This window comes from Serratia sp. PAMC26656, from assembly GCF_016469055.2.
Lineage (GTDB): Bacteria > Pseudomonadota > Gammaproteobacteria > Enterobacterales > Enterobacteriaceae > Serratia > Serratia plymuthica.
The window spans coordinates 4,102,983-4,160,653 of record NZ_CP150486.1; the positions used below are offsets into that span (position 1 = coordinate 4,102,983).

Annotated in this window: 47 protein-coding genes and 1 pseudogene (2 of these 48 cut by a window edge); 29 read left to right on the plus strand and 19 right to left on the minus strand. The window is 57.0% G+C overall.

The genetic code is table 11. The features are described 5' to 3' along the window. Both JEM67_RS20340 and JEM67_RS20345 read left to right on the plus strand, forming a co-directional pair. Window positions 1-170, plus strand: the 3' portion of a protein-coding gene (locus JEM67_RS20340) for a hypothetical protein (protein ID WP_370576124.1). 163 nt of this gene lie to the left of the window's left edge; the window shows 170 of its 333 coding nt (coding positions 164-333); its start codon lies beyond the left edge, outside the window; its stop codon occupies window positions 168-170. Between the two features lie 89 nt (window positions 171-259). After that, the gene (locus JEM67_RS20345; protein ID WP_199634682.1) at window positions 260-2,548 is read left to right on the plus strand and encodes an FdhF/YdeP family oxidoreductase; all 2,289 of its coding nucleotides are present in this window, start codon (window positions 260-262) and stop codon (window positions 2,546-2,548) included. Window positions 2,549-2,611: 63 nt separating this feature from the next. Here the strand turns inward: JEM67_RS20345 and JEM67_RS20350 are convergent, their stop codons facing one another. Next, window positions 2,612-3,229: a LysE family translocator gene (locus tag JEM67_RS20350; protein ID WP_199634700.1), complete on the minus strand. Its 618-nt coding sequence runs from the start codon at window positions 3,227-3,229 to the stop codon at window positions 2,612-2,614. 208 nt (window positions 3,230-3,437) lie between these two features. Between JEM67_RS20350 and JEM67_RS20355 the strand changes: the two genes are divergently transcribed. Next, window positions 3,438-3,893, plus strand: a complete 456-nt coding sequence (locus JEM67_RS20355; protein WP_199634683.1) for an Lrp/AsnC family transcriptional regulator — start codon at window positions 3,438-3,440, stop codon at window positions 3,891-3,893. Between the two features lie 29 nt (window positions 3,894-3,922). Further along, entirely contained in the window at window positions 3,923-4,129 is a 207-nt protein-coding gene (locus tag JEM67_RS20360; protein ID WP_199634684.1) for a DUF2767 family protein, read from the plus strand. Between the two features lie 95 nt (window positions 4,130-4,224). On the opposite strand, the gene JEM67_RS20365 is transcribed toward JEM67_RS20360, so the two are convergent. Next, complete coding sequence (locus JEM67_RS20365; protein ID WP_199634685.1) at window positions 4,225-5,433, minus strand: NAD(P)/FAD-dependent oxidoreductase; 1,209 nt, start codon at window positions 5,431-5,433, stop codon at window positions 4,225-4,227. Between the two features lie 164 nt (window positions 5,434-5,597). Then, window positions 5,598-6,137, minus strand: coding sequence for an RrF2 family transcriptional regulator (locus JEM67_RS20370; RefSeq protein ID WP_004951873.1), 540 nt, complete (start codon window positions 6,135-6,137; stop codon window positions 5,598-5,600). 165 nt (window positions 6,138-6,302) lie between these two features. Between JEM67_RS20370 and JEM67_RS20375 the strand changes: the two genes are divergently transcribed. Genes JEM67_RS20375 through arsC form a run of 3 tightly spaced genes read left to right on the plus strand, consistent with a single transcriptional unit; the run spans window position 6,303 to window position 8,364 of the window. After that, the gene (locus JEM67_RS20375) at window positions 6,303-6,491 is read left to right on the plus strand and encodes a hypothetical protein (protein WP_199634686.1); all 189 of its coding nucleotides are present in this window, start codon (window positions 6,303-6,305) and stop codon (window positions 6,489-6,491) included. A gap of 29 nt (window positions 6,492-6,520) precedes the next feature. Further along, the gene (locus JEM67_RS20380; protein ID WP_199634687.1) at window positions 6,521-7,990 is read left to right on the plus strand and encodes a beta-barrel assembly-enhancing protease; all 1,470 of its coding nucleotides are present in this window, start codon (window positions 6,521-6,523) and stop codon (window positions 7,988-7,990) included. A gap of 20 nt (window positions 7,991-8,010) precedes the next feature. Beyond that, on the plus strand, window positions 8,011-8,364 hold the full coding sequence (arsC, locus tag JEM67_RS20385; protein ID WP_199634688.1) for an arsenate reductase (glutaredoxin): 354 nt from the start codon (window positions 8,011-8,013) through the stop codon (window positions 8,362-8,364). A 47-nt stretch (window positions 8,365-8,411) separates the two neighbouring features. On the opposite strand, the gene hda is transcribed toward arsC, so the two are convergent. After that, window positions 8,412-9,113 (minus strand): DnaA inactivator Hda, encoded by a 702-nt coding sequence (hda, locus tag JEM67_RS20390; protein ID WP_126484490.1) that lies wholly within the window; start codon window positions 9,111-9,113, stop codon window positions 8,412-8,414. Here hda and JEM67_RS20395 point away from each other — a divergent pair. Genes JEM67_RS20395 through JEM67_RS20405 form a run of 3 tightly spaced genes read left to right on the plus strand, consistent with a single transcriptional unit; the run spans window position 9,029 to window position 10,146 of the window. Further along, window positions 9,029-9,340, plus strand: a complete 312-nt coding sequence (locus JEM67_RS20395) for a hypothetical protein (protein ID WP_199634689.1) — start codon at window positions 9,029-9,031, stop codon at window positions 9,338-9,340. The genes hda and JEM67_RS20395 overlap by 85 nt on opposite strands. A gap of 3 nt (window positions 9,341-9,343) precedes the next feature. After that, window positions 9,344-9,859: an E3 ubiquitin--protein ligase gene (locus tag JEM67_RS20400; protein WP_199634690.1), complete on the plus strand. Its 516-nt coding sequence runs from the start codon at window positions 9,344-9,346 to the stop codon at window positions 9,857-9,859. A 38-nt stretch (window positions 9,860-9,897) separates the two neighbouring features. Continuing rightward, entirely contained in the window at window positions 9,898-10,146 is a 249-nt protein-coding gene (locus tag JEM67_RS20405; protein ID WP_006316897.1) for a GlsB/YeaQ/YmgE family stress response membrane protein, read from the plus strand. A gap of 49 nt (window positions 10,147-10,195) precedes the next feature. On the opposite strand, the gene uraA is transcribed toward JEM67_RS20405, so the two are convergent. After that, complete coding sequence (uraA, locus tag JEM67_RS20410) at window positions 10,196-11,485, minus strand: uracil permease (RefSeq protein WP_199634691.1); 1,290 nt, start codon at window positions 11,483-11,485, stop codon at window positions 10,196-10,198. Between the two features lie 192 nt (window positions 11,486-11,677). Further along, entirely contained in the window at window positions 11,678-12,304 is a 627-nt protein-coding gene (upp, locus tag JEM67_RS20415) for a uracil phosphoribosyltransferase (RefSeq protein WP_006316899.1), read from the minus strand. Window positions 12,305-12,559: 255 nt separating this feature from the next. On the opposite strand from upp, the gene purM reads away from it, so the two are divergent. Further along, window positions 12,560-13,597 carry a phosphoribosylformylglycinamidine cyclo-ligase gene (gene purM, locus JEM67_RS20420; protein WP_006316901.1) on the plus strand — a complete coding sequence of 346 codons (1,038 nt, stop codon included), beginning with the start codon at window positions 12,560-12,562 and terminating at the stop codon, window positions 13,595-13,597. Then, a complete protein-coding gene (gene purN, locus JEM67_RS20425; protein WP_013814081.1) occupies window positions 13,597-14,235 on the plus strand; it encodes a phosphoribosylglycinamide formyltransferase in 639 nt (212 codons plus the stop codon). The genes purM and purN overlap by 1 nt, the downstream gene beginning before the upstream one ends. A 53-nt stretch (window positions 14,236-14,288) precedes the next feature. Here the strand turns inward: purN and JEM67_RS20430 are convergent, their stop codons facing one another. Continuing rightward, window positions 14,289-14,561, minus strand: coding sequence for a type II toxin-antitoxin system RelE/ParE family toxin (locus tag JEM67_RS20430; RefSeq protein WP_233527529.1), 273 nt, complete (start codon window positions 14,559-14,561; stop codon window positions 14,289-14,291). After that, window positions 14,562-14,831 (minus strand): type II toxin-antitoxin system RelB family antitoxin, encoded by a 270-nt coding sequence (locus JEM67_RS20435; protein ID WP_233527530.1) that lies wholly within the window; start codon window positions 14,829-14,831, stop codon window positions 14,562-14,564. A gap of 71 nt (window positions 14,832-14,902) precedes the next feature. On the opposite strand from JEM67_RS20435, the gene speG reads away from it, so the two are divergent. The 3 genes from speG (at window position 14,903) to JEM67_RS20450 (ending at window position 17,715) form a co-directional block, all read left to right on the plus strand. Continuing rightward, complete coding sequence (speG, locus tag JEM67_RS20440) at window positions 14,903-15,454, plus strand: spermidine N1-acetyltransferase (RefSeq protein ID WP_199634692.1); 552 nt, start codon at window positions 14,903-14,905, stop codon at window positions 15,452-15,454. Window positions 15,455-15,772: 318 nt separating this feature from the next. Next, window positions 15,773-17,227 carry an SIR2 family protein gene (locus tag JEM67_RS20445; protein WP_199634693.1) on the plus strand — a complete coding sequence of 485 codons (1,455 nt, stop codon included), beginning with the start codon at window positions 15,773-15,775 and terminating at the stop codon, window positions 17,225-17,227. Beyond that, entirely contained in the window at window positions 17,224-17,715 is a 492-nt protein-coding gene (locus tag JEM67_RS20450; protein WP_199634694.1) for a TIR domain-containing protein, read from the plus strand. The genes JEM67_RS20445 and JEM67_RS20450 overlap by 4 nt, the downstream gene beginning before the upstream one ends. Before the next feature lie 74 nt (window positions 17,716-17,789). Here JEM67_RS20450 and JEM67_RS20455 read toward each other — a convergent pair whose 3' ends face one another. The 8 genes and pseudogenes from JEM67_RS20455 to JEM67_RS20490 all read right to left on the minus strand — a co-directional run bounded on the left by JEM67_RS20455 (window position 17,790) and on the right by JEM67_RS20490 (window position 32,331). After that, entirely contained in the window at window positions 17,790-18,602 is an 813-nt protein-coding gene (locus JEM67_RS20455; protein ID WP_199634695.1) for a hypothetical protein, read from the minus strand. Window positions 18,603-19,210: 608 nt separating this feature from the next. Continuing rightward, window positions 19,211-19,559: pseudogene (locus JEM67_RS20460) on the minus strand (DUF637 domain-containing protein); the annotation flags it as partial. 46 nt (window positions 19,560-19,605) lie between these two features. Next, window positions 19,606-19,923 (minus strand): hypothetical protein, encoded by a 318-nt coding sequence (locus JEM67_RS20465; protein WP_199634696.1) that lies wholly within the window; start codon window positions 19,921-19,923, stop codon window positions 19,606-19,608. A 38-nt stretch (window positions 19,924-19,961) separates the two neighbouring features. Next, window positions 19,962-25,697, minus strand: coding sequence for a DUF637 domain-containing protein (locus tag JEM67_RS20470; RefSeq protein WP_426406334.1), 5,736 nt, complete (start codon window positions 25,695-25,697; stop codon window positions 19,962-19,964). Window positions 25,698-25,760: 63 nt separating this feature from the next. Next, entirely contained in the window at window positions 25,761-27,440 is a 1,680-nt protein-coding gene (locus tag JEM67_RS20475; RefSeq protein ID WP_199637113.1) for a ShlB/FhaC/HecB family hemolysin secretion/activation protein, read from the minus strand. Window positions 27,441-27,666: 226 nt separating this feature from the next. Then, complete coding sequence (gene pstB, locus JEM67_RS20480) at window positions 27,667-28,479, minus strand: phosphate ABC transporter ATP-binding protein PstB (protein ID WP_199637111.1); 813 nt, start codon at window positions 28,477-28,479, stop codon at window positions 27,667-27,669. A 28-nt stretch (window positions 28,480-28,507) separates the two neighbouring features. Beyond that, on the minus strand, window positions 28,508-30,160 hold the full coding sequence (gene pstA, locus JEM67_RS20485) for a phosphate ABC transporter permease PstA (RefSeq protein ID WP_199637109.1): 1,653 nt from the start codon (window positions 30,158-30,160) through the stop codon (window positions 28,508-28,510). Beyond that, entirely contained in the window at window positions 30,157-32,331 is a 2,175-nt protein-coding gene (locus tag JEM67_RS20490) for an ABC transporter permease subunit (protein WP_199637107.1), read from the minus strand. Before JEM67_RS20490 ends, pstA begins: the two co-directional genes overlap by 4 nt. 489 nt (window positions 32,332-32,820) lie before the next feature. Between JEM67_RS20490 and ppk1 the strand changes: the two genes are divergently transcribed. The 6 genes from ppk1 to JEM67_RS20520 all read left to right on the plus strand — a co-directional run bounded on the left by ppk1 (window position 32,821) and on the right by JEM67_RS20520 (window position 42,516). Continuing rightward, window positions 32,821-34,884 (plus strand): polyphosphate kinase 1, encoded by a 2,064-nt coding sequence (gene ppk1 / locus JEM67_RS20495; RefSeq protein ID WP_013814091.1) that lies wholly within the window; start codon window positions 32,821-32,823, stop codon window positions 34,882-34,884. A 10-nt stretch (window positions 34,885-34,894) separates the two neighbouring features. Then, the gene (ppx, locus tag JEM67_RS20500) at window positions 34,895-36,445 is read left to right on the plus strand and encodes an exopolyphosphatase (protein ID WP_013814092.1); all 1,551 of its coding nucleotides are present in this window, start codon (window positions 34,895-34,897) and stop codon (window positions 36,443-36,445) included. 190 nt (window positions 36,446-36,635) lie between these two features. Then, window positions 36,636-36,815 (plus strand): YfgG family protein, encoded by a 180-nt coding sequence (locus tag JEM67_RS20505; RefSeq protein WP_199637105.1) that lies wholly within the window; start codon window positions 36,636-36,638, stop codon window positions 36,813-36,815. 200 nt (window positions 36,816-37,015) lie between these two features. After that, the gene (gene mgtE / locus JEM67_RS20510; protein ID WP_199637103.1) at window positions 37,016-38,449 is read left to right on the plus strand and encodes a magnesium transporter; all 1,434 of its coding nucleotides are present in this window, start codon (window positions 37,016-37,018) and stop codon (window positions 38,447-38,449) included. Window positions 38,450-38,611: 162 nt separating this feature from the next. Continuing rightward, on the plus strand, window positions 38,612-41,950 hold the full coding sequence (locus JEM67_RS20515) for a diguanylate cyclase (protein ID WP_199637101.1): 3,339 nt from the start codon (window positions 38,612-38,614) through the stop codon (window positions 41,948-41,950). A gap of 215 nt (window positions 41,951-42,165) precedes the next feature. Beyond that, complete coding sequence (locus JEM67_RS20520; protein WP_199637099.1) at window positions 42,166-42,516, plus strand: DNA-binding protein; 351 nt, start codon at window positions 42,166-42,168, stop codon at window positions 42,514-42,516. Between the two features lie 4 nt (window positions 42,517-42,520). On the opposite strand, the gene alkA is transcribed toward JEM67_RS20520, so the two are convergent. Further along, window positions 42,521-44,017 (minus strand): DNA-3-methyladenine glycosylase 2, encoded by a 1,497-nt coding sequence (gene alkA / locus JEM67_RS20525; protein ID WP_199637097.1) that lies wholly within the window; start codon window positions 44,015-44,017, stop codon window positions 42,521-42,523. A gap of 181 nt (window positions 44,018-44,198) precedes the next feature. Between alkA and yegD the strand changes: the two genes are divergently transcribed. The 3 genes from yegD to JEM67_RS20540 are packed head-to-tail and all read left to right on the plus strand — an operon-like array spanning window position 44,199 to window position 46,665. Further along, window positions 44,199-45,551 (plus strand): molecular chaperone, encoded by a 1,353-nt coding sequence (yegD, locus tag JEM67_RS20530; RefSeq protein WP_013814097.1) that lies wholly within the window; start codon window positions 44,199-44,201, stop codon window positions 45,549-45,551. 47 nt (window positions 45,552-45,598) lie between these two features. Then, window positions 45,599-46,162 carry a GNAT family N-acetyltransferase gene (locus tag JEM67_RS20535; RefSeq protein WP_199637095.1) on the plus strand — a complete coding sequence of 188 codons (564 nt, stop codon included), beginning with the start codon at window positions 45,599-45,601 and terminating at the stop codon, window positions 46,160-46,162. After that, entirely contained in the window at window positions 46,156-46,665 is a 510-nt protein-coding gene (locus JEM67_RS20540) for an AAA family ATPase (protein WP_233527764.1), read from the plus strand. Before JEM67_RS20535 ends, JEM67_RS20540 begins: the two co-directional genes overlap by 7 nt. Here the strand turns inward: JEM67_RS20540 and JEM67_RS20545 are convergent. Together JEM67_RS20545 and JEM67_RS20550 are read right to left on the minus strand one after the other, a co-directional pair. Then, window positions 46,662-47,279 (minus strand): pyridoxamine 5'-phosphate oxidase family protein, encoded by a 618-nt coding sequence (locus JEM67_RS20545; RefSeq protein ID WP_199637091.1) that lies wholly within the window; start codon window positions 47,277-47,279, stop codon window positions 46,662-46,664. The two genes, JEM67_RS20540 and JEM67_RS20545, sit on opposite strands and share 4 nt — an antisense overlap. A 68-nt stretch (window positions 47,280-47,347) precedes the next feature. Then, on the minus strand, window positions 47,348-48,301 hold the full coding sequence (locus JEM67_RS20550) for an aldo/keto reductase (protein WP_199637089.1): 954 nt from the start codon (window positions 48,299-48,301) through the stop codon (window positions 47,348-47,350). 270 nt (window positions 48,302-48,571) lie between these two features. Between JEM67_RS20550 and JEM67_RS20555 the strand changes: the two genes are divergently transcribed. The 5 genes in view from JEM67_RS20555 to baeS are tightly spaced (at most 19 nt apart) and all read left to right on the plus strand, a layout consistent with a single transcriptional unit that may run on beyond the window. Then, window positions 48,572-49,816, plus strand: a complete 1,245-nt coding sequence (locus JEM67_RS20555; protein ID WP_199637087.1) for an MdtA/MuxA family multidrug efflux RND transporter periplasmic adaptor subunit — start codon at window positions 48,572-48,574, stop codon at window positions 49,814-49,816. Further along, a complete protein-coding gene (locus tag JEM67_RS20560; protein WP_199637085.1) occupies window positions 49,816-52,935 on the plus strand; it encodes an MdtB/MuxB family multidrug efflux RND transporter permease subunit in 3,120 nt (1,039 codons plus the stop codon). The genes JEM67_RS20555 and JEM67_RS20560 overlap by 1 nt, the downstream gene beginning before the upstream one ends. After that, complete coding sequence (mdtC, locus tag JEM67_RS20565) at window positions 52,932-56,012, plus strand: multidrug efflux RND transporter permease subunit MdtC (protein WP_199637083.1); 3,081 nt, start codon at window positions 52,932-52,934, stop codon at window positions 56,010-56,012. The genes JEM67_RS20560 and mdtC overlap by 4 nt, the downstream gene beginning before the upstream one ends. A gap of 19 nt (window positions 56,013-56,031) precedes the next feature. Next, window positions 56,032-57,420: an MFS transporter gene (locus JEM67_RS20570; RefSeq protein WP_199637081.1), complete on the plus strand. Its 1,389-nt coding sequence runs from the start codon at window positions 56,032-56,034 to the stop codon at window positions 57,418-57,420. Further along, window positions 57,417-57,671 carry the 5' end (the start) of a two-component system sensor histidine kinase BaeS gene (gene baeS / locus JEM67_RS20575; RefSeq protein ID WP_199637079.1) on the plus strand. 1,128 nt of this gene lie beyond the right edge of the window, so the window shows 255 of its 1,383 coding nt (coding positions 1-255); the start codon lies at window positions 57,417-57,419; the stop codon falls past the right edge of the window. Before JEM67_RS20570 ends, baeS begins: the two co-directional genes overlap by 4 nt.

The following is a 57,671-nucleotide window of genomic DNA, read 5'->3' on the forward strand; positions in this document are numbered from 1 at the left end:
TGGCAAAGGAAATTCTTGCCGACAACCTGAAGTCAGGCGACAGCGTCGAGATTGGCTATGATCAAACAACTGACAAGGTCGTGTTTCACAAACTGATCCCCATGAGTAAGGAGAATGCAGACCCGCGAGCAACACCAGAACCGCCTGTTACTCAGGCTGGGCCGCAATAATAGTTGTCGGTTATCCCGCCTCCCGAGGGGAACGCCGAATAGACCTGTCTCAATAAGATATCGCCCACTCAGGGGCGGTAGGAGTTCATATGATGAAGAAGAAACGCGCCGTTCCCGGAATACGGCCCTATGATGGGCCGGCAGGTGGCTGGGGCGCATTGAAAGCGACGGCTATCGCCGTGAAAACACAAATGGAAACCTTCGAAGCGCCGGTCACGCTGATGCGCACCAACCAACCGGACGGCTTCGACTGCCCCGGATGCGCCTGGCCTGACAAAGAACACCACTCGACCTTCCAGTTCTGCGAAAACGGCGCCAAGGCGGTCACCTGGGAAGCCACCAGCAAGCGGGTAACACCGGAGTTTCTGGCGGCCAACACAGTGACCTCCCTGCTGGAAAAAACGGATTTTGAGCTGGAAGGCTACGGTCGTCTGACGCATCCGCTGGTTTACGACAGCGCCAGCGATACGCTGCGCCCGGTCGAATGGGAAGATGCCTTCAAGCGCATCGGCGAACTATTGCGCGGCATGCAGTCGCCGGACCAGGTTGAGTTCTACACCTCCGGCCGCGCCTCCAATGAAGCCGCCTACCTGTTCCAACTGTTTGCCCGTGAATTCGGTACCAATAACTTCCCGGATTGCTCCAACATGTGTCATGAACCGACCAGCGTTGGCCTGCCGCAATCCATCGGTATCGGCAAGGGCACGGTGTCATTGGATGACTTCGACAATACCGAATTGGTGATTTCCATTGGCCACAACCCGGGCACCAACCACCCGCGCATGATGGGTACCCTGCACGAACTGGCGCGGCGCCAGATACCGATTATCGTCTTCAACCCGCTGCGTGAACGCGCGCTCGAGCGCTTTGCCGATCCGCAAAACGTTATCGAGATGGCGACCTACAGCTCCACCAATATCGCTTCAACCTACTATCAGGTTAAAGCCGGCGGCGACGCCGCCGCATTGAAAGGGATCGCCAAGGCGCTGTTGGAATATGACGCCGCTCAGGGTGCGGGCAGCAACGTTATCGATCGTGACTTCATTGCCGAACACACCCAGGGTTTCGAGCAATTCACCACGGATTTGGCCGCCACCCCGTGGAAAGACATTGAAGCGGAGAGCGGCCTGACTCAGGAAAATCTGGAGCAGGTTGCGCTGGCCTATGCGAAATCCAAAGCCACGATCATTACTTACGGCATGGGCATTACCCAGCACAACAAAGGAACGGCAAACGTACGTTTGATTGCCGATCTGCTGTTAATGCGCGGCAATATCGGCAAACCCGGCGCCGGGATCTGCCCGCTGCGCGGCCATTCCAACGTACAGGGCAACCGCACCGTCGGCATCACTGAAAAACCGTCGCCAGAGTTCCTGGCCAATCTGGAAAACGTGTTCGGCTTTGTCGCTCCGAAAGAGCACGGGCATGATGCGGTAAAAGGTATGCAATCCATGGTGGAAGGCACCTCCAGGGCGCTGATTTGCCTTGGCGGTAACTTCGCCGTGGCCTTGCCGGACCCGAATCTGTGCTTCCCGGCGATGAAATCGTTGGATTTAAGTGTCCATCTCGGCACCAAGCTGAACCGCTCACACCTGCTGGTAGCCAAGGAAACCTACATCCTGCCTTGCCTGGGGCGTACAGAACTGGATATGCAAGACAGCGGTCGCCAGTCGATCACGGTGGAGGATTCCATGTCGATGGTGCACGCCTCTTCCGGCAAACTGAAACCGGCATCCCCGTTCCTGCTTTCAGAGCCGGCGATCGTCGCCGGTATGGCCAAGGCAACCCTGCAGGACAGTAAGGTGCCCTGGATGGAACTGGTGGCCGATTACAGCATCATTCGCGATCTGATTGAAAAAACCATTCCCGGTTTCGATAAATACAATGAGCGTATCGCACAGCCCGGTGGGTTCCGTATGCCGCTGCCGCCAACCGAGCGCATATGGCCGACGCCAACCGGCAAAGCCATGTTCTCGGTGTTCAGCGGCGTAGAAGAAGATGCCGACGTCCAGGGCGACGACGTGCTGCGTCTAATCACCCTGCGCAGCCATGACCAGTACAACACCACTATTTACGCAATGGATGACCGTTACAGAGGCGTATTTGGCCGTCGCGATGTTCTGTTCATGCACGACATCGATCTCGAGAAGCGGGGCCTGGAACATGGTGATCTGGTGGATATCGAAACCGTGGTGGCAGGGCGCAAACTGCGGCTGGAAAATATCACAGTGATCTCCTACAACATCGCCCCAGGCTCCGTCGGCGCCTATTACCCTGAGGCGAACGTTCTGGTTCCGCTGGATTATATCGACAAGGAAAGCGGTACCCCGTCTTATAAATCGGTGCCGGTTCGCGTAACTCACGCCACGGCCAGCTAACGGCGTAATAGACCCGTCGTTAACGAGTCTGTATTGAAGGGGGGAAGTCGCATTCCCCCCTTTTTATTTGAACGCCTGCCCGGCGAGCAAACCGATGGCAATAAACAGCATGGCAACGCCGGAAATGCGGCTGACGACACGGGCGGCCTGCGGACGCGTCTGCAACAGGGACTGCGACCCCCATCCCACCAGCAGATAAACCAGCCCACAACTCACCAGATGCAACAAACCCAACGCAAGGATCTGCATCGGAATCGACCAGGCGGCATTGGCATCGGTGAACTGCGGCAACAGCGCCAAAAACAACAGAAAAACCTTGGGATTCAGGCCGCTGATGCAAATCCCTTTACCGGCCCAACGCAGCCAGGAGCCGGACGGCTGCCCTTCACCCGCGCTGGGCGCGGGGGGATGAAGCAGCATGTTGAAACCGATCCACAACAGATAAGCCGCGCCAATCAGAGTCAGCACCGTAAGGGCCAGCGGATTGCCCGCCACCAGCGCGCCCACGCCGGCCGCCACGATCGCTATCGCCATCAGATGCCCCAACAGCAGGCCCGCCACCGCAGGCACCACCACCCGGCCGCGTATGCCTGCCGATATGATATATGCCCAGTCCAGCCCCGGCGTAATGACAAACAGCATGGATACCGCCCAGAAGGCGGCAAAAATAGCCGGCGTCATGTGCGCGATGCCTTTTGCGGCCACCGAAGCGCGGTGCATTGGCTTATCCGTTTTATCACTTCACTTTCCTCCACAGGACACGGCTTTCAGGTTCCAAAAGCCAGTAATGTTCAAAATTGTTCAATTATTGAAAAGAATATCCCCAAGTTGTTAGAATGTGGTTTCAATTATTTGCGTATAAATTGCAGATTGAGGGAAATTCTTCCAAATGGATAAGATCGACCGCAAAATCCTTGCTGAACTCCAGTTCGATGGGCGTCTTTCCGTTACCGAATTGGCTGACCGGATCGGGCTCAGCGTTTCCCCCTGCCATCGCCGGGTACGCGCTCTGGAGCAATCTGGGGTGATCAGAGGCTACCGCGCGCATCTCGATCCCGGCTGCCTTGGCTTTAACTTTTCTGCGTTGGTATTTGTCACTATGCGGGAAGGGGATCGCCAGGCCGTTGAAGCCTTCGAGAATGCCATGCTGGACATTCCCCAGGTTGTCCAGGCGCAGCGGCTGTTCGGCGACCCCGATTATCTGCTGCACGTCATCGCCCGCGATCTGCCGGCTTTTCAGCGGCTTTACGACGAACGGCTTTCCGCCCTGCCCGGCGTACAGCGCCTTACCTCCACACTGGTCATGAAAAGCGTGGTGCAAGACCGGCCTTTTCTGCCGTTGTAGATTCAAATCAACCCCAAGAGGAAACAGTAATGAGCAGTGGTTTCGAGGATTCAAAAGCCTTATACATCGGCATCTGCACGGTGGTAGGCGATGCCTTCCTGGCATTGGCCAATGAAGAGCGTCAAACGCAAAAAGCGGACGTGATTAATGAGCTCAAAATGGCGATTACCCGCGAAGGCCGGGATGTCGGCCTGGATGAAGCGCGCGAATTGGCGATCGAGTGGCTGGAGCGATAACAGTGCCGAGGATAAAAACCGGGGTTTGGCCGCGTTCTTTTTTACCCGCGGGAAACCGGCAATAAAACGGGAGCGTCTCCGCTCCCGCCTGTGGCTCAGGGCACAATCACAAAGTCCGGATTGGCAACGGCGAAAAGCGCATCGCGGTCCGGCGCCGGTGGATAGATCCACTGCGTATTAATCTCCTGCTTAATCTTTTTGCCCTCCTGCCGGGTGAAGCGTACCTGACGATCCCACCCTTCGGTGTAGAGCGCCCCCCAAGGGCCAAGATCAAGACAAGTGACATATTTCGGCTGGCTGTAAGGGTGTACCGGCAGCCCCGTCAGTTCTGCCGCCGCGTTATGGCCGGCAACGCGGCCGAGGCTCATGGCGTGCTGGCAGGACATCACGTTGTAGTTGCCGCAATCGTCGGTCGCTGCTTTCACCGTATCCCCGGTCACAAAGACGCCCGCCGCCGCCGGTGCACGCAGGAACGCATCGCCGATCACCCTCCCGCTGCCGTCGCGTTCGCCGGGGATCTGCGCAGTGAGCGGATGCGCACGCATGCCCGCAGCCAGTATCACCGTATTGGTCGCGATGCGTTCGCCGTTCGACAACGTAACGCTGTCCGCATCCATCGCAGTAACCCGCCCCCCGGCCCGCGACTCGACGCCGCACTCGGCCAGCGCCTGCTGGATCACTGCGGCAGGTTCAGCGCCCATTCCGGCACCGACCTCTGGCGCGGTATCAACAATCACCACGCGAATATCCGCTTGGCTGCCCAAAATGTCGCGTAGCCGCATTGGCATCTCGGCGGCACTTTCCAGCCCGGTCAACCCGCCGCCAACCACCACGACGCTATTGCGCGCCGAGGTTTCCGCTTTATTGCTCAGCGTTTTTAAATGGGTATCCAGGCGCCGCGCGTTTTCCAGCGTATCCACGTTGAAACCGTATTCTGCAAACCCCGGCACCGCAGGAACAAACAGCCGGCTGCCGGTCGCCAGTACAAAACGGTCATAAACCAGGGAGATTTTTTGCCCGTCGGCCTGTTGAACCACCAGCGATTGACTCAGGGTATCGATCTCTTCCACCAGCCCCGCCAGATGATGCACGCCGACGGCGGCAAGCTGGGAGGAAATGTCCGGGTTCATGTTTTCCAGCACCGCTTCATAGAGGCGTGGTCGTATGGTGACATTTGGCGTCGGCGACACCATCGTCACCTCAATCGCCCCGGTTTTACCGGCAAGCGTGATGGCGCGCATGGCGGAAACGGCAGCCCAAAACCCGGCAAAACCCGAACCGGCGATCACTATTTTCTGCGTCATTGGTTTACTCCTTCAAAGATAGATAACCGGGCCTTCAGGCTGCCCGTGACGTTTTCCGGACGAACGGCGCAGCTCCGCCGCCCGTCAACAGGGCGCAGAGAGGCCCCCGCCTCTTCCGGAGAGGCGGGAAAAAAGTGTCTTTTTAAGGAAGTACTGCGGCGATGTTAGGGCTTGGTGCGCGCCGGTTTGCCGCTGCGGGTGGTGCGCCCGGTCATGCGTTCATCGATCCAGATATTCACCTCGCTGAAGAAGCCTTGCGGTGCCTTGCGGCCAAAACGCGTGGCAACGGCACCCAGAGTTTGCGCCGCCAGGGCGTCGCGCATGGCTTTTTCCGCCTGAAGCATCACCGCGTGGATCGCGCATTTACCGGAAACCGCCCAGTCGGGCGGCGAATTGTCGAATACGGCGCAGCGGCCACGCACTTCCTGGCAGTCGAACAAGGGCTTGTGCCCTTCAATGGCGTCAATGATTTCCAGAAAACTGATTTCATCCGCCGGGCGCGCCAGCCGGTAGCCGCCGCGCACCCCTTCGCTGGCCGCAACGATCCCCGCCTTTTCGAGTTTGGGAAAAATTTTGGCGAGGAAGCTGGGGGAAACGCCCTGCAATTCTGCCAGTTCTCGGCTGCTGAGGGCGCGCTGGTTATCGCCGACCAGCCAGAGCAAACAGTGGATACCATATTCAACGCTGGTTGTGATGTACGCCATTTTTGAATCTTCAGTATGATGTGGCCTTCAATAACACAGACTATATGAGTCTCCGTTTATCTTGTCAATAAAACACGGACAAACTTGATCCTTGTTTTATCGTGCAGCCTGAATCAATCGAAAAGGGAACGGCGGGCAGAGCGAGATAAAAGCGAGGATTCAGAAATGAAAAATAAAACTTTTTTGCCCGGTTATTCCCTGACGGAAGTTTCATTGTCGCCTGCGGCTGACTATGATGTGATCTGTTTAAATGGCGCCGCAATGCGCCATTTTGTGAGCCACCGCACTTTCGCGTCGATTGTTTTGGCAAGCCCGGCACGGAAGAAGAACTCTTATGTGATGCTGACGTCTTAGAGATGACTATTTAAGGGAAAGGCCTGACTATGACCACCCGGTTGACCAAAACAGTAATTGCAGTACTGTTGCTCGGCGCGCTCAACGCCACGGCGATGGCGCCGGCGAAGGCGGAAACCCAGGATCAACTGCCGGACATGGGCACCTCTGCGGGCGGCACCCTGAGCATCGGCCAGGAGCTGGCGATGGGGGATTTCTATGTGCGCCAGTTACGCGCCAGCGCGCCCCTGATCAACGATCCGCTGCTGACCCAATACATCAACCAGTTGGGCAACCGGCTGGTGGCGAGCGCCTATTCGGTGCGTACTCCGTTCCATTTCTATCTGGTGCGCAACGACGAAATCAACGCCTTCGCCTTTTTTGGCGGCAACGTGGTGCTGCACTCCGCCCTGTTCCGTGAAACCGACAACGAAAGCCAACTGGCTTCGGTGCTGGCGCATGAAATCTCGCACGTTACCCAGCGCCATCTGGCGCGGGCGATGGAAGACCAGCAGCGCAATGCCCCGCTGACCTGGGTAGGCGCTCTCGGCTCGATCCTGCTGGCGATGGCCAACCCGACCATGGGCATGGCGGCGCTGAGCGGCACGCTGGCCGGCACCCAGCAGGGCATGATCAGCTTTACCCAATCGAATGAGCAGGAAGCCGACCGTATCGGCATTCAGGTGCTGCAACGCGCCGGGTTCGATCCGGAAGCGATGCCCAACTTCTTGCAGAAACTGTCCGACCAATCGCGCTATGCCTCCAAGCCGCCGGAAATGCTGCTGACACACCCCTTGCCCGACAGCCGCCTGTCCGATGCGCGCAACCGCGCCAACCAAATGCCCAAGCACCTGGTGCAGTCCACGCAGGATTACCTGATGGCCAAGGTACGTTCGCTGGGCATGTACAGCACGGAAGGCTACAGCCTGAATGAAGAGCTGCTCGACGCCTACAGCAAAGGCAACGTACGCGAGCAAATGGCCGCCAAATACGGCCGCGCCATCCTGTTCTATGAAGCGAAAAAATACGACGATGCCCGTAACATCCTGCAGCCGCTGCTGACGCAAGATCCGAAAAACGTCTGGCTGCTCGATCTGATGACCGACATCGATCTCGGTCAGAAACGCGCGCCGCAGGCCATTGCGCGGCTACAGGCCGCCAACGCAGCACAGAGCAACAACCCGGTGCTGCAGCTCAATCTGGCCAACGCCTATGTGGAAGGCAACCAACCGGCGCAGGCGTCAAAAATACTTAACCGCTACACCTTCGCCCATCCGGACGATCCCAACGCCTGGGATCTGCTGGCACAGGCCAGCGCCGCACAGGGGCTGCGCGATGAAGAGCTGTCCGCCCGCGCCGAAAGCCTGGCGCTAACCGGCCGCCTAGATCAGGCGATCGGCCTGCTCAGCAACGCCAGCTCTCTGCAAAAACTCGGCAGCCTGAAACAGGCGCGTTATGATGCGCGCATCGACCAGCTGCGCCAGTTGCAAGAGCGTTTCCGCCAGTACCAGCGCGGCTGATTTTCATAAGGATGAATTAAATGAAAAACGTCACTATTTACCACAACCCGCGCTGCTCCAAGAGCCGCGAGACCCTGGCGCTGCTGGAACAGCATGGCGTAACGCCTGAAGTGGTGCTGTATCTGGAAACGCCGCCGTCGGCAGACGCGCTGAAGAAACTGCTGAAGGAACTGGGTTTCAGTTCCGCACGCGAGTTGATGCGTAAAAAAGAGGATCTGTACAAAGAACTGAAGCTGGCGGATGAAACCCTGAGCGAAACGCAATTGCTGGCGGCAATGGTGGAGCATCCGAAGCTGATCGAACGCCCTATCGTGGTCAAAGGCAGCAAAGCGCGTATCGGCCGGCCGCCGGAGCAGGTGCTGGAGATATTGTAGTTTCACACTTGGGTGCGATATTTATCTATCGTGCCCAATATTATTTTCTACAACCCCAGAATTTCTTTGACGAACGGGATGGTCAGCTTACGCTGGGCAGTGATAGAGGCGCGATCGAGCTGATCCAGCGTAGTAAACAATGTGCGCATCTCACGATCCAACCGTTTCAACAGGAAACGGCCTACGTCTTCCGGCAGTTCAAACCCACGCAGTTTACCGCGCAGTTGCAAAGCCTGCAGTTTCTCTTCATCCGACAGCGGTTGCAGCTTGTAGATTTGCCCCCAGTCGAGGCGCGAAGCCAGGTCAGGCAGATGGAGGTTCAATTGACGCGGCGGGCGATCGCCGGTAATAAACAGGCGCGTGCGGCCGGTTTCCAGAATGCGGTTGTAGAGATTAAAGATCGCCATTTCCCACTCTTCGTCGCCTGCGATGCATTCAATATTGTCGATGCACACCAGAGCCAACTGCTCCATGCCATCCAGCACTTCAGGCACGAAATAAGCGCGCTTATCCAGCGGGACATAGCCCACCGCTTCACCACGCTGTGAAAGCTCCGCACAGGCCGCATGCAACAGGTGACTGCGCCCACCGCCCTCGCGAGACCAGAAATAGATATAACTGCCATGTTCCTGACGAACGGCGGACTGGATCGCGGCTAATAGGGATGGGTTCTCGCCCGGATAAAAACTGGCAAAAGTTTCATCATCGGGAAGATAAAGTGGCAGTGACAGCTGTGCCGGCGTATTCAGGGAAGCACCTCAACCAAAACTGGCAGGAAAACGCGGTAAGTCTATCACAGAAAGCGGGCTCTGTTGAACCGGCAGGATTTTATGCCGCAATAGTGAGCAACGGGGCCCCACTGGCGGCAAACCAACGCATTGCCATTGCGGGTGAAATTTGTATTTTATCCAAGGATTATCCTAGTATAGAAAGGCGAAATGCAGTCACCATAAACAAGGTTTCTACAAGGACATAGACAATGAAAGTATGGAATAAAGTGCTTTTGGCCTCAATCATTGGGCTGTTGGTTGCCGGCTGTGATGACTCATCCAAGGTCGACGCCAATCTTGAGAAAGCCAAAGACAGCGCAGATCAGATGAAAGACGCCGCACAGAAAAAAGCGGACGATCTGACCGATAAAGCGGAAGCTACCGCTAAAGACATCAAAAAAGAGGCGTCCACTCAGGCTGACCAGCTTAAAGACAAGGCTTCAGCCATTAAAGACGACGCCTCCAAGCAGGCGGAAGCGATCACCAATGATGCCAAGGCCAAAGCCGACGCCATCAAGAATGACGCCACCCAACAAAGCCAACAGTTGGTCGAGCAGGCTAAATCCATTAAAAACGATGCCATCAGTGGCGCCAAGGATCTGACCGAAGAAGCCAAAGCGAAAACCGAAGCCATTAAAAACAGCGCTGAGAACAAAGCGGAAGAATTAAAAAATGATGCCAACGCTGCGGGGACAGAAAACACCCCGCCGGCCAAGCAGCAGTAATAAAAATCGAGTCTCAAAAGCAAAGTAAGGAGCAGTAAATGGGGATTATTTCCTGGATTATCTTCGGCCTCATCGCCGGTATTTTAGCCAAGTGGATCATGCCAGGCAAAGACGGTGGCGGTTTTATTCTGACCATCGTGTTGGGTATTGTCGGCGCCGTGGTCGGTGGCTACATCAGCACCTTCTTTGGTTATGGCAGAGTTGACGGTTTCAACTTCGGCAGCTTCGTGGTGGCGGTGATCGGCGCTATCGTGGTGCTGTTCGTTTACCGTAAAATCCGCAGTTAACGGATGACGCATTAACGAAACGGGCAGCCATTTGGCTGCCCGTTTTTATTTACTTCCGTGGTGCCGATTCATCCGGTGCGTCGATCACCTCTTCTTCCTTGCGGTACAGGCTGATGACCTTGAACAGCAGGCTGAGGCCGATACCGACGATAGTCGCCAGCGCCATGCCCTTCAGCTCCGCCGCCCCGATATGCACCTTGGCGCCGCTAACGCCGATAATCAGGATCACCGACGTCAGGATCAGGTTCTGCGCCTTGTTGTAATCCACTTTGGATTCAATCAGCACGCGAATGCCGGAAGCCCCGATCACCCCATACAACAACAGTGAAACGCCCCCCATCACCGGTACAGGCACCGCCTGGATGGCCGCAGCCAGCTTGCCGACGCAGGAAAGCAGAATCGCCAGAATGGCCGCGCCGCCGATCACCCAGGTACTGTAAACCTTGGTGATCGCCATCACGCCGATATTCTCGCCGTAGGTGGTGTTCGGCGTTGAGCCGAAGAAACCGGAAATCACCGTCGAGATACCGTTGGCAAACATCGAGCGATGCAGGCCCGGATCGCGGAGCAGGTCTTTCTTCACGATATTTGCGGTCACGACCAGATGCCCAACGTGCTCGGCGATCACCACCAGCGCAGCCGGCAAGATGGTGAAGATGGCGAACCATTCAAAACGCGGGGTATAGAAAGTCGGCAGTGCAAACCAGTGCGCCTCGCGGATTGGCGTCAAATCCACCACGCCCATAAAGAACGACAGCGCATACCCCACCAGAACGCCAATCAGGATCGGGATTATCGCCAGAAAACCGCGGAACAGCACCGAGCCCAGAATGGTCACGCCCAGCGTCACCAGCGAAATGGTTACGGTAGTGGTATCCGCATTGGTGCCCTCGGCCGGCAACAGACCCGCCATATTGGCCGCCACGCCCGCCAGCTCCAGGCCGATAACGGCAACAATCGCCCCCATCGCCGCCGGCGGGAATACCACATCCAGCCAGCCGGTACCGGCTTTTTTGACGATCAGCGCCACCAGGCAAAACAGCACGCCGCACATGATGAAACCGCCCAGCGCCACCTCATAACCCAGCGGCAACAGCAGCAGCACCGGTGAGATAAACGCAAAGCTTGAACCGAGATAGGCCGGGATCTTGCCCTTGCAGATAAACAGATACAGCAGCGTGCCGACGCCGTTGAACAGCAGCACCGTCGCCGGGTTGATCTTGAACAGAATGGGCACCAGCACGGTAGCGCCAAACATGGCGAAAAGATGCTGGAAGCTGAGCGGAATGGTCTGCAGTAGCGGCGGGCGTTCGCTGACGCCAATGACGCGACGGGTCATGGGTGTTTTCCTCTGCTATCCCCGTCCTACTTGCCGCTGCCTCTGCGTTGGCTACGCTCACTCACCCGAATCACTTACCTAAGTAAGCTCATCGGAATTCTCTCGCTTGCCGCCTTGATGCAACATCAATTATTTAGGGGACAGATATGTTTTATGCATAAAAAAGCCGACTCATTAAGTCGGCTAAATTTCTTACTTGGTACCAAATATCTTGTCGCCGGCATCACCCAGGCCCGGCACGATGTATCCTTTCTCGTTCAGACATTGGTCGATGGAGGCGGTGTACAGCTCGACGTCCGGATGCGCTTTCTCCAGCGCAGCGATCCCTTCCGGCGCCGCAACCAGCACCAGCACCTTGATGCTGTTGCAGCCGGCTTTCTTCAGCAGATCGATAGTGGCGATCATCGAACCGCCGGTAGCCAGCATCGGGTCAACCACCAGCGCCAAACGCTCTTCGATATTGGAAACCAGCTTTTGGAAATACGGCACCGGCTCCAGGGTTTCTTCGTCACGGTAAACGCCAACCACGCTGATACGCGCGCTCGGGACGTGCTCCAACACCCCTTCCATCATGCCCAGACCTGCACGCAGGATCGGCACAACGGTAATTTTTTTCCCTTTAATCTGGTCTATTTCAACCGGCCCACACCAGCCTTCGATAGTGACTTTTTCCGTCTCCAGATCGGCGGTCGCTTCATAGGTCAGCAAACTACCCACTTCTGAGGCCAGCTCACGGAAGCGTTTGGTGCTGATGTCATTTTCACGCATCAGACCAAGCTTGTGTTTCACCAGCGGGTGTTTCACCTCAACGATCTTCATCATTTTTCTCCTATTAAGGTGGTTGACGGCCAAAAAAATCGCGGGATTATAACTCCTTTTACCGGCCGCGCCACCCACAATAGCCCGATCGGGATCAACTAAAGTTCGAATAACAGTATAGATGACGAAAAAGCGGAGCTGGTTCACAAGCCACTCGCAAACGTTTGCCTGCGCTGTTAGAATTGCCGCGCCTTATTCCGGTATCAACGCCGGATGCACCGTATTCAAACCGCAAACCGTCGTGGGGATCGCGCAGTGACCGACAAAACCTCTCTCAGCTATAAAGACGCAGGTGTCGATATCGATGCTGGCAATGCATTGGTAGACCGCATCAAAGGTGTAGTTAAACAGACCCGCCGCCCGGAAGTGATGGGTGGTCTGGGCGGTTTTGGCGCCCTGTGTGCGTTGCCGCAGAAATACCGCGAGCCGATCCTGGTTTCCGGTACCGACGGCGTAGGCACCAAGCTGCGTCTGGCGATGGACCTGAAACGCCACGACACCATCGGCATCGATCTGGTCGCAATGTGTGTGAACGACCTGGTGGTACAGGGCGCTGAGCCGCTGTTCTTCCTGGATTACTTTGCCACCGGCAAACTGGACGTGGACACCGCGGCCAGCGTAATCACCGGCATCGCCGAAGGCTGCAAGCAGTCCGGCTGTGCGTTGGTGGGCGGTGAAACCGCCGAAATGCCGGGTATGTACCACGGCGAAGATTACGATGTGGCCGGCTTTTGCGTCGGCGTGGTCGAGAAATCCGAAATCATCGACGGCAGCAAAGTGCAGTCCGGTGACGCACTGATCGCGCTGGGCGCTTCCGGCCCGCACTCCAACGGCTACTCGCTGGTGCGCAAAATCCTGGAAGTCAGCAACACCGATCCAACCACCACCGATCTGGAAGGCAAACCGCTGGCTGACCACCTGCTGGAGCCGACCAAGATTTACGTGAAATCGGTACTGGAACTGATCGAGAAAATCGACGTGCACGCTATCGCTCACCTGACCGGCGGCGGTTTCTGGGAAAATATCCCGCGCGTGCTGCCGGAAGGCATGCAGGCGGTGATCGACGAATCAAGCTGGCAGTGGCCGGCGGTATTCAGCTGGCTGCAGCAGGCCGGTAACGTCAGCCGCCACGAAATGTACCGCACCTTTAACTGTGGCGTGGGCATGGTCATCGCACTACCGGAAGAATCCGTTGAACAAGCCATCGCATTGTTGACCGCAGCCGGTGAAAAAGCGTGGAAGATCGGTAAACTGACCGCATCTTCCGACGAACAACAAGTGGTCATCAACTGATGAAAAAGATCGTGGTGTTGGTCTCCGGCCAGGGGAGTAATCTCCAGGCACTGATTGACGCCTGCCAGCAGGGCCGGATTGCCGCCGACATTGTGGCGGTGTTCAGCAACAAGGCGCAGGCTTACGGCCTGCAACGCGCAGAAGCGGCAGGCATTGCCGCCCATGCGCTGGATGCCAAGGCCTTTGCCGACCGCGCGGCGTTTGACGCTGCGCTGGCGGACGCCATCGACCGGTACCAGCCGGATCTGGTGGTGTTGGCCGGCTATATGCGCATTCTCAGCCCGCAGTTCGTGCAGCGCTATGCAGGCCGCATGCTGAATATCCACCCTTCTCTGCTGCCGAAATACCCTGGGCTGCATACTCACCGCCAGGCCATCGACAACGGTGACAGCGAACACGGCACCTCGGTGCACTTCGTGACCGAACAGCTCGACGGCGGCCCGGTGATCCTGCAAGCCAAGGTACCGATTTTCCCCGGCGACGAGGAAGACGAGGTGGTTGAACGGGTGCAAACCCAGGAACACACCATTTACCCGCTGGTGGTGAACTGGTTTGCCGAAGGCCGGCTGGCGATGCGTGATAACGCCGCCTGGCTGGACGGTGAACGCCTGCCGGAACAGGGGCACGCAGCGGACTGATCGCCTATCTTGATTTACTCCTCAAACCCTGGCTTTTAGCCGGGGTTTGTTCTTCAGGGATATTCTCGTTTAGCGTGAATAACACTAAGAACTTCTATATGTCCGATGATTCTATAAACAATCAGGTAGTTGGGATGGACGACAATCTCACGAGTGTTATCTACTCTGCCCAACCGGTACATAAAGGGATTCAGCGACAGCGAATGCACCGCCGTTTCGATCTCGCGCTGTAAAATGAGCGCCGCCTGCGGGTTTCCATCATCAATATAATCAATAATGTTCCATAGCTCTTCCTGAGCTTCACGACTCCATTCTATCCGTATCAATCATTCCATTTTGCGTATCTTTTTCTTTGCAGCTAAACGAATTTGCATCTCGTTCATGACCTGCTCGTGCGGAATTCTTGGTTTTTCGCTGTTAGTAGCTGCTTCAATCTTGGCCCGGAACCAACGATCGTAACTTTCGCCTTGTTCGGTTACCTCAGCTATGGGCTGGGTGGAGAGGGAGGTTTTGATCACCATAAAGTTTGGACTCTCTGAGGTGTTTATATTTAAGGCAGTATAGCGGCTTTGGTTACCAAAAAATACGCGACTCAAACCGGCATTCTTACCATAATATATTGTCCAGTATTATCATTGGTACTTACCCACGACATAGAGGAACACACATGTCCAGCACTACCAGCGTCAGGCTACGTCCATTGGAACGGGATGATCTGGCGTTCGTCCACCAGATGGACAACAACGCCAGCGTGATGCGCTATTGGTTTGAAGAACCTTACGAAGCCTTTGTCGAGCTTTCCGATCTCTACGACAAACACATCCACGATCAGAGCGAACGGCGTTTTATCATCGCCCACGAAGGCGCCAAGGTCGGGCTGGTGGAACTGGTGGAGATCGACCACATCCACCGCCGCGCAGAATTCCAGATCATCATCGATCCGGCCCATCAGGGCAAAGGCTACGCCAGCACCGCCGCCAAGCTGGCGATGGATTACGGCTTCTCGGTGCTGAACCTGTACAAGCTGTACCTGATCGTCGACAAAGAAAACCCGAAGGCGATCCACATCTACAGCAAGCTGGGCTTCGAAGTGGAAGGCGAACTGATTGACGAGTTCTTCGTTAACGGCGAATACCGCACCGTGCTGCGCATGTGCATCTTCCAGCCGCAGTATCTGGCGAAGTTCAAAACGCCTGGCAATAAGCCTTTGGTTAAATAGGGAAATAGAATACCGGTTGCCGCTGATTAGGCAACCGGCGTAATACGCCATACCCTTCACCAATATTAACGGCAAAAAACCGTTCGATTCCCTAATAATAACGCGACCTACTGGCTCGCATTTACCCTTTATTTTTAATATTAATAAAAATTCGAAAAAAATCACTTAATCACATTCACGCAATGAATGAATTTAAATTATTTTACTTAACACCCATGCTCTACTAATGTATTTAATAACATAAAATTAATTATATTCACCAAATAAATAGATATTCATCAACAAATAAAAAAATATTATTCACAGGAAGGAACCTATATGTTATCGCGCGATATAGAGTTGTTTATTCGTGATTATGTTAATGACATCAAGGCGGGCTCCGCCGCTCTGTTTGCCGGCGCCGGTTTATCCATCCCTGCTGGTTTCGTCAGCTGGAAAGAGCTTATCAGCGATATCGCCTACGAGCTGGAACTGGATATTGAGAAAGAAAGCGATCTTATTTCACTGGCACAATTTCATCTCAATGAAAAAGGTAACCGGCATAAAATCAATCAGAAGATTGTCACCGAGTTTGCCGAACAGGCGCAGGAAACGGAAAATCATCGGGCGATCGCTCGATTACCCATTTCGTCGCTTTGGACCACCAACTACGACGATCTTTTCGAAAAAACCTATGCCCGTTATAACCGCGTATGCGATATCAAAACCACGCCCATCGGCCTGACCAACAATATTCACAAACGTGATGTGGTTTTATACAAGATGCATGGTGATTACAGAACGCCTAACGAAGCCATTATCACCCGGCAGCAATATGAAGCCTATCCTCGCTCTCACGCGCCATTTATCAATATGCTGATGGCGGAACTCACCGCCAAAACCTTCCTGTTTATCGGTTTCAGCTTTGAAGATCCCAATCTGCAATACGTCCTTAGCCGCCTCTATATGCAACATGGTGAGGGGAACAGAAACCATTATTGCGTCATGCGCCGGGTTCAACTCGGCGATAACGGCAGTGAGGATCAGGCAGCATGCGATTACAACAGCCGCAAGCAAACGCTGATGATCAACGACCTGCGCCGTTACAGCATCCAAACGCTGCTGGTAGATGATTATCAGGACATCACTCGCCTGCTGTTGGCTATCGAAACTCAGTTCAAGAAAAGCACCGTATTCATTTCAGGCAGCGCTGAAAGCTACGCACCCTATACACGCGAAGAGTCCATTCAATGCCTGCACCGCCTGGCGGGCCAGCTTATCCGCAAACAGTTCCGTATCGTTAACGGTTTTGGCTGGGGCATAGGGACGGCGGTGATCAATGGTGCGCTGGAAGCTATCTATGGAAGCCAGGGAAAAATAACCGAAAGCCAACTCATCCTGCGCCCCTTTCCGCAGTTTGCCAGCGGCGGCACAGCGCTGCCTGAACTCTGGCATGAGTACCGTCAGCGCATGATCTCACTCAGCGGCATTGCCGTCTTTTTATTCGGCAACAAAAAAGACGCTCAGGGTGCATTGGCCGATGCCGATGGTCTGCTGAAAGAGTTCGCCATCGCCAACGAACAAGGTTGCATCTGCATTCCGGTCGGCTGCACCGGCTACGTATCCGCCGTTCTCTATCAAATCATCAAGGAGGAAATGACCGACACCTTTTATCACCACAATCCCGCCGCCATGGCGCTGCTGGACCAGCTTAATGAGCCGGGAAAGCTGGCGGAGAAGAAAACGCGCCTGTTGGAACTCATCGATATCATTGCCAAGGAGAATCCCTCATGACCAGAAGATGCTTTTACAGTTTCCACTACCAGCCCGACAACTGGCGTGTTTCGCAAGTGCGCAGTATAGGCAGCCTGGAAGGTAACCCGCCAGCCAGGGATAACGACTGGGAGGAGGTCACAAAAGGTGGCGATGCGGCCATTGCCGACTGGATCCAAACTCAGCTGACCAACCGCAGCTGCATTATTATTCTAGCAGGTAAAGACACGGCAAATCGCAAATGGATCAATCACGAGATTTGCGAAGCCTGGAAAAAAGGCATGGGGGTGTTGGTGGTCTACATTCACAACCTGAAGGACAGCACCGGCGAGCAGGCCGCTAAAGGTAATAACCCGTTGGATTACATCAAGCTGGGCGAGAACAAGCTCTCTGCGATCGCTAAAGCCTACGATCCGCCCTATTTAACCAGCACCAACGTCTACAAGTACATCGAAGAAAACCTGGCCGATTGGGTGGAGGAGGCTATTCGCATCCGCAATAACTACTAACGACTGACGCCGTTATCAAAAAGGGGCCATATCAGCGATAGGCCCCTTACTCGTTATCGGCACATCTTATCTTTTCACTTCTTCTTACCCAGCAGGCGCATTAGCCACCCCCGCTGCGATTTCCTGACAGGCGGCATGTCTTTGATGGGCGTTGGTTCTAAAACAGGCTCGCTATCCGCTGTCGTAACGCTACGCTCATGCAGACATCGCACCTGATACTCCACTTCCGTTTGGCACAAATGAGGTTGCCATTCCTGCCAGAAATCATTGACTTGCCCCAGAGAACTCCATTCGTCAATTGACCAGACTACGACGAAGATTGCCATCGCAACATAGGTAACGAAAAAGAATAAAAACCAAGAAGTATTGCTGGCGGTAGCTTCACTTTCCCCCAGGGGGAGTACGGTGACGTAAAAACCGTAGGTGATCGCCAACGCACTGACAATCAGAAAGACTACAGACCCGATACGCTGGTGCCGCAGCCGGTTGGCATCCAGGGAAAAGACACCGCTCTTGACTGAGGTAAGCGAAACACGGCGTAAAAAACAGTTCAGAGAGAGGCTATTCAACGGTAATGATGCACGGCCAAGATAGTCCATCAGTTGATGCGCAACCCACACCGGCAAACAAATCCCGATGCTTTCATAAAGCGCTTTGATTTGCAGTAGCACCATGCCGTCCTGCGGCTTATCCCGCAATGTTTGGATGTGTGACAACACCGATAATCGTTTAACATTGCTAACGACATCAAATTGTCGGCTACGCCGGTTATCACGGCCTTTTAACCTGCGTGAGAACCACCATTTCCCAGTGGGGAGCGCGATTGACACTAATAACGTTAAAATTGGAATTATAATATCTTTAACATAGCTTGAATCAATATCCATGATTCTACTTCTCCTTATATGAAAACAAACATCCATTTGCTGTATAAATACATAAAAAATAAATACAAATAAATTAAAACCTCAACTATCAACATATCAAGAAAATTACCGAGCAACCACAAAAATAGCACCCGGTATTAGAGAAACCATTTCTATGCCATCAATTAAATATGAAACAATGAAAAATATCAGCAAGGAGATTTTTATAGCCTGCGAAGCAATATCAAATCCCAGTTGGAGACCCAGTTCCCTGAAGCCAGTTGCATCAGAGATCCCCAATAACATATCGTTGATACAGTCCCCATTGCCCGAAATCCGACAGGATTCAAAACTTTTTTCATTTTTCGCCGACAATTGTGCCATTTCCCGGCAAACATTGATTTCGCAACCGCTATTACCTTTGCAGTCGGTAAGCTTCTTCGCCATTTTTGCCGGTTCATCATGCATCAGGAAATTGTAAACCAGCACATTCTCAGCAGCGGAGGCTCCGCTGCTGGCTCCCTTGGCAGAGTTAGTGATAGCTGCACCGGTTACCGCGCCAATAATACGCCCTGCAGACTGCACTTTAGCGTCCCGCGTTGCCGGCTCTGTAAAAATATCACCCAATGTGATTGCAGCCAGCTCCGCCGCCAGCGCCCCTGCCGCCGCACCTTTACCGTCACCACGTCCGATTTCCGCCGCCACACCCGCCACCACCGCATGGCTGACAGATTTACCGACTACACCCAATACTTCGCCGTTATCGCCAATCAGCTTCGCCCCTTCGGCATTAATCTGGCTGCCGATGTTGGCCAACAGGGCATTGGTCAGATTGTCCTTAAAGCTGCCGCCATTGATGGTGGTGTTCAAGCTGGAACTGATAACAGACTGCCCCGCCACCCGCTGCGCCACCTTGCTCCAATCGCCATTGCTCAATTGGGGTAGTTTGACGTTGTTAGGGTTAAGCGTTTGCTGTGCCTTTGTTCTGAATAAATGAAACGGCTCCGAAGAGCCGTCGTTTAGGTTAATCTAAATCATCAGGAAAATCTTGCCGGATAGATCCCTCTGCCTTCAGGATAGCTACAAAATTCTTATAATTTCCCTCATCTCTTTCTATTAAACCATCAAGCAATTCGTCATCTATCAAGGAATGATGAAATATGCCATTAGAAAAATACACAGACTTCCATGATATATTAGGATCGGCAATCGTTACTTGGTCAGCCCTATATGCTAGCAGTGCGCCATAACGTGGCGGCAGACCATAAAAATATTTATGCCCTTCTATTGCGTAGAACGCAAAAACGTCAATTATAGTACCATCGCGCTCTTTTATTTTCATAACATCTTATCTCCCTTAATGGATGAGTCTGGCTGCAATTAATTACGTTTTGGTGAGTCAAACTTCATATCATATGCCCTATCTGTATACTTGTTATACTGATAGTGAATAGTGATTGAATCACCGTCTTGTAACTTATGTGTGACTTGCATTTTTTGAAATCCAGCGGTAGCAGAAAAGTTAGAGTCTTTATTTAAATCAAGAACGAATCCCTTTTCAGGATTTTTTTTCACCAAATTCCATAACACCTGCTCATTCAAATCACGGGGGGCGGTTGCTTGGTGAGCTTTCGCAGTAGAAATCCCTTCAGCATTTTTTATTATCGCCTGCTGCTCTCGGGTTAACCCTAACGTTGTTAGATCTTTTACCGTTGTTTTCTCTAACGCCTTGATGCTATTGGTAGTTACCTTAACACCTAGCTTACCTGCGCCTGCCGCCCCCGCAAACAGCCCCAGCCCGGCCATCGACAGTTTACCAAACTCCAGCCCGGCTCCGTAAGCCCCATCAATGCCCGCGTATTCATACTTCGTCTTGAACGCCTCGACCCGCCCCAGGTATTCCTGTTTCACACTTTCGCCAATAATCGAGAACCGTTCATCACTTTTTATCAGGGCTATCAACGTATCAGCAGCGTCACGCGGATTACTGGCCACTGCCACCAGGCCATCCACCATATCACTAATTTCAACCGGGATACCCGACACCACCCCGGCAGCAAAGGCGCCATCTTGGGTATGGCTCGTTATCCCCCAGTTTGCCAGTACTAGCGCTTTATCCAGCGGCGATTTCGCGGCCGCCAAATCTTTCTCCATCAGCTCCTGTTGTTTGTGGCTGAGGTAGTTGTATCGGAACGCATTCTCACCGCCGGTGGCACCACTATAAGCTCCACCAGGTTTGCCAGTGAAAACGGCACCGGCAGCCGCGCCCAGTACCCGCGCCATTTGCGCCTGCTGTTCTGATTTTTTTTGCCACTCATCGGGCTTAATAATGTTGTCGCCCAGTATCACGCCAGCCAGCTCCGCCGCCAACGCCCCTGCAGCCGCACCTTTACCGTCACCGCGTCCGATTTCCGCGGCGACGCCAGCCACGACCGCATGGCTAACTGACTTCCCGGCCGCACCCAGGACTTCGCCGTTATCCCCGATCAGGTTGGCGCCCTCGGCCTGAACCTGGCTGCCGATATTAGCCAGCAGCGCATTGGTCAGATTGTCCTTAAAGCTGCCGCCATTGATGGTGGTGTTCAGGCTGGAGCTGATAACAGACTGCCCCGCCACCCGCTGAGCCACCTTGCTCCAGTCACCATTGCTCAACTGCGGCAACTTGACGTTGTTCGGGTTGAGCGGTTTGCCCGCCGCGTCCTTGCTCCAACCCATCGCACTGTCAAAGCCGTTGAGCGCCCCGCCAATCGCCATGGCGGTCGCGGTCGCCTTGACGCTTTCGTTACTGCCCAGCGCTTTCAGGGTTTTCGATAGGTTGCCCTGATTTTCCACCAATGCCACTGCCGCTTGAGAGGCAAGCGACGACATCCCGGCCGTCACTGCACCACTGGTCACTGCACCGCCACCAATGGCCCCGGCAACATTGCTGGCAGCTAGCGCCGTGAGCGAACTGCCCGCTGTCACTGCCGCCGCCGCAATGGCAATCACCGCCGCCACCACCGGGTTCAGGTGTTGGCTCTTGTAGTCCCAACTGTCGTAGGCGTCCTTGACGGTGTTCCACTGCACGTCGTTGCGTTTGTTGAGGTCTTTTACCCAGGTGGTGCCCGGCGTATTACCCAGCGCATCTATCGCGCTTTGCAGCACCTGGCCGTTTTTCGCCTTCACGTCGGCGCTAACACCCTTTGCCGCATCGACGGTCAGCGTACCGCCAGTATGAATGCTCGGCAGCACCCACTTGTTGTCTTCATAACCTTTATTGGATTGCTTGATGAAGAAACCTTTCGAGTTGCTGATCGTTTGCTCGAAGGAGGTATTTTTTACGGCACGGAAGTTGACCTGCCCATATGTGCTGGTTAATCGAGCATTCTGCCCAGCGGCGATTTTACTGGCTTCATAGGTGCTGTCGTCGCGGCTCATTAGGTTGATGTTGCCGGCGGCAGTAAACTCGGTGACCTTATTGGTTACATCATGGCGAGTCTGCTTAACTTCGGTTTTCTTGCCCCACCATTTGCGTTTCTTCTCGGTTTTCTCGTAGTGGCTGGACTCTTCCATCGCCTGAGCATAGAGATAACCGCCCTTGGCGGCGATATCCATATTGCCGGCTCGCATGGCTTCGGCCTGGTTGTGGGCGTCGACCTGGGCTTTTTGTTTGGTTTCATCAGCCCCCTTGCTTTGCGCCTCATTGCGAGCGATAGTCAGGCGTGATTGCGCCTCGTTTTTTGTGTTGTTGCCTTGATTAATTCGCTGCTCAGCCTGTGCGACGTCATTTCGAGCAGCAGCCAGACTATTTCTGGCAGCACCAAGTTCTGCTTCACGTTGCGCTACAAACTTATCCCAACTCCCTACTTCAGCTGACCAGCCGCTGCCATATTCGTGAGGTGGATTATTACTCATAAACTCGTCCCGTCTTTCCTCAGCATCCCTGACGGCGGCTTCTGCTTGCTGAACGGACGAAAGGCGTTGCGTCACAACGTGTTCAGCATTTGTTTTTTCCTGCTGTGCCTGATTAATGCGCTGCTGCGCATTCTGAATCTGCTGCTCAGCTACCGCAATGCGCTGGCCCCAGTCAGTCACCGCGACCGGCGGCTTCCAGTTGGCCCCCAACCCCTTAACCACCAGTTTGGTCGCCTGGAACAAAATGCTGCCACCGGAAATCACCGTCATCAGGCCACCGGCATTCAGTTCAGTACCCTGCTGGGTTCGTGTTTCGGTAAATTCCTTGTTGCCCTCGCGGTAGGTGTGGTTTTGCACCGCCTCAAAGCGCATGTCGGCACCAGATGTCAGGGTCATATTGCCGCCGGAGGTGAGTTTGGCGCCGTACGTCAGTAACTGATTGTTGGCCGCTGCCGTCAGGTTTTTTCCAGCATTGATAGCCGTTACCGCATGACGGTCATCCTTGTTGTTGTCGTTGGCGGCATCGATGGCGGAATAAGACACGTTGGACAGCCACAGGTTTTGCCCGGCCAGCAACGTGATGTTGCCGTTGGCAGAGAGCGTGCCACCCTGGGTGCCCAGGTCACGGGCCGAGTTAATCAACAGGTCGCCACCGGCGTGTATCCGGCTGCCCAGTTCTGGGGTGCGCGAGGATACAAAGGGATGGCCATAATTGCCGTCAAGTGCACGGTAGTTGAGGTCGGCATTGTGCCCGGCCAGCAGCGTCACGTCCTTGCCGGCATGGATGTTGGTGCCGCGCAACGCCAGATAGCCGCCACTGTTGAGCGAGACCGAACCGGTGGCCTTCATCGCACCGACCTGAAGCAGGCCGTTGAAGTATTGCAGTCGCTTGTCCGCCGACAGGTCTTCGCCGGGACGATTACGCGTCAAAATGGCGTCATTCTTAATGATGGAGATGCTGCCAGGGGCCGTCATGCTGACGTTGCGGCTTTGCGACGCCAGTAATGTATTGAGTAGGGTAATGGTACTGCCTGCTGTCAACGTCAGGTCACGTGAGGCCTGCAGGCTGCCCAGCCAGCGAACGCCGTCCGGGTGGTAATAGTTAGGCTTTTCACTGGTGTGGATCTTGATTTCACCGGTGCGGGCGGTCAGCGTGACGTCCTGCCCTTTCAGTTCGCTTTGCCAGGCATCAATGGCGTTGCCGGCACTCAAATCCAGCGCTTTACCTGCGGACAGAATGCCCTGCCCCAGCACGATGCGGTCTTCGGCGATGGCAGTGAGATTGCCGCTGACGTTAATGGCGTCGGTGCTGACGATGTTGGCCGCATGCAGGAGTACATTCTGCCCTTTGACGGTTTCGGGGCGACCGGTCGCATTGACGTCATTGAGCTGACTTTCATTCGGCGTTGGCGTATTGATGTCTATCCGGTTTTTGAAGTCCGCCACCAGATTAGCCCCGGCAGTCAATTCTCCCATTAGAATTGATGTATTCTTCCATGCGGTTTTTTCGTCAACTTGATTTAAATTGACGTGTTGTTGGACGGTATTTTTGGAATCACCTGTGTATGGACCTTTTATCGTATTACTCAAGCTCTCCCCATCAGGTAGCTTAGGCAAAGAGTATTGCCGATAAGTATCCAACACCCCAAACATAGCGCCTGTATTGTGGAGGTTTTGCCCCGTCAGTATCAGATCCTTTAACGCTGAAATTTTGCTGGCGTGGTTATAAAGCATATCACCATATAAATAAGCGTTTCTTCCTGACTCGATAATGCCCGGGGAGCTAGCGCTTTTCAGTATTAACTCACTGTGAGCCAATTTGACATGGGGAGTTTTTGCAAAATCAACGTCCCCCAACCATTGGGTCAACCCACTAGGTTTGTCGACAACGGTGATATATTGTGTTTGGATACGCGGATCGGAAGGATCAATCTCCAGCCCTCCCATAATATACATATGAGGAAACTGGGTTTGATAATCACGCTGGTATTCCGTGCTGGTTTCAAACGTCTGTCGCACGTTATCGAGTTTGTTGGTACGAATAACCAAATCACCGCTGTTGGTTTGAATTCGAGCGGAGCGGTTTTCTATCTGTTTGGATTTATTGCCCTGCGCATCTTTCTGGATCCATAAATTGTTGTTGCTGTGCAACGCCGTGTTGTCTCCGTCACGCAGTTCAACATTACGCACTGTGTCTGCAAACACCCGCATATCCCGGTGGGCAGTCACATTACCGTTGTTGTTAAGCGTATCGGCAGCCAGCGTCACGTCGCGTTCGCCACGGACCTTAACGCCGGAGGCAATATGAACCTCTCTGGCACTGACGTTCAAATCCGTTTGTGCATGCGCTTGTCCCAGTTCAATACGTCCATTAACGGTAAGTGTGACATCGCGTTGCGTGCTATTGATATTATTTAGGTTTACCCCAACCCCGTCCTCGTTTGCCACCAGACGGATTTTGTTGGCGTACATACCGCCCAATGCTTTGGTGTCCACCGCGAGAACAGGTTTAGCGCCTTCGCCGGCGATAGGCTTGATGGTGCCGTCTTTGAAACTGACGCGGTTAGCCCCTTGGGTGAGAGACAGATTGTTGGCGTTGATCTTGCCATTCAGCTCGGTGGCGCGGCTGATGATATCGACGTAGTCGGCGCTGTTGCCGTCCAGCCCTTTGCCGCCGATGGTGACGCCGCCCTTTTTCACCTCCAGCGCTTCCAGCGCGCCCTGCTTGTCGAACTGCGGTTTACCGGTAGTCAGGGTGACGCCAGGAGCGTTGATAAAACCACAACCGTCGCAGCTGATACCATTGGGGTTGGCGATCATCACGTTGGCCTTGTTGCCGAACACCTCGAGCTTGCCCTGCAGTTCGGAGCGGCTACCGCCGGTGACTTCGTTGATGATCAAATCGGCCGGTTTACCCTTGAGGTTGGGGTTGCCGTTGATAATATCGACACCTAACTGCGTTTTTCCGCCCTGTGTCGCATTGTTCAGCACAGCACCCGGAGCCCCGACGTTGAAATCCTTATAGGTGTTATGAGAAATGCCCGCACCGTTCGGCGTGGCGATATTCACCACCGGTACATTACCCGGCTTCATATGGACCTGAGTGTTGCCGTTAGCGGCGTTGATACCCGCGGCAAAGGCGGGGTGCAATGGCTGCAGCGCCGTCAGATAAATCAGCAGATAGCTGATACTCCGGGGTAACGGGTGGTTGAGCTTATCCATTATTCACTCCTTTGAAATGATGTTGGTTTTAGACATCTGCGGGCGTCTTACCCTGTGCTGACGTTATAACGTGAAGGCGGCTTGCCAGTAGGCCACCCAATGATCCGGTTGCAAACTGCCAGGGTGCTTCAGGGGTTTACCGACGGTGAACGACTGATTGAACCATCGCCCATTCAGCAAAGCGCCCAGCGCCATGCCACTGACGTTTCCACCGTCGATTTGCCCGGCGCGCCCCTGCACCCAGCCGGTGTCCAGCGCGCCAATCAAAGAGAGGTCCCCCAGCCCCGGCTGCGTCATCCATTGCCAGTTGAGCTCGTTACGCCAGTACCCACCGCGATTGCCGGTCAGGTATTGCTCCTTGAAGCCGCGAACCGAATACTGCCCGCCAACGGAGACGCGCTCGCTGGAGTACAGGTTATCCGGCGTAGTTTGCCCGTAGGCTGATGTCAGGTAGTACAAAGAGGGAGTCAGAGGATAGAAGTAACTGGCGCTGAGGCTGAGTTTGCGAAACTCGCTGCGCGGCGCATTGGTATGCTCCGGGTCATCCGTGGAAGCACCCAACATCCGTAGGCCGTGGCTTACCGTCGGGTTCAGCGTCAGATAGCCGCGCCCGGCGACCGCGCTATAATTCCCGCCGAGGCTAAATACGCTGAGCGTCGGGCTGCTGATAGCCAGACGTTCACCCGCCAGTTGGTTCTCTGTACGCCTGCGCGTCAGCCCTATGTCGACAGAAAACTTGCGCGTACCGTCCCGCAACAGCGTGCGGTTGGCACCCAAACGCTGGGTTTGACTATTTCCCTTATAGCGGTAAGCGTCGCCATTGAACGGCACGTTCTGGAAAAAATCATTCCAGGCATATTGATAGCTGAATAACCAGTAGCCGTAGGGCAAGGTCACGCCGCCGTTGAGGCTGCGGCTGCGATGGCTATGGCTGAAATCGCTGTTACGTGCCGCAGAAAATGACCACTGTTCGGCAAGGCGCAACGGATTATCCAACGTTATGCCGGCATTCATCTGCCCGGTGCCCGTGCTTTTCTGGCCGCTGTTGTCTGCACCAAAAGAAAGTGCAACGGGCAAACGCGCGGAGCTGCGCCGCAATACCACGTTTGAATAACCAGAATGCGTTCCAGGCTGGATATCGATGCTCACCGGCTGTGAGGGCAACCGATTGAGCTGTTCCATCCCCTGTTCAATATCCCGCAGGTTCAATACCTCACCGACCCTGCCGGGGAACGCCATACGTAACGCCAGCGTGTTTTCTCCATCAAGCGTAATGGATTCGACCCGTCCTTCATTGGCGCTGATGATCAACGTACCGCCAGAAATATCCTGATCCTGCAGGAAGGCCTGCGAGGTGATATAGCCGCGTTGCAGATAGGCATTGGTGGTTTCTCGCACCAGGCGATTGATGTGGCTCAATGTCAGGCAACGGCCCTGGTAGGGTTTTGCCAGTTTTTCTTTCACCGACCAGGAGAGGTGTTCCGCCCCCTGAAATACAATGCGTTGCACGTTGTGGCAGGTTTCCTCGCCCGCACTCGCCACAGGCAGCGGTAATGCAGGCAACGCGACATTGCTTTGCAGTGCTTCACGCTGCTGCTGCGCTTGTTCCAGCAACGTTTTTTGCTGTTGGGTAATGCTGTCGCGGTCTACCGGGCTGGCAATTTCCGCTGCCTGAACGCAATGAAAACGCCCGACACTGGCCATAAACGCCAAAGCCCAGATGCATAGCTTCCATGCACACATTTAAAAACATCCATTTACGATAAATTACATAGATTAGCGAATTATAAACATTTATCCCTTCTCGTCCATACGAATGAGAATTGTTTTTATTCAAAGTGCAGAAAATAGCGAAAGTTCAGGGGATAACCGTGAAGGAGCGGGAGGACGAGCGACGTAATGAACTAAAGGGCATTGAAGCTAACGGGCTCCAGTGGAACGGGGCGCAGCCTGCTGCGCCCAACAATCCTTAACCGTAACGCCCTGTAATATAGTCCTCGGTGCGGCGCTGACGCGGTGACGTAAAGATATCGTCGGTCGCGTTGTATTCCACAAGTTGCCCCTGGTGAATAAACGCCGTGTAATCGGACACCCGCGCCGCCTGCTGCATGTTGTGGGTAACCAGCACCACGCTGTACTGCTGTTTCAGCGCGGAGATCAGCTCTTCGATGGTCAGGGTGGAGATCGGATCCAGCGCCGAGGTCGGTTCATCGAGCAACAATACTTCCGGCTCAATGGCTATCGCCCGCGCAATCACCAGCCTCTGCTGCTGGCCGCTGGAAAGGCGGAACGCATTCTCGCGCAACCGATCCTTGACCTCATGCCACAGCGCTGCGGCGCGCAGCGAACGCTCCACCGCCTCGTCCAGGATCCGCCGGTCGCGCATGCCCTGTAGCCGCAGACCATAGACCACGTTTTCATAAATCGACTTCGGGAACGGATTAGGGCGCTGGAACACCATACCGACCCGCCGCCGCAGCGCCGCCACGTCGATCTGCGTACCGGAAATGCCCTGCCCGTTGAGCTGCAACTCACCTTCGATCCGGCAGTTATCCACCAAATCGTTCATGCGGTTAAAACAGCGCAGCAGCGTCGACTTACCGCAACCGGAAGGGCCGATCAGCGCCGTAACGCGGTGCTTAGGAATACGCAGCGAAATATTGTGCAGCACCTGTTTCTCGCCATAAAACAGGTTGAGGCCGTTCACCGCCAGCGCGGTATGTTCATCATCAAGATGCTGGACATCCAGCCGGGGCAAACTGCCTGGCGTCATCAAACCCATTACGCACTCCCCAGAAATAACGTCATTGTTACTGCGACCATGCTCTGTACCGCTCCCTCAGCGAATGGCGGATGCCCATCGCCGCCAGATTTAACCCCACCACAATCGTCACCAGCAGAAACGCCGTGGCGAACACCAGCGGCCGGGCAGCTTCCACGCTCGGGCTCTGGAAGGCCATATCGTAAATCTGGAAGCTCAGATGCATAAACTTCCGCTCCAGATGCAGATACGGGAAAATATCGTCCACCGGCAGCACCGGCACGGATTTCACCACGCCCACCAGCATCAGCGGCGCCGTTTCCCCGGCGGCGCGCGCCACCGCCAGGATCAGGCCGGTCATCATCGCCGGCGCGGCCATCGGCAGAACGATACGCCACAGCGTTTCCGCACGGCTGGCGCCTAATGCCAAGGATCCCTGGCGCAGCGTGGCGGGAATGCGCGACAGCCCCTCCTCGGTAGCGACGATCACCACCGGCAGCGTCAGCAACGCCAGCGTCAACGCCGCCCACAGCACGCCAGGCGTACCGAAGGTCGGGTTGGGCAGCGACTCCGGGTAAAACAGCTGATCGAGGGTACCGCCAATCATATAAACGAAGAACCCCAGGCCAAACACGCCATAAACAATCGACGGCACGCCGGCCAGATTGACCACCGCAATGCGGATCAGCCGCGTAAGCAAATTATTGCCGGCATACTCGTGCAGGTAAACGGCGGCGATCACGCCAAATGGCATCACCACTATCGACATCAGGATCACCATCAGCACGGTGCCGAAAATCGCCGGGAACACGCCGCCTTCGGTATTGGCCTCACGCGGGCTGTCGCTGAGGAATTTCTTCACCTGATCGGCCCAATGCGCCAGCTTCTGGGTGGTGTTCATTGCATTGGGATACCAGGCATCGCGCACCTGGCTGAGCGCAATGGTATGAACCTGCCCGTGCATGTCACGCAGCAACAGCGCATCGCGCTGGCGATCGCGGTTCAGCCCTTCCAGCCGGTCGGACAACTGCCGATATTGGCGTTGCAACTCCAGCCTTTCAGCCCTGATGGACGCCTGCGAACGAGCGTCCAATTTGTCATCGCGCTGCAGGCTCTTCTCGCGCAGGCGCAGTGTATCGAACCTTTGGTTGATGCGCGCCATATCGCGAAATTGAATGTCATGCGCCTGCCGCGAAAGCGCGGCAATCTGCGGCAAACGCTGCTGTAACGCCTGGTTGATATTGCGCCCGGTCAAAGGCTGGCCATCTTCCAGCATCCCCGCCAAATAACCATAAGCGGTGCCGTTGCTGTTGCGCTCCAGCACCAGCAGGTCACGCGGCGTGCTCTGCCGCAGGATGTCGCTGGCCAGCAGCGTACGGAAATCCTGCCCTTCGCTCTCGCGGTTGCCGACTTTGATCAGATAACGTTCGAAGTTCTGCGCATTCCCCGCCGGCAGCGCAACGCCGGACTCCTGCAACTGGCGGCGGGGAATGCTTTGCTGCTGGTACAGCTCGCCGATCATCATCACCGGGCCGGCCGCGCTCTGATTCAGCTCAAACTGGTAAACCGGGCTGGGCCAGAAATAGCGCATTCCCTGCCCGGCCAACAGCAGCATGATACCGAGCAACGCCAGCAGGCTGACGGTCACCGAACCGGCGGTCAGCCAGATCCACGGCGAGCCGCTTTTCACCCAGTGCTTCATGGCGCCTCCTGATTCAGGGTATAGCGTTTACGCAGACGCAGACGAACCGCCTCCGCCAGCGTATTGAACACGAAGGTGAAAATAAACAGCACCAGCGCGGTAAGGAACAGCACCCGGTAATGGCTGCTGCCGGCTACCGCCTCGGGCATTTCTATCGCGATATTGGCCGCCAGCGCACGCAGGCCCTGGAACAGGCTGCCGTCGATAATCGGCGTATTGCCTGTGGCCATCAACACAATCATGGTCTCGCCCACCGCCCGGCCAAACCCTATCATCAGCGCCGAGAAAATACCGGCGCTGGCCGAAGGCAACACCACGCGCATCACGGTTTGCCACTGGGTCGCCCCCAACGCCAGCGATCCCTGGCTGAGCGTAGCCGGTACGCTGAACAAGGCGTCTTCCGCCAGTGAGAAGATAATCGGCACCAGCGCAAATCCCATCGCCACGCCGACCACCAGCGCGTTGCGCTGGTCATAATCATCGCCCAGCCAGAAATGCAGCGGTTCGCCGAACAGTTTCACTTCCAGCCACGGCCCAACGCTGAACGTCAGCCAGACGGTCAGCAATATCAAAGGCAGCAGGAGCAGCAGATCGAAACCTGGCGGTAACCGCCGCGGCGCAAACCGGTTCACCACTGCGCCACAGGCCAACACCGCTACCGCCAGCAGCACCGGCAGCGACAGCACCGCCAGCAAATAATGTTCAATCACCGGTGCCAGCCAGATGCCGGCCACCAGCCCGATAACCACCGTCGGCAACGCGCCCATCACCTCGATAGCCGGTTTGATCACCCGCCGCAGCCCGGGCGACATGAAATAAGCGGTGTAAATCGCCCCCGCCAGCGCCAGCGGAATAGCGAACAGCATCGCGTAACCCGCCGCCTTGAAGGTGCCAAAAATCACCGGTATCAGGCTGAATTTGGCCTGATAGCTGTCTTCACCGGAGGTCGATTGCCACACGTAGGCCGGCTCAGGGTAATTCTCATACCACACCTTGTGCCACAGCGAACGCCAGGTCACGTCAGGGTAAGGGTTATCAATCGCATAGTGCTGCCAGCCCTGCGCCGTTTCCAGCAGCAGGCCGTCGCCGCTCGGGGCGAACGCCATCTGCTGAACGCCACTGCTCAGCCTGCCGTTGAGCAACGGCTGCGGCTGAATGCTCGAGAACAGCGAGAAACCGCCATCGGGCCGCAGGGTAGCGAATACCCGGCGATAAGGCTCGGCCACCAGCAAATCTTGCGGTTCGGCACTGTGTTCGAAATGTTGCACCGGCGTCAGTTGCCAGCGCGGGTTCTTTTCCACGTCGAACCATTCGCGCACGCTGCCGTCAGCCGCTTCGATCAACAGCGCGCTGCCGCCGGGCAACGCCGTCAGCTGATAAGGCGAATGTTCCCCGAGGGTGCGCGTTTCTTTCAGCTGCAGCTGCGTGTCGTTAATCTGGTAACGCGCCAGGCGATTACCCGTCAAAAGGTACAGCTGGCGCCCGTCCGGGGTCAGCACGATCTGCTGCGGCGCACTCTCCAGCGCGCTTGCGCTCAACTGCGGCGGGTGCTCGTTACCGAAACGGCCAAACACCAACCGGTTATCGTCGGTGACGCCGGCCAGCAAGTACTGGCCGCGCCGCGCCTCGGCCAGCGTCAGCAGCGTCAGCGGCCGGCCCCGTTGATCCAGCGCCTGTGGCCGTTGCCCGAGCGGAAACGCCCACTGCGGCACCGCCGATCCCGCCGCGGCAAAGTCTGCGCTGGCGACAATAAACCGGCCATCGGCCTGCGCCAAAGCAAACAAGTCGCGTTCGCCCGCAGCCTGGGCGAGCAACGCCGGCTTGGCCAGCAGCGGTTGCTGCGCCAGCAGTTCGCCGGCCTTCGCACCCTCTTGCGGCATCAGACGGTAAAACTGACCCGCGCCCTGCGCATCAATGCGATAACCGATGCGTTGTTGCACATCCATGCCCAACGCCAGCGCCGGGGCTGAAGCCGCGATCGCCAGCGGCTGCGCCTTGCCCATCGCCGCCGGTTTGAACAGCGGCATCACCGCAAACAGCAGGTAAACGAAGATCAGCATGAGCGTCATCAGCACCAGCAGCCCGCTGACGGTCACCGCCGCCTGCACGCTCCGGTCGATGCGCGCGCGCAGGCGATCCCGGGGATGTTGGTTTACCGTAGTCTGTGCCATGTCTCTCGCTGTCGCTGATGTAATCAGGCTTGCGCCATAGAATAACCGGGCATCTTATGTCAGTTTTGTGACGTTTGCATGACAAAGTTCCCCACCTATTAATTGGATTATTTCACTAACAAAACCCACTTTATGCCAAGTATATTTCTGAAAAATGATGAAAACGTCGGTCATATAGCAAAGAATAAGGATTCATATTCGAGATTTTATATCGGACAATATTGACCAGCGGCTGCACCGCCGAAAAAATATTTTTTATACCGCAAAATGCCCCGTGCCAACGCAATGGATATGTTGGACTTTCCTGTCAATCTCTCGCAATAATGATGAAGGACAATAGGCTGTGTCCCGGGCCGTTGCGGACTCAAAAGCCCATCATCAAGGTTGAGGGTGCAGGACATGGCCGGGCTACGTTCAAGCCCGACAACGCAGAGTATGGGCTTTTGGGGGGCGTCCCCGGTCCTTTTCTAAAATTGAACTGGAGTGGCAATGGGTCAGGAAAAGCTCTACATCGAAAAAGAATTAAGCTGGTTATCCTTTAATGAACGCGTGTTGCAGGAAGCCGCAGATAAGAGCAATCCCCTGATTGAGCGCATGCGTTTTCTGGGCATTTACTCCAATAACCTCGACGAGTTCTATAAGGTCCGCTTTGCCGATCTCAAACGACGCATTCTGATCAGCGAAGAGCAAGGCTCCGGCGGCGCTTCACGTCATTTGCTGAAGAAGATCCAGGCCAAGGTATTAAAAACCGATCAGGAATTCGACAGCCTGTATAACGATCTGCTGCTGGAAATGGCACGCAACCAGATCTTCTTGATCAACGAACGTCAGGTGTCGGAAAACCAGCAGACTTGGCTGCGCCAATACTTCAAGCAGCATCTGCGCCAACACATCACCCCGATCCTGATCAACCACGACACCAATCTGGTGCAGTTCCTGAAAGACGATTACACCTATCTGGCGGTAGAGATTATCCGCGGCACGCGCATCGAGTATGCGCTGTTGGAGATACCGTCCGATAAGGTACCGCGCTTCGTCAACCTGCCGCCGGAAGCGCCGCGCCGCCGCAAACCGATGATCCTGCTGGACAACATTCTGCGTTACTGTCTGGACGATATCTTCAAGGGCTTCTTCGACTACGATGCGCTCAACGCCTATTCGATGAAAATGACGCGCGATGCCGAATACGACCTGGTGACAGAAATGGAATCCAGCCTGCTGGAACTGATGTCCTCCAGCCTGAAACAACGCCTCACCGCCGAACCTGTGCGTTTCGTTTATCAGCGCGACATGCCGAACGAAATGGTGGAACTGCTGCGCGGCAAGCTCGGCATCTCCAACTATGATTCGGTGATCGCCGGCGGCCGCTACCATAACTTTAAAGACTTTATCAGCTTCCCGAACGTCGGTAAGGCTAACCTGGTCAATAAACCGCTGCCGCGCCTGCGCCACATCTGGTTCGATAAATTCCGCAACGGCTTTGACGCCATCCGCGAACAGGACGTGCTGCTCTACTACCCATACCATACCTTCGAGCACGTGCTGGAGCTGGTGCGCCAGGCGTCGTTTGACCCCAGCGTGCTGGCGATCAAAATCAATATTTACCGCGTAGCGAAAGACTCGCGCATTATCGAGTCGATGATCCACGCCGCGCACAACGGCAAAAAAGTCACGGTGGTAGTGGAACTGCAGGCGCGCTTTGATGAAGAGGCCAATATTCACTGGGCCAAGCGCCTGACCGAAGCCGGCGTGCACGTTATCTTCTCTGCGCCAGGGCTGAAAATTCACGCCAAACTGTTCCTGATCTCGCGCCGTGAAGGCGACGATATTGTGCGCTATGCTCATATCGGTACCGGTAACTTTAACGAGAAAACCGCGCGTATTTACACCGACTATTCACTGCTGACCGCCGACTCGCGCATCACCAATGAAGTGCGCCGGGTGTTCAACTTTATCGAGAACCCGTACCGGCCGGTGACCTTCGACAATCTGATGGTGTCGCCGCAAAATTCGCGCCTGAAGCTGTACGAATTGATCGACCAGGAAATCGCCAACGCCCGGGCCGGGCACTCAGCCGGCATTATGCTGAAAATCAACAATCTGGTGGATAAAGGGCTGGTAGATCGGTTATATACCGCCTCCGGCGCCGGCGTAAAAATCCGCCTGTTGGTCCGGGGTATGTGTTCTTTGATTCCCAACCTGCCGGGGATCAGTGACAATATTCAGATAATCAGCATCGTCGACCGCTATCTGGAACACGATCGGGTTTACGTTTTCGACAACAAAGGTGACAAACTGGTCTATCTGTCCTCTGCCGACTGGATGACCCGTAACATAGATTACCGTATAGAAGTGGCGGTCTCGCTGTTGGATCCAACGCTGAAACAACGGGTTCTGGATATTCTGGAAATCCTGTTCAGCGACACGGTCAAGGCACGCTACCTCGATAAAGAACTGAGCAACCAGTACGTACCGCGCGGCAACCGCCGTAAAGTGCGCGCTCAGGTTGCCATTTATGAGTATTTAAAAGCTCTGGAACAACCAGGACAGTAGGCCAGCCACTATGCCGCTAAAAAGCACTGCAACGAACAAACCGCAGGAAATCGCTGCCATCGACCTTGGGTCGAACAGCTTCCACATGGTGATTGCCCGCGTCGTCAACGGCGCCTTACAGGTGTTGGGCCGTTTAAAACAGCGGGTCCACCTCGCCGATGGATTGGACAGCAACAATGTGCTCAGTGAAGAGGCAATAGAACGCGGCCTTGCCTGCCTGGCGCTGTTCGCCGAACGGCTGCAAGGCTTTCCGGCGGATAACGTCACCATCGTCGGCACCCATACTTTGCGCCAGGCGATTAACGCGGAAGTGTTCCTCAAACGCGCGGCCAAAGTGATCCCCTATCCGATTGAAATCATCGCCGGGCAGGAAGAAGCGCGCCTGATCTTTATGGGCGTGGAACACACGCAGCCGGAAAAAGGCCGCAAGCTGGTGATCGACATCGGCGGCGGCTCCACTGAGCTGGTGATTGGCGAAGACTTTGAGCCACTGCTGGCGGAAAGCCGCCGCATGGGCTGCGTCAGCTTCGCTCAACAGTTTTTCCCAGGCGGCGAAATCAGCAAGAACAACTTCAAGCGCGCACGCCTGGCGGCGGCGCAGAAGCTCGAAACCCTGGCCTGGCAATACCGCATTCAGGGCTGGCAGTATGCTCTTGGCGCGTCCGGCACCATCAAGGCCGCGCACGAAGTACTGGTAGAGATGGGCGAAAAAGACGGCCTGATCACCCTGGAGCGGCTGGAGATGCTGGCGGAACAGGTGCTGCAGTTTAAAAACTTCAGCGCGCTGAGCCTGCCGGGATTATCCGAAGACCGTCAGTCGGTGTTTGTACCGGGTCTGGCGATCTTGTGCGGCGTGTTCGATGCGCTGGCGATCCGCGATCTGCGCCTTTCCGACGGCGCGCTGCGCGAAGGCGTGCTGTACGAAATGGAAGGCCGTTTCCGCCATCAGGATATCCGTAGCCGCACCGCCAAAAGCCTGGCCGATCACTACAATATTGACCGTGAGCAGGCCAAGCGTGTGCTGGAAACCACCGAGCTGCTGTATTCGCAGTGGATGGCGCAAAACACCAAACTGGCGAATCCGCAGTTGGAAGCGCTGTTGAAGTGGGCCGCGATGTTGCATGAAGTGGGGTTGAGCATCAACCACAGCGGCATGCACCGCCACTCGGCCTATATTCTGCAGAACACCAACCTGCCGGGTTTCCATCAGGAACAGCAATTGCTGCTGGCGGCGCTGGTGCGTTTCCACCGCAAGGGCATCAAGCTCGAAGAACTGCCGCGCCTGAACCTGTTCAAGAAAAAGTATTATCTGCCGCTGATCCAGTTGCTGCGCCTGAGCACCCTGCTCAATAACCAGCGCCAGTCGACCACGACGCCGGAGACGTTGCGTCTTAGCACCGACGATAACCACTGGACGTTGCGCTTCCCGGCCGGCTATCTGGCGCAGAACAACCTGGTACAGCTGGATTTCGAACGTGAGCAAGCCTACTGGAACGACGTGGTGGGCTGGAAACTGATGATTGAAGAAGAAGGCTCGCAGGACGAGAAACGCTCAGCCTGAGTCCGACGCCCTCACCCTGCGGTGGGGGCGCATTAAACGCCGAAGCAGCTGAATCCCTATCCTAAACGACGATGGAATGCCCGGCGGCTTACGCCGGAAATAAATGGACAACTTTTGTCATCCCCTCCTAAAATTCCGGTTACAATTTCCAGCATCAGATAGCACAGGAAACCGGCATGCCGGGTGATATATGCGTAAAAAAACCACCGGACAAATGACAAAGATAGTGCTGTTGATCAGCTTTATCATTTTAGTTGGCCGTCTGCTGTATGCCGCCGTGGTTGCGGTGCCGCACCATCAGGAAAAAAAACTCGTCCCCCCTCAGAACACCACAGAGATCCACGAGGAAAACCGGGACGACGCCCCCTGAGACGGCAAGATACCCTCAGCATGCAGGGCAACCGAATAGTTAAGCAGCCTGCCAAAGGCCAACGCCTTTTGGGTATGCCAGGCCCCTTACTTATTCCTCAGCGCCTGCATCCATTTCATAAAAATGACGCCTGCATTCACTATGTTCTATCTTGGGTAGAGATCGTCTGTGAGGACTACTGAGTGCCAGCAAGGAATACCATGTCTGTCGCAACGCATAACGTTAAAAAAGTCGCTGAATATCGCCAGCGCATTCTTTCACTGCTGTTAAACAATAAAGACCTGGTCGATGGCATTCTTGGTCGGCCGGGGGATGAAAATGCACTCAGCAAAAGCGAACTGCTGAACCAGACCGCCGAAATCACCGGCCTGCTGGACGATATGCACGCCGCCGACCTGGCGGATCTGCTGGAAGCGCTGCCGCAGGACGAACGCCTGGCGCTGTGGCGGTTGGTAGGCAACAGTAAGCGCGGCCAGACGCTGGTGGAAGTGGCCGAACCGGTGTGGGACAGCCTGATCGAAGAGATGAGCGATAAAGACCTGCTCAAAGCGATCAAGACGCTGGACGTCGATGAACAGGCCTATCTGGCGCAGTATCTGCCGCGTAACCTGATGGGCCGCCTGTTGACCTCGCTTGAGCCGGATCAGCGCGCGCAGGTACGCGAGATGATCCACTACGGTAAAGACACCGTAGGCTGGATGATGGATTTTGAACTGGTCACGGTGCGTCCGGACGTCACGCTCGGGGCAGTACATCGATTCCTGCGTCTGCGTAAAACCATCCCGGCGGCTACCGACAAACTCTTTGTCACCGATCGCAAGAATACCCTGCTGGGCGAGTTGCCGCTGACCGCCGTGTTGCTGAACGACCCGGAAACCCCGGTGCAGGACGTGATGGACAGCGATCCCACCCGTTTCTTGCCGGAAGACAGAGCCGAAGCGGCGGCCAGCGCGTTCGAACGTTATGACCTGATCAGCGCCCCGGTGGTCGACGCCAAGGGCAAGCTGATGGGCCGCCTGACCATTGAAGAGATCGTTGACGTGGTCAACGAAGAAAGCGACACCACCCTGCGCCGCATGGGGGGCCTGAGCCCGGACGAGGACGTGTTTGCCCCGGTCATGAAAGCGGTAAAAACTCGCTGGGCGTGGCTGGCTATCAATCTGTGCACCGCGTTTATCGCCTCGCGCGTCATCGGCATGTTTGAACACACCATTTCGCAGTTGGTGGCGCTGGCGGCGTTGATGCCGATCGTCGCCGGTATCGGCGGCAACACCGGCAACCAGACCATCACCATGATCGTCCGCGCGCTGGCGCTGCACCAGATCGAAGTCGGTAATATCTCCCGTCTGATGTTGAGAGAGCTGGGGGTGGCGATTATCAACGGCGTGGTCTGGGGCGGCATCATGGGGGTAGTCACCTGGCTGCTGTACGGGGACTGGGCGATGGGCGGCGTGATGACGCTGGCGATGATCCTCAACCTGTTGGTGGCGGCACTGATGGGCGTGGTGATCCCGATGACCATGATCAAAATGGGGCGCGATCCGGCAGTGGGCTCCAGCGTCTTGATCACCGCGCTGACCGACACCGGCGGCTTCTTTATCTTCCTTGGCCTGGCGACGCTGTTCCTGCTTTGACCCTTTATCGCCGGCGCCCGCGCCGGCTTTTGCGTTAGCTCACTAAAGCCGTATGATTCGGTAGGTTTTATTACCGAGCTGTACTACCCTTTGCCAATAAATCGTCTCATTCTATCCGCGTCATGACCTCGTTCACTGACAGATGCCGCGATAAGGTTATCTATGGATATTAGCGCACCCACTCACGTCACCACGCGTAAAGGCACTTGGCTGACACAGACGCTGCTGGCGACGCTGACGGTATTTGTCCTGGCGCTGCTGAGCCTCGCACTCTCCAGCAAGTCCAGCCATTTTACGTCGCTGTGGTTCCCGACCGCCGCCATTATCGTGGTACTGTACCGGCAACCGACGAAGCTGTGGGGGTTGCCGCTGTTGGCATTCTGGCTGGCCATCGTCGCCGCCAGCATCATGCTGTTCGGCTACAGCTGGCTGCCGGTCAAGCTGGCGCTGCTCAACCTGCTGGAAGCCGTGGTCAGCACGTTGCTGTTGCGCCGCCTGCTGTTGGCGGAGGATCCGCTGAACGGCCTGGCCAGTTGGGGGAAATTCGTGGTCTGCGCGGTGATATTCACCCCCTTGTTCAGCGCCCTGCTGGCAGCCTGGTGGGCACCTGCGCCCGGACAAACATTCTGGCACCTGTTCAGCACCTGGTTTATTTCAGAGGCGATTGGCGTGTTGTCGCTAACGCCAATCGGGCTGGTGTATCGTCGCCGCATGCTGGAAACGCTTAACCTGTTTTCGCTGTTGCTGACGCTGATGGTGACACTGGCCTTCAGCTATCTGGCGCTGAGCCATCTGCCCTTCCCATTCACCTTCGTTATTCTGCCGCTGTTGTGGGCGGCGATCGCACTGCTGCGGCTGGAAACCTTCATCATCTGTTTTTGCACCACGCTGATGGTCACAGTGATGATTACATTCGGGTTGTTGCAAGTCCATCCGCCCGCAATCCCCCTCAGCGACATCGATATTTACCTGCCGATTTTGCTGATTTTGATCCCGGCGCATTCGATGGCGATGGTGATGCATGCCTTCCGTGAGGAAAAACGGCATATCGTCGAAAGCGAAACCCGTTTTCGCAATGCGCTGGAGTATTCCGCCATCGGCATGGCGTTGGTTTCTCCGCAGGGCAAATGGTTGCAGGTCAACCAGGCGCTGTGCAAACTGCTGGGCTACACGCCAGAGGCGCTGCAACGGTTGACGTTCCAGGAAATCACCCACCCGGACGATCTGGACGCCGATATGTCCCAAGTGCGCGATCTGCTCGACGGCCATATCAGCAGCTATACACTGGAGAAACGCTATATTCGCAGCGACGGTGAACACGTCTGGGCGCTGCTGGCGGTATCGCTGGTACGCGATCCCGAAGGCCTGCCGCTGTATTTTATTTCTCAGGTGGAAGACATCAGCGAACTGAAGCACACCGCAGCGGAAAACCACCGGTTGGTAGAGCGCATCACGCTGGCCAATCAGGTGGGTGGCGTCGGCATTTGGGAATGGATGATGCACGACGAAGTCCTCACCTGGGACAAACGCATGTATGAGCTTTATGACCTCAGCCCGGACCAGACACCGACGCTGTCGCTGTGGCGCACGCTGCTGTTGCCGGAGGACCGAGAACGTACCGACCTTGAGATGGCCTCTTTGCTGGAACACCCACGGCCGTTCATTCTGGAATTCCGGTTGCTCACCCGCCTGGGGAAAGTGCGCCACATTCGTGGCCAGGGCAACGTCATTCTGGACGAACAGGGCCGCCCCTTGCGCATGATCGGCACCAACATCGACATGACGGAGGTCAGAAACCTCACCGGAGCGCTGCACGACGAAAAAGAACGCCTGCACATTACGCTCGACGCCATTGGCGAAGGCGTAATCTCCACCGACGACGAAATGCGGATCACCTTTATGAACCCGGTGGCCGAACAAATGTGCGGCTGGCCGCTGAGCCTGGCGATCGGCATGCCTATCGCCGGCGTGGTACGCCTGACCAATGGCAAAGACGGCGAAGAAGTGGAAAACCCGATCCAGTGCTGCCTGCAGGAAAACCGGCTGCTTTCGGCGGATTATGCCCTGGTGCTGCACAGCCGCGACGGGCGCCATTTCGACATTCAGCAGTCGGTATCGCCGCTGAAAACGGTGGACGGCGAAGTGATGGGTGCAGTGATGGTATTACAAGATGTCACCGCCTCCCGCGAACTGATGAAAAAACTGAGTTACAGCGCCTCGCACGATGCACTGACCGGCTTGCCAAACCGCACCAATTTTGAGAAACGCCTGAAATCCACCCTCGCCGGAGCCAGTGAAAATCAGCAGCATGCGCTGGTATTTCTCGATCTCGACCGCTTCAAGGCGGTCAATGACAGTGCCGGCCATGCCGCCGGCGACGCGCTGTTAAGAGATATCGCTCAGTTGATGCTGCACCATCTGCGCAACAGCGACTGCCTGGCCAGGCTTGGCGGCGACGAGTTTGGATTGATCCTGTTCGATTGCTCGCGGGAACAGGCCAAATCACTGACGCAGCAACTGATTCATCACATCAGTCAATACCCATTTTTTTGGGAAGGGAAGATTTATCACGTCGGCGCCAGCGCGGGCATCACCCGCATCGATGCCGCCGGCGGCAAGAGCGGCGAACTGCTGGCGCAGGCGGATATCGCCTGTTATACCGCCAAGCATCGTGGCCGCGGCCAGGTTTATTTCTACGAAACACGCCAGAAAATGATGCAGGAACGCCAGCATCAACTGCTGACGCGGCAGGAAGTGACAAACATCATCGCCGAGGGGCTGTTGGTGCTGAACGTCACGGCCGTGGCACCGCCTAAAACGCCGCAGGCGGTCTGCTTTTATCAACTGAAATTGCAGGTCATGGCGCTGGACGACCGGACGTTGACCCGCGACGAGTTTATCGCCGCTGTACAGATTTATAACCTGCAGCCGGATCTGGATCGTTGGATCATCGGGCAAATTTTGACGCAGAACGCCGTCGACATTAGCCGCAAGGGGCTGTCAGTGGCGCTGCCGCTGGCGACCGACAGCCTGCTCGATGCGCAATTCCAGCGTGATCTGCTGACAACTTTCGACGCTTCCCCATTGCAACCTGAAGCCCTGTTGTTGATGGTCGATGACACCGCGCTACTCGAACACGCGGCCATCTGCAGGCCATTTATCCATCAGCTGCAACAACGGGGTTGCAAGCTGATCGTCAACGGTTTTGGCCACAACCTCAATGCCTTCGACGAGTTGCAAGGCCAGAAGATTGACTATATCCGCATCGATGAACGCTTTATCACCAACGTGCATTGCAATCAAATGGACGAGCTGATGGTGTCTATGCTCAACAGTGCGGCTCACCGGGTACACGCCCAGACGCTGGCTGGTCCGGCGCACCAGCAGATCACGCTCAATACGCTGCAGGCCATCGGCGTCGATCTGGCCGACGGCGACACCGTGGCGCTGGAACTGCCGCTGTCGGAGCTGCTTAGCAGCGGTTATTTCGGTATCCGCTAACCCTAGCCTTTCCCCTGTCTTTCAGACTGCGGCCTTATCTTCGGCCGCACGCCCCCTGCCGATCTTTTTTGCTTAGCCAAGCTTGAGTTAATGGTATAACTAATGGGTAAATATTAATCGTTTGAATAACATGACATCGCCGGACGGCGATCAAAAACGCCAGTCAGGCCGTTTAGAACACCGTCTTTGCGTACGATTGCCCAGGGATTATGGCTATGAAAAATGAGTGGTTCGCCGCCAGGGAGCTTACAGGCATTGCAGGATTACCCACCTCACCACAGGGAATCAATTTGAAGGCCCGGCGCGAAGGCTGGATCAGCCGCCGCCGAGAAGGCATACAGGGCAAGGCCGTGGAATACCATATCGACAGCCTGCCCATCGGCGCGCGCAGCTTGCTGATACTGCAAGAGGAGCCGGCTGCCTACCAGGTGGAACGCCAGCCGCCGCTGGCCGTGTGGATTGAGTATTACTACCACCTGACGCAAAGCGAACGCGAAAAGCTGCTGAGCTTTCTGATGCGCGAAGGCATCAGCAGCCTGCTGGCGCTGATCCCCTCTGAAGAGTAACCCCTTACCCGGCGGTATCCGTTAACGGCGCCCAGGCGTCGTTATGCCACAAATGCAGCGTGGCGTAGGAACGCCACGGCCGCCAGCGTTCGGCATAGCGCTCAATCTGGCGCGGCGTCATGCCGGGGAAACGCTGTTTGATCAGATAATCCCCCGTTAAAAATACATCCGGCCATGACCAGGCACGCATGGCGATGTAGCTCGCCGTCCAACTGCCGATACCCGACAGCGCGGTCAGTGCCTTGATCCCCTGCTCTATATCCAGCACGTTTTCTAACTGCAACCGCCCTTCGGTGACCGCCTGCGCAAGGGCGATCAGCGCCGCTGCGCGTTTGAGCTGTACCCCCAGCGGGCGCAAATCTTCGGGCTGCAATTGCGCCACCCGCTCAGCACTGGGAAACACATGGGTAATGCCGTCGTAAGGCTGTTCCAATGCGGTGCCCCAACGTTCGGCCATACGCCCGGCAAAGGTGGCCGCCATCTTCACGCTGACCAGTTGCCCCAGCACCGCGCGGGTCGCCTGCTCGAAGCTGTTGACGCAGCCGGGCAACCGCAAGCCCGGCGCATCGGCGGCTAATGTCCCTAACGCATTGGCGATAAGGTCCGGGGCAGCGTCCAAATCGAATAACTGGCGGATACGCCGCAGCACCTCGGTGGTCACCCGGCTCAGCGAAGGCGCAACTTCTACCCGCACCCGGTTATGCGCCTCTTCCGGCAGCACGCTGACCCAACCACGGTACTCCATCCCGCCCAGAGTGACGGCGATCGACCGCAAATACTGTTGATCCTGCACTTTTTCCACACCACTTACCGCGCGCGTCTGTAAAAAGCCCAGCATGCGCGGCCAGTCATACGGCGGACGATAAGCCAGATGAAACACCAACCCACTGGCGACGGTGCGCTCATTGCGGCTACTGTTGCTGCGCAGCGCGGAGGGGATCAGCCGATAGCGCGCCTTGAACAATTCATTAAACCGCCGCAGGCTGCCGAAACCGGCGGCAAACGCCACCTCACTCAACGGCAAGTCGGTATCCGCCAGCAGCCGCTTGGCCTGCAACAGCCTATGTGACTGGGCGTAATCAATCGGCGAGGCGCCAAACTGATCGGCAAAGATGCGCCGCAGGTGGCGATCGGAAATCCCAAGCCGCGCCGCCAGTTGCTCGCAGCTGTGTTCGGACAAATAGCCCTGCTCAATCAGTTGCACCGCCACCTGCGCATAGCGGTTGCCAAGGTCGATCAACGCCAATCCCGGCGCCAGCTCCGGCCGACACTTCAGACAGGGGCGAAACCCCGCCAGTTCCGCCGCCGCCGCACTGGGATAAAAAGTGCAGTTTTCGATTTTCGGCGTGCGGGCGCTGCACACCGGGCGGCAATAGATGCCGGTCGACGACACGCCGACGAAAAAGCGGCCGTCAAATTTTCGATCGCGCGCACTCAGTGCGTCATACAGGGCCTGTTGCTGGTTTTTCATGGCAACGCTCGGGGTCAGTTTTTTGTTCATTATGCGACTCGGCTGGCGCGCTGACGTGCGGGATTCGGACATTAAGACAGGAAGCCTAAGTTAAGCATAGCACCGCCCGCCCCGCTAAATTTTTCGTCAGTTAAGCGCGCATACGTTGCCCAGGGGCCGGGACTCGGGTAAAGTCGCCCCCCTTCATTGGCATGGGGAGTAGAGAAAAGACATGTTTATTGGATTTGACTACGGAACGGCCAACTGTTCCGTCGCAGTGATGCGAGATAACGGCCCCGAGCTGCTGACGCTGGAAAACAACGAACCTTACCTGCCGTCGATGCTGTGCGCACCGACGCGCGAAGCGGTGAGCGAATGCCTGCACCGCCACTGGCAGGTGCCGACCGGCAGCGAAGAGAACCAACAGTTGCTGCGCAGGGCCATCAACTACAACCGCGAAGAAGACATTCCGGTCGGCAACGACAGCGTACAGTTTGGCCTGCAGGCACTGGCGCAGTACGTTGAAGATCCGGAAGAAGTCTATTTTGTCCGCTCGCCGAAATCCTTCCTCGGCGCCAACGGCCTGAAGCCGCAACAGATCGCGCTGTTCGAAGACCTGGTGTGCGCCATGATGTTCCACATCAAACGTCAGGCGGAAAACGTGCTGCAGAGCAGCATCAGCCAGGCGGTCATTGGCCGCCCAATCAACTTCCAGGGCATCGGCGGTGAAGACGCCAACCGGCAGGCGCAGGGCATTTTGCAGCGCGCCGCCGAACGCGCCGGATTTAAGGATATTGAATTCCAGTTCGAGCCGGTAGCGGCAGGTCTGGATTTCGAAGCCACGCTGAACGAAGAGAAAACCGTGCTGGTGGTGGACATCGGCGGCGGCACCACCGACTGTTCGGTGCTGTTGATGGGGCCGCAATGGCGCGATCGCGCCGATCGCCAGCAGAGCCTGCTGGGGCACAGCGGTTGCCGCGTCGGCGGTAACGATCTGGACATCATGCTGGCGTTCAAACAGTTGATGCCGCTGTTCGGCATGGGCGGCGAAACCGAAAAGGGCATCGCCCTGCCTGCGCTGCCTTACTGGAACGCGGTAGCCACCAACGACGTGCCGGCGCAGATCGATTTCTACAGCGCCGCCAACGGCCGTATGCTGCGGGATCTGATCCGCGACGCCGCCGATCCGGAAAAGGTCAAGCGCCTGCTGAAAGTACACCAACAACGGTTAAGCTACCGTTTGGTACGCGCGGCGGAGGAGAGTAAAATCGCCCTGTCCGCACAGCAAACTACCCACGCACCGCTGGCGTTCGTCCAACCGGAACTGGCGGAAACCATCAGCCAGGATCAGTTGGCCGAGGCTATCTCTCAGCCGCTGTTGCGCATTCAAGAACAGGTCAGTGCCGCGCTGGCCAGCAGCCAGACCGCACCGGAGGTGATTTATCTCACCGGCGGCAGCGCGCGCTCACCGCTGCTGCGCGCCGCGCTGCAACAACAGCTGCCTGGCATTCCTATCGTCGGCGGCAACGACTTCGGCTCGGTCACCGCCGGACTGGCGCGCTGGGCACAAACGCTGTTCCGTTAATTGCCCGTGGGCGCGGCCTGCCGCGCCCCGGTCATTGGAGGCCAGTGATGTCTGAAATACTCTCCCCTGAAAGCGCTCGGCTGCGGTTGCGCGCCTGGCGCGATGAAGATCTGCCGGCGTTTGCCGCCCTCAACGCCGATCCGCAAGTCATGCGTTATTTCCCCTCGGTGATGACAGCCGATCAAAGCGACGCGCAGGCCGACAACATCCGCCAGTTCATGCGCCTACACGGCTGGGGCTTTTGGGCACTGGAAGTGAAAGGCGGTGCGCCTTTTATCGGCTTTGTCGGGCTGGCGATGCGGGCGGACGATCTGCCCTGCTCCCCCTGCGTGGAAATCGGCTGGCGGTTGGCGGCCCCCCACTGGGGCAAAGGCTACGCCAGCGAAGCGGCCAGGGCGGTACTGGCTACCGCCTTTAATTCGCTGCAACTGGATGAAGTGGTGTCCTTTACCGCTAGCGTCAACCAACCTTCGCGTCGGGTAATGGCGCGTATTGGCATGGCGTTCAACGGCGAAAGTTTCCTGCACCCGCGCTTGCCGCAGGGCCATCCGCTGCAAAACCATGTAGTGTATCGGCTGGGACAGCAACAATGGCGGGCACAGCAATGCTGATCATTTTTTCCGGGTTGCCGGGCAGCGGTAAAACCACACTGGCGCGAGCGCTGGCGGCCACGCTGCCGGCCATCCATCTGCGCATAGACACGCTTGAACAGGCGATCCGCAACAGCGGTATGCTGGCAAGCGACATTGGGCCGGCCGGTTACTTTGCCGCTTATGGCGTGGCCGAAGACAACCTGCGTTTGGGCCACCGGGTGATCGCCGACTCGGTCAACCCGCTGCCGGTGACGCGGGCCGCCTGGCATGGCGTGGCGCAACGGGCCGGTGCCGCTTGCTTTGATATTGAAGTCTACTGTTCCGACAGCGCCGAACACCGCCGCCGGGTGGAAACCCGTGACGGGGATATCGCCGGGTTGAAACTCCCCGGTTGGCAGAGCGTTATCGACCATGACTATACGCCCTGGGCCACGCCTGTGGCCCGCATCGATACCGCCGGCCAACCGGTGGAAAGCAGCCTCACCCGGTTACTGGCGTTGTTAAACGCCGCGCCGCGCTAATACAGCGTATCCCGCAGCCGCTGCGGCAGTGCGCTGTCGTACTCTCCGCCGTCAAACTGCGTTTTACTCACCTCGGCCAGAATGTTGCCGGTGCTGGGCAGTGCCGAACGTTCAAGGTGGCTGGCTTCGTCCCACAGCCCTGAGCGCAATATCGCCCGGCTGCACTGGAAAAACACCGCCTCCACATGAATGCGCAGCACCGAACGCGGCAGCATATTGCGATGAGCAAAACGCTGCAGCACCTCTTGGGCGACAACAATCTCCGCACGGCCGTTAATCCGCAGCGTTTCACCGATACCGGGGATCAGCAACAGCAGCGCCACCCGGTTGTCGTGCAGGATATTGCGCAGGCTATCGATGCGGTTGTTGCCACGCCGGTCCGGCAGCAGCAGGGTTTTCTCATCTTCGATATGAATAAAACCGGGCGGGTCGCCGCGTGGGGAAACATCCATCCCGTCAGGCCCAACGGTGGACAGCGCGGCAAAGGGCGCAGCTTCGATAAAGGGGCGGTAGACCGGATGAATGTAACTGACTTCTTTAAATATCGACGGCGCGGCGGGTTTGCCGTACAGCTGCTCCAGCGCGGCAAGATCGCTGATAATATCGCTTTGCATTGCTGCTCCCTGAATGGTTCACATTGACCCATTCAGGATAGAGCAAAATTACCGCCCGGCAATCTGTATTACCCGGCGCTGGCCTCGTTCAGCACTTTGATATCATCGGCGTCCAGTTGCAGCCGGGTGGCGGCGATCAGCTCATCCAACTGCTTTAACGACGTGGCGCTGACGATCGGCGCAGTGATGCCCGGCCGGGCGATCAACCAGGCCAGCGAGACTTGCGTCGGCGAAGTGCGGTGTTTTTCCGCCACCCGATCCAGCGCGGCCAATATGCGGAAACCGCGCGGATTGAGATATTGCGCCACAATACGGTCCCCACGCTGGCTTTTGCCCTCATCCTGCGCGCTGCGGTATTTGCCGGTCAGGAAGCCGCTGGCCAGCGAGAAGAAGTTTATCACCCCCAGGCCGTGGCGTTGCGTCACCGCCGCCAGCTCTTTTTCGAACCCTTCGCGCGCGTACAGGTTGTATTCCGGTTGCAGGGTTTCGTAACGCGCCAGCCCTTCCTGCTCACTTACTTTCAGCGCCTCTTCCAGGCGATCGGCCTGATAGTTGGAAGCGCCTATCGCCCGCACCTTACCGGCCTTGATCAGCGCATCAAACGCGGCCAGGGTTTCCGCCAGCGGCGTGTCCCGGTCATCGTCGTGCGATTGATAGAGATCGATATAGTCGGTCTGCAGGCGGCGCAACGAGTCTTCCACCGCCTGTTGGATGTAGCGCGGCGACAGCCCCTGTTTGCCTTCGCCCATCGGTTTGCCCACCTTGGTGGCGATAATCACCTGATCGCGTTTACCGCTTTTTTTAAGCCACTCGCCAATCGTGGCTTCGGACTCTCCCCCCTGATTACCCGGCGCCCAGCTCGAATAGACGTCGGCGGTATCAATGAAATTGAGCTGGTTTTCCACCAGCGCGTCCAACAGGCTGAATGAAGTCTCGCGATCCGCCGTCCAGCCAAACACATTGCCGCCGAAGGTTAATGCCGGCACCTTAATGCCCGAACGGCCCAATTCTCTTTTGCTCATTGCATGCTCCATGGGATAAATAATTCGCAGGATAATTATTAGCGCAAAATCAGGAAAGTCGTTAAAACGCATTGGCTATAAGTCAAAGCCGGTCGCTTATAAACATAGCAGGATAAAATTGACACTCTATTCAGATAATGCTGACGCTTCCTCCATATTTCCTTCATTTTTATGCCGTCTTTACTGGCTAAACTAGTATTCTGTAAGGAGTGTAACTTTTGTGGCAATGAGTGCCCGCACCCCTGCCTTTTGGAGAGAATTTTCGCCACCATGAATGCAAAAACCCAACGTCGTTCACTGCTGCCGCGCCTGCTGGTTGTGGTGATAGTGGTCATTGCCGCCGTTCTGATTTGGCGTCACTTCAATACTGCGGCTCCCGCAGCCGATACTGCCTCTGCCGCACGTCACGCCGGTGGCGGCAAAGCCGCAGCGGGCGGCCGACGCGGCGCGCCGATGTCGCCGGTACAGGCGGCAACCGCCACCGAACAAACGGTACCGCGCTATCTCTCCGGGTTGGGCACCGCCACCGCCGCCAATACCGTTACCGTCACCAGCCGGGTCGACGGCCAACTGATGGCTATCCACTTTACCGAGGGCCAGCAGGTCAAAGCCGGCGATTTGCTGGTCGAAATCGACCCGCGCCCGTTTGAAGTGCAACTGACGCAGGCTTTGGGGCAACTGGCCAAAGATCAGGCAACGCTCGCCAATGCGCGCAGGGATCTGGCGCGCTACCAGCAACTGGCGAAAACCAACCTGGTTTCGCGTCAGGATCTGGATACCCAGCTCTCGTTGGTGCAACAAACCGAAGGCGCGATCAAAGCCGATCAGGGCTCGGTCGACAGCGCCAAACTGCAAATCACCTACAGCCGCATCACCGCGCCGATTGACGGCCGCGTCGGCCTGAAACTGGTGGATGTCGGCAACTACATCACCAGCGGCAGCACCACCGGCATCGTGGTGATCACCCAGACCCACCCTATCGACGTGGTGTTTACCCTGCCGGAGGGCAATATCGGCGATTTGCTCAAGGCGCAAAAAGCCGGTCCGATCAGCGTCGAAGCCTGGGACCGCACCAACCAGACTCAACTGGCGACCGGTTCGCTGCTGAGCCTGGACAACCAGATTGACACCACGACCGGCACCATCAAGCTGAAGGCGCGTTTCACCAATGAAGACGATGCGCTGTTCCCGAACCAGTTCGTCAACACCCGGTTGAAGGTGGATACCCTGCATAACGCGATTGTCATCCCGACCGCCGCGCTGCAGATGGGCAACGAAGGCAACTTCGTCTGGACCCTGAGCGAAGACAACAAGGTCAGCAAGCACCGCGTGACCACCGGCGTGCAGGACAGCCGACAAGTGGTCATCAGCGCCGGCTTGAACGTCGGTGACCGGGTAGTGACCGACGGAATCGATCGCCTGACCGAAGGCATGCAGGTTGAAGTGGTGACACCGCAGGCCACCCCGGCGGCGGCCACATCGGGCAGCAAGCCGCTCGCACAGAGGAAATCCTGATGCAGGCGATGCCACCTAACGCCGGCGGCGGCCCCTCCCGCCTGTTTATTCTGCGCCCGGTCGCCACCACGCTGTTGATGGTGGCTATTTTGCTGGCGGGGATTATCGGCTACCGCTCCCTGCCGGTTTCCGCCCTGCCGGAAGTGGATTACCCGACCATTCAGGTGGTCACGCTGTATCCCGGCGCTAGCCCGGACGTGGTCACCTCGGCCATCACCGCCCCGCTGGAGCGCCAGTTCGGCCAGATGTCCGGCCTGAAACAAATGGCGTCGCAAAGCTCCGGCGGCGCGTCGGTGGTAACGCTGCAATTCCAGCTTGAACTGCCGCTCGACGTCGCCGAGCAGGAAGTGCAGGCGGCGATCAACTCCGCCACCAACCTGCTGCCGAGCGATCTGCCCTACCCACCGATTTACAGCAAGGTCAACCCTGCAGATCCGCCGATCATGACGCTGGCCGTCACCTCGACCGCCATGCCGATGACCCAGGTGGAAGACATGGTGGAAACCCGTGTCGCGCAAAAAATTTCCCAGGTGACCGGCGTAGGTCTGGTTACCCTCTCCGGCGGCCAGCGGCCGGCGGTGCGCGTGAAGCTCAACGCCGCGGCGGTGGCCGCCTACGGTCTGGACAGCGAAACCATCCGTACCGCCATCGGCAACGCTAACGTCAACTCCGCCAAAGGCAGCCTGGACGGGCCGACGCGCTCGGTGACGCTTTCCGCCAACGATCAGATGAAATCCGCCGACGACTACCGCCAGCTGATTGTCGCCTACCAAAACGGCGCGGCCATTCGGTTACAGGATATCGCTACCATCGAGCAGGGGGCGGAAAATACCCGCCTGGCCGCCTGGGCCAACAAGCAGCCGGCAATCGTACTGAACATTCAACGCCAACCGGGCGTGAACGTGATCACCACCGCCGACAGCATTCGCGAGATGCTGCCGCAACTGATAAAAAGCCTGCCGAAGTCGGTGGACGTCAAGGTGCTGACCGATCGCACCACCACCATTCGCGCTTCGGTCAACGACGTGCAGTTTGAATTGCTGCTGGCGGTTGCGCTGGTAGTCATGGTGATTTACGTGTTCCTGCGCAACGTGCCGGCCACCATTATCCCGAGCGTCGCGGTACCGCTATCGCTGGTCGGCACCTTTGCCGCCATGTATTTTCTCGATTTCTCGATCAATAACCTGACGCTGATGGCGCTGACCATCGCCACCGGTTTTGTGGTCGATGACGCCATCGTGGTGATCGAAAACATCTCGCGCTATATCGAAAAGGGTGAAAAGCCGCTCGACGCGGCGCTGAAAGGCGCCGGCGAAATCGGTTTCACCATTATCTCGCTGACCTTCTCGCTGGTGGCAGTATTAATCCCGCTGCTGTTTATGGGGGATATCGTTGGCCGGCTGTTCCGCGAGTTCGCCGTAACGCTGGCGGTGGCGATCCTGATTTCCGCCGTGGTGTCGCTGACGCTGACGCCGATGATGTGCGCGCGCATGCTGAGCCACGAATCGCTGCGCAAGCAGAACCGGTTTTCCGCCGCCTCCGAGCGCTTCTTCGACCGGGTGATTGCGCAATACGGAAAGTGGCTGAAAATCGTGTTGAATCACCCGTGGCTGACGCTCGGCGTGGCGCTGAGCACCCTAGCACTGACGGTGCTGCTGTATCTGCTGATCCCGAAAGGCTTCTTCCCGCTGCAGGACAACGGCATTATTCAGGGTACGGTGGAAGCGCCGCAGACGGTGTCGTTCAGCAATATGGCCGAACGCCAACAACAGGTTGCGGCGGAAATCCTCAAAGATCCGGCGGTGGAAAGCCTGACGTCGTTCGTCGGCGTCGATGGCAGCAACGCCACGCTCAACAGCGGCCGTTTGCAGATCAACCTTAAACCGCTGAGCGAGCGCAGTGAACGCATTCCGGCGATCATCGCCCGCCTGCAACAGCAGAGCACACAGTTCCCCGGCGTGAAGTTGTATCTGCAGCCGGTACAGGATCTGACCATCGACACCCAGGTCAGCCGCACGCAATACCAGTTTACCTTGCAGGCAATGTCGCTGGACGATCTCAGCCTATGGGTGCCGCAACTGATGACCGAGTTGAAGCAGACGCCGCAGTTGGCGGACGTGACCAGCAACTGGCAGGATCAGGGGTTGGTGGCCTACGTGAATGTCGATCGCGATTCGGCCTCGCGCCTTGGCATCAGCATGAGCGACGTGGACAACGCGCTGTACAACGCCTTCGGCCAGCGGCTGATCTCCACCATTTACACCCAGGCCAACCAGTACCGCGTGGTGCTGGAGCACGATGTCAGCACCACGCCGGGGCTGGCAGCGCTGAACGATATCCGTCTGACCAGCAGCAACGGCACCACGGTGCCGCTGAGCACCCTCGCCAAAATCGAAGAACGCTTCGGGCCGCTGTCGGTCAACCATCTCGATCAATTCCCGGCGGCGACCATCTCGTTTAACGTAGCGGGCAACTATTCGCTCGGCGAAGCGGTGGACGCCATTACCCTGGCGGAAAAAAACCTCAACATGCCGAAAGACATCACCACCCAGTTCCAGGGCGCAACGCTGGCGTTCCAGGCGGCGCTGGGCAGCACGCTGTGGCTGATCCTGGCGGCGGTAGTGGCGATGTATATCGTGCTGGGCGTGCTGTACGAGAGTTTTATTCACCCGGTGACCATTCTCTCCACCCTGCCGACCGCCGGGGTCGGCGCGCTGCTGGCGCTGATGATGGCCGGCAGCGAACTGGACGTGATTGCCATTATCGGCATCATCTTGCTGATCGGTATCGTGAAGAAAAACGCCATCATGATGATCGACTTCGCGCTGGCCGCCGAGCGTGAACAGGGCATGACGCCGTACGACGCGATTTATCAGGCCTGCCTGCTGCGTTTCCGGCCGATCCTGATGACCACGCTGGCCGCATTGCTTGGCGCGCTGCCGCTGATGCTCAGCACCGGCGCCGGCGCTGAGCTGCGTCACCCGCTCGGGGTGTGTATGGTCGGCGGGCTGGTGATGAGCCAGATCCTGACTCTGTTCACCACACCGGTGATCTACCTGCTGTTTGACAAACTGGCGCGCAATACCCGCCGCCAGCCCGATGCGCAGGAGTTGCCGTGAAATTCTTCGCCCTGTTCATCTACCGACCGGTCGCCACCACGCTGCTGACGCTGGCGATAGCCATCAGCGGTGTGATTGGCTTTAGCCTGCTGCCGGTCTCGCCGCTGCCGCAGGTCGATTACCCGGTGATTTCGATCAGCGCCTCACTGCCGGGCGCCGACCCGGAAACCATGGCCTCGTCGGTGGCGACACCGCTGGAGCGTGCGTTGGGGCGGATTGCCGGGGTCAATGAGATGACCTCGATGAGCTCGCTGGGCAGCACGCGGGTGATCTTGCAGTTCGATCTCAATCGCGATATCAACGGCGCCGCCCGCGACGTGCAGGCGGCGATCAACGCTGCGCAAAGCCTGCTGCCCACCGGCATGCCGAACCGCCCCAGCTACCGTAAGGTCAACCCGTCCGACGCGCCGATCATGATCCTGACGCTGACGTCGGAAACTTACAGCCAGGGTCAATTGTACGATTTCGCCTCCACCCAACTGGCGCAGAAAATCGCCCAGACCGAAGGCGTGGGCGACGTCTCGGTCGGCGGCAGCTCGCTGCCTGCGGTGCGGGTGGAGTTGAACCCGACCGCCCTGTTCAACCAGGGCGTATCGCTGGACGCCGTGCGCCAGGCCATCAGCGGCGCCAACGTACGCAGGCCGCAGGGATCGGTGGAAAGCCCGCAGCAGCGCTGGCAGATCCAGGCCAATGACGAGTTGAAAACCGCCGACGCCTATCGGCCGTTGATTATCCACTACAACAACGGCTCGGCGGTGCGGCTGGGGGATGTGGCCGAGGTCAAAGACTCGGTACAGGACGTACGCAACGCCGGCATGACCAATGCCAAACCGGCGATTATTCTGGCGATCAGCCGTGCGCCGGACGCCAACATCATTGAAACCGTCGATCGCATTCGCGCCGAGCTGCCGACGTTGCAGGACAGTATTCCGGCGTCAATCCAGCTGAATATCGCCCAGGATCGTTCGCCGACCATTCGCGCCTCGCTGGCGGAAGTGGAGCAGTCGCTGGTGATCGCCATAGGTTTGGTGATCCTGGTGGTGTTCATCTTCCTGCGCTCCGGCCGCGCCACGCTGATCCCGGCGGTCGCGGTGCCGGTGTCGCTGATCGGCTCCTTCGCCGCCATGTACCTGTGCGGCTTCAGCCTGAATAACCTGTCGTTGATGGCACTGACCATCGCCACCGGCTTTGTGGTCGATGACGCCATCGTGGTGCTGGAGAATATCTCGCGCCACGTCGAGGCCGGCATGAAACCGCTCAACGCCGCGCTGCAAGGGGTGCGGGAAGTCGGCTTTACCGTGCTGTCGATGAGCGTGTCGCTGGTGGCGGTGTTTATCCCGTTGCTGCTGATGGACGGCCTGCCCGGGCGGCTGTTTCGCGAGTTCGCCGTCACCCTGTCGGTGTCGATCGGGCTGTCGCTGATCGTCTCGCTGACGCTGACGCCAATGATGTGCGCCTACCTGCTGCGCCACCAGCCGGCGCGCGCGCAGCGGCGCATTCGCGGCTTCGGCAAAATGTTGCTGGCCTTGCAACGGGGCTACGGCCGCTCGCTGAACTGGGTGCTCGGCCACTCGCGCTGGGTGCTGGCGATATTTTTCGCCACCATCGCGCTCAACGTCTGGCTGTATGTCAGCATCCCGAAAACCTTTTTCCCCGAACAGGATACCGGCCGCCTGCTGGGCTTTATCCAGGCAGACCAGAGCATTTCTTTTCAGGCGATGCGCGTCAAACTGGAAGACTTCATGAAGATCGTGCGTGAAGACAAGGACGTGGAAAACGTCACCGGTTTTACCGGCGGTTCGCGCACCAACAGCGGATCGATGTTTATCTCGCTGAAGCCGCTTTCGGTGCGCAGCGATGACGCGCAGAAGGTGATCGCCCGGCTGCGCGCCCGGCTGGCGAAAGAACCGGGGGCCAGCCTGTTCCTGATGGCGGTGCAGGATATCCGCGTCGGCGGCCGGCAATCCAACGCCAGCTACCAGTACACGCTGCTGGCAGACGATCTCGCCGCGCTGCGCGAATGGGAGCCGAAAATCCGTACCGCGCTGGCCGCGCTGCCGGAGCTGGCGGACGTCAACTCCGATCAGCAGGACAAAGGCTCGGAAATGGATCTGATCTACGACCGTGAAACCATGGCACGGCTCGGCATTTCGGTCTCCGACGCCAACGCCCTGCTGAACAACGCCTTCGGCCAGCGGCAGATTTCCACCATCTATCAGCCGCTCAATCAGTACAAGGTGGTGATGGAAGTGGCGCCGCCCTATACCCAGGACGTCAGCTCGCTGGACAAGATGTTCGTGATAAACAAAGACGGCAAGGCGATCCCGCTGGCCTATTTCGCCCGCTGGCAGCCGGCCAATGCACCGCTGTCGGTCAATCATCAGGGGCTGTCGGCGGCCTCGACCCTCTCCTTTAACCTGCCGGACGGCGGCAGCTTGTCAGACGCCACCGCCGCAGTCGAACGCACCATAACGGCGCTCGGTGTGCCGTCCACGGTACGCGGCGCCTTTGCCGGGACCGCGCAGGTATTCCAGGATACGCTGAAATCCCAGCTGTTCCTGATCGCCGCCGCGATCGCCACGGTGTATATCGTGCTCGGCGTGCTCTACGAGAGCTATATTCACCCGCTGACGATTTTGTCGACTCTGCCTTCCGCCGGGGTCGGCGCGCTGCTGGCGCTGGAGCTGTTTGGCGCACCGTTCAGCCTGATCGCGTTGATCGGCATTATGCTGTTGATCGGCATCGTGAAGAAGAATGCCATCATGATGGTCGACTTCGCTCTCGATGCGCAGCGCAACGGCGGCATTGACGCGCGAGAAGCCATTTTCCAGGCCTGTCTGCTGCGTTTTCGGCCGATCATGATGACCACGCTGGCGGCGCTGTTCGGCGCACTGCCGCTGGTGCTGACCAGCGGTGACGGCGCGGAGCTGCGCCAGCCGCTCGGCATCACCATCGCCGGCGGTCTGATCATGAGCCAATTGCTGACGCTGTACACCACGCCGGTGGTGTATCTGTATTTTGACCGGCTGCAGATGAAGTTCCGGCGCGGCAAGAAATTGGATCCGCTGCCTCACTAATGATTAACCCGGTTGACTGATGATCATAAAACGCACCGCCTCAGTACAGTGGCAACTCTGGATCGTGGCGTTCGGCTTCTTTATGCAGGCGCTGGACACCACCATCGTCAACACCGCCCTGCCGTCGATGGCCGTCAGCCTGGGGGAGAACCCGCTGCGCATGCAGTCGGTGATCGTCTCCTACGTGCTGACGGTAGCCGTGATGCTGCCCGCCAGCGGCTGGCTGGCGGACCGGGTTGGGGTACAGCGGGTGTTCTTCAGCGCCATCGTGCTGTTCACCCTCGGCTCAATCCTCTGCGCCCGTTCGGAAACCCTGAATGAGCTGATCGCCTCGCGGGTGATCCAGGGCATCGGCGGCGCGATGATGGTGCCGGTCGGCCGCCTGACGGTGATGAAAATCGTGCCGCGCGAGCAATATATGGCGGCGATGACCTTTGTCACCCTGCCCGGCCAAATCGGCCCGTTGATTGGCCCGGCACTGGGCGGCTTTTTGGTGCAGTACGCCAGTTGGCACTGGATTTTCCTGATCAATATCCCGGTTGGCATTGCAGGCGCCATCGCCACGCTGCTGCTGATGCCCAACTACCGCATGCAGACCCGGCGCTTCGACATCAGCGGCTTTATCATGCTGGCGATCGGTATGGCGACGCTGACGCTGGCGCTTGACGGCCACAAGGGCATGGCGGCGCTGGCAGGTTACTGGTGGCATGCGCGCGGTAACAGCCGGGCGCTGTTCTCCCTGCGTCTGTTCAGAACCCAAACCTACAAGGTGGGGCTGACCGCCAGCCTGCTTGGCCGCATCGGCAGCGGCATGCTGCCGTTTATGACCCCGCTGTTCATGCAGGTGGGTATGGGGTTTTCCCCGTTCCATGCCGGGCTGATGATGATCCCGATGATTATCGGCAGCATGGGGATGAAGCGTATCGTGGTGCGGGTGGTTAACCGTTTCGGTTACCGTAACGTGCTGGTGGCCGCCACGCTGATGCTGGCGTTGATCAGCCTGAGCTTCCCGCTGGTGGCGATGATCGGTTGGATCTGGCTGCTGCCGGTGGTGCTGTTCTTCCAGGGCATGGTCAACTCGCTGCGTTTCTCGGCAATGAGTACCCTGACGCTGAAAGATTTGCCGGACCGGCTGGCCAGCAGCGGCAACAGCCTGCTGTCGATGGTGATGCAGCTGTCCATGAGCCTCGGCGTCAGCATCGCCGGGATCCTGATTGGCAGCTTTGCCCATCACCAGGTGGTCACCGACAGCCCGGCGATACACAGCGCATTTATTTACAGCTACTGCTGCATGGCGTTAATCATTGCCCTGCCCGCGCTGGCCTTTGCCCGCGTGCCGCCGGATAGTGCGCCAAACCGCACGCTGACCAAAGAACCGGGCACCGGTTCAACGAGGTTACAAAAATGAGAATAGGCATCACCGGGAAACTGTTCCTGGCCATCTTCGCCACCTGCATGCTGGTGCTGATCACCATGCACTGGGGTGTGCGCGTCAGCTTTGAGCGCGGTTTCATCGGCTACATCAAGCACAGCAACGAACAACGTATCAACATGCTGAGCGAAGCACTGGAAGAACAGTACAGTCATCACGGCAACTGGGTTTTTCTGCGCAATAACGATCAGGTGATTTACCAGATCATGCGCTCGTTCGAACAAAAC

Excerpts from the sequence above, each read along its gene's own strand:
- JEM67_RS20550 (WP_199637089.1), bottom strand. The coding sequence starts at position 48,301 with ATGAGCAAAAGAGAATTGGGCCGTTCGGGCATTAAGGTGCCGGCATTA.
- JEM67_RS20355 (WP_199634683.1), top strand. The coding sequence starts at position 3,438 with ATGGATAAGATCGACCGCAAAATCCTTGCTGAACTCCAGTTCGATGGG.
- JEM67_RS20400 (WP_199634690.1), top strand. The coding sequence starts at position 9,344 with ATGAAAGTATGGAATAAAGTGCTTTTGGCCTCAATCATTGGGCTGTTG.
- JEM67_RS20540 (WP_233527764.1), top strand. The coding sequence starts at position 46,156 with ATGCTGATCATTTTTTCCGGGTTGCCGGGCAGCGGTAAAACCACACTG.
- JEM67_RS20405 (WP_006316897.1), top strand. The coding sequence starts at position 9,898 with ATGGGGATTATTTCCTGGATTATCTTCGGCCTCATCGCCGGTATTTTA.
- JEM67_RS20520 (WP_199637099.1), top strand. The coding sequence starts at position 42,166 with ATGAAAAATGAGTGGTTCGCCGCCAGGGAGCTTACAGGCATTGCAGGA.
- JEM67_RS20570 (WP_199637081.1), top strand. The coding sequence starts at position 56,032 with ATGATCATAAAACGCACCGCCTCAGTACAGTGGCAACTCTGGATCGTG.
- JEM67_RS20475 (WP_199637113.1), bottom strand. The coding sequence starts at position 27,440 with ATGTGTGCATGGAAGCTATGCATCTGGGCTTTGGCGTTTATGGCCAGT.
- arsC (WP_199634688.1), top strand. The coding sequence starts at position 8,011 with ATGAAAAACGTCACTATTTACCACAACCCGCGCTGCTCCAAGAGCCGC.
- JEM67_RS20465 (WP_199634696.1), bottom strand. The coding sequence starts at position 19,923 with ATGAAAATAAAAGAGCGCGATGGTACTATAATTGACGTTTTTGCGTTC.
- pstB (WP_199637111.1), bottom strand. The coding sequence starts at position 28,479 with ATGGGTTTGATGACGCCAGGCAGTTTGCCCCGGCTGGATGTCCAGCAT.
- JEM67_RS20455 (WP_199634695.1), bottom strand. The coding sequence starts at position 18,602 with ATGGATATTGATTCAAGCTATGTTAAAGATATTATAATTCCAATTTTA.
- JEM67_RS20515 (WP_199637101.1), top strand. The coding sequence starts at position 38,612 with ATGGATATTAGCGCACCCACTCACGTCACCACGCGTAAAGGCACTTGG.
- upp (WP_006316899.1), bottom strand. The coding sequence starts at position 12,304 with ATGAAGATCGTTGAGGTGAAACACCCGCTGGTGAAACACAAGCTTGGT.
- JEM67_RS20535 (WP_199637095.1), top strand. The coding sequence starts at position 45,599 with ATGTCTGAAATACTCTCCCCTGAAAGCGCTCGGCTGCGGTTGCGCGCC.
- ppk1 (WP_013814091.1), top strand. The coding sequence starts at position 32,821 with ATGGGTCAGGAAAAGCTCTACATCGAAAAAGAATTAAGCTGGTTATCC.
- yegD (WP_013814097.1), top strand. The coding sequence starts at position 44,199 with ATGTTTATTGGATTTGACTACGGAACGGCCAACTGTTCCGTCGCAGTG.
- JEM67_RS20450 (WP_199634694.1), top strand. The coding sequence starts at position 17,224 with ATGACCAGAAGATGCTTTTACAGTTTCCACTACCAGCCCGACAACTGG.
- alkA (WP_199637097.1), bottom strand. The coding sequence starts at position 44,017 with ATGAACAAAAAACTGACCCCGAGCGTTGCCATGAAAAACCAGCAACAG.
- JEM67_RS20360 (WP_199634684.1), top strand. The coding sequence starts at position 3,923 with ATGAGCAGTGGTTTCGAGGATTCAAAAGCCTTATACATCGGCATCTGC.
- JEM67_RS20445 (WP_199634693.1), top strand. The coding sequence starts at position 15,773 with ATGTTATCGCGCGATATAGAGTTGTTTATTCGTGATTATGTTAATGAC.
- JEM67_RS20545 (WP_199637091.1), bottom strand. The coding sequence starts at position 47,279 with ATGCAAAGCGATATTATCAGCGATCTTGCCGCGCTGGAGCAGCTGTAC.
- speG (WP_199634692.1), top strand. The coding sequence starts at position 14,903 with ATGTCCAGCACTACCAGCGTCAGGCTACGTCCATTGGAACGGGATGAT.
- JEM67_RS20555 (WP_199637087.1), top strand. The coding sequence starts at position 48,572 with ATGAATGCAAAAACCCAACGTCGTTCACTGCTGCCGCGCCTGCTGGTT.
- JEM67_RS20345 (WP_199634682.1), top strand. The coding sequence starts at position 260 with ATGATGAAGAAGAAACGCGCCGTTCCCGGAATACGGCCCTATGATGGG.
- JEM67_RS20380 (WP_199634687.1), top strand. The coding sequence starts at position 6,521 with ATGACCACCCGGTTGACCAAAACAGTAATTGCAGTACTGTTGCTCGGC.
- JEM67_RS20470 (WP_426406334.1), bottom strand. The coding sequence starts at position 25,697 with ATGGATAAGCTCAACCACCCGTTACCCCGGAGTATCAGCTATCTGCTG.
- JEM67_RS20560 (WP_199637085.1), top strand. The coding sequence starts at position 49,816 with ATGCAGGCGATGCCACCTAACGCCGGCGGCGGCCCCTCCCGCCTGTTT.
- JEM67_RS20375 (WP_199634686.1), top strand. The coding sequence starts at position 6,303 with ATGAAAAATAAAACTTTTTTGCCCGGTTATTCCCTGACGGAAGTTTCA.
- JEM67_RS20350 (WP_199634700.1), bottom strand. The coding sequence starts at position 3,229 with ATGACGCCGGCTATTTTTGCCGCCTTCTGGGCGGTATCCATGCTGTTT.
- uraA (WP_199634691.1), bottom strand. The coding sequence starts at position 11,485 with ATGACCCGTCGCGTCATTGGCGTCAGCGAACGCCCGCCGCTACTGCAG.
- JEM67_RS20370 (WP_004951873.1), bottom strand. The coding sequence starts at position 6,137 with ATGGCGTACATCACAACCAGCGTTGAATATGGTATCCACTGTTTGCTC.
- pstA (WP_199637109.1), bottom strand. The coding sequence starts at position 30,160 with ATGAAGCACTGGGTGAAAAGCGGCTCGCCGTGGATCTGGCTGACCGCC.
- JEM67_RS20490 (WP_199637107.1), bottom strand. The coding sequence starts at position 32,331 with ATGGCACAGACTACGGTAAACCAACATCCCCGGGATCGCCTGCGCGCG.
- JEM67_RS20365 (WP_199634685.1), bottom strand. The coding sequence starts at position 5,433 with ATGACGCAGAAAATAGTGATCGCCGGTTCGGGTTTTGCCGGGTTTTGG.
- purN (WP_013814081.1), top strand. The coding sequence starts at position 13,597 with ATGAAAAAGATCGTGGTGTTGGTCTCCGGCCAGGGGAGTAATCTCCAG.
- ppx (WP_013814092.1), top strand. The coding sequence starts at position 34,895 with ATGCCGCTAAAAAGCACTGCAACGAACAAACCGCAGGAAATCGCTGCC.
- mgtE (WP_199637103.1), top strand. The coding sequence starts at position 37,016 with ATGTCTGTCGCAACGCATAACGTTAAAAAAGTCGCTGAATATCGCCAG.
- JEM67_RS20395 (WP_199634689.1), top strand. The coding sequence starts at position 9,029 with ATGGGTTCTCGCCCGGATAAAAACTGGCAAAAGTTTCATCATCGGGAA.
- JEM67_RS20505 (WP_199637105.1), top strand. The coding sequence starts at position 36,636 with ATGCGTAAAAAAACCACCGGACAAATGACAAAGATAGTGCTGTTGATC.